This is a genomic window from Streptomyces sp. NPDC052299 (assembly GCF_040679335.1).
GTDB lineage: Bacteria > Actinomycetota > Actinomycetes > Streptomycetales > Streptomycetaceae > Streptomyces.
In genome coordinates this window covers 1-57671 of sequence record NZ_JBFAUP010000012.1, presented here as the reverse complement: position 1 = coordinate 57671, position 57671 = coordinate 1, and the positions used below count along the sequence as shown (strand labels likewise).

General features: G+C 72.6%; 39 protein-coding genes (1 of these 39 running past the window's edge). 20 read left to right on the top strand and 19 right to left on the bottom strand.

Annotated elements, in window-relative coordinates; all coding sequences use genetic code 11:
• Together AB0L33_RS21205 and AB0L33_RS21200 are read left to right on the top strand one after the other, a co-directional pair.
• On the top strand, nucleotides 1-1188 hold the 3' portion of the coding sequence (locus AB0L33_RS21205; RefSeq protein WP_365683619.1) for a hypothetical protein. 126 nt of this gene lie to the left of the window's left edge; 1188 of the gene's 1314 nt are visible here — the last part of the coding sequence; the start codon falls outside the window, past its left edge; the stop codon is at nucleotides 1186-1188.
• A 4-nt stretch (nucleotides 1189-1192) separates the two neighbouring features.
• Nucleotides 1193-2215 (top strand): DUF389 domain-containing protein, encoded by a 1023-nt coding sequence (locus tag AB0L33_RS21200; protein ID WP_365683616.1) that lies wholly within the window; start codon nucleotides 1193-1195, stop codon nucleotides 2213-2215.
• A 6-nt stretch (nucleotides 2216-2221) separates the two neighbouring features.
• Here AB0L33_RS21200 and AB0L33_RS21195 read toward each other — a convergent pair whose 3' ends face one another.
• Entirely contained in the window at nucleotides 2222-3658 is a 1437-nt protein-coding gene (locus AB0L33_RS21195) for an NAD(P)/FAD-dependent oxidoreductase (protein WP_365683614.1), read from the bottom strand.
• Nucleotides 3659-3784: 126 nt separating this feature from the next.
• On the opposite strand from AB0L33_RS21195, the gene AB0L33_RS21190 reads away from it, so the two are divergent.
• Nucleotides 3785-4588 carry a nucleotidyltransferase domain-containing protein gene (locus AB0L33_RS21190; RefSeq protein WP_365683956.1) on the top strand — a complete coding sequence of 268 codons (804 nt, stop codon included), beginning with the start codon at nucleotides 3785-3787 and terminating at the stop codon, nucleotides 4586-4588.
• Nucleotides 4589-4594: 6 nt separating this feature from the next.
• On the opposite strand, the gene AB0L33_RS21185 is transcribed toward AB0L33_RS21190, so the two are convergent.
• A complete protein-coding gene (locus tag AB0L33_RS21185; protein ID WP_365683612.1) occupies nucleotides 4595-5026 on the bottom strand; it encodes a MarR family transcriptional regulator in 432 nt (143 codons plus the stop codon).
• Between the two features lie 90 nt (nucleotides 5027-5116).
• Between AB0L33_RS21185 and AB0L33_RS21180 the strand changes: the two genes are divergently transcribed.
• A complete protein-coding gene (locus tag AB0L33_RS21180; protein WP_365683610.1) occupies nucleotides 5117-5962 on the top strand; it encodes an SDR family NAD(P)-dependent oxidoreductase in 846 nt (281 codons plus the stop codon).
• Here AB0L33_RS21180 and AB0L33_RS21175 read toward each other — a convergent pair.
• The 6 genes from AB0L33_RS21175 to AB0L33_RS21150 all read right to left on the bottom strand — a co-directional run bounded on the left by AB0L33_RS21175 (nucleotide 5948) and on the right by AB0L33_RS21150 (nucleotide 14108).
• Nucleotides 5948-6790 (bottom strand): inositol monophosphatase family protein, encoded by an 843-nt coding sequence (locus tag AB0L33_RS21175; RefSeq protein ID WP_365683608.1) that lies wholly within the window; start codon nucleotides 6788-6790, stop codon nucleotides 5948-5950. The two genes, AB0L33_RS21180 and AB0L33_RS21175, sit on opposite strands and share 15 nt — an antisense overlap.
• Nucleotides 6791-6837: 47 nt before the next feature.
• On the bottom strand, nucleotides 6838-8118 hold the full coding sequence (locus AB0L33_RS21170; RefSeq protein ID WP_365683606.1) for a lectin: 1281 nt from the start codon (nucleotides 8116-8118) through the stop codon (nucleotides 6838-6840).
• 268 nt (nucleotides 8119-8386) lie between these two features.
• Nucleotides 8387-10051 (bottom strand): ABC transporter family substrate-binding protein, encoded by a 1665-nt coding sequence (locus AB0L33_RS21165; RefSeq protein WP_365683954.1) that lies wholly within the window; start codon nucleotides 10049-10051, stop codon nucleotides 8387-8389.
• Between the two features lie 64 nt (nucleotides 10052-10115).
• Nucleotides 10116-12206: an ABC transporter ATP-binding protein gene (locus AB0L33_RS21160; protein WP_365683604.1), complete on the bottom strand. Its 2091-nt coding sequence runs from the start codon at nucleotides 12204-12206 to the stop codon at nucleotides 10116-10118.
• Nucleotides 12203-13123 carry an ABC transporter permease gene (locus tag AB0L33_RS21155; RefSeq protein ID WP_365683602.1) on the bottom strand — a complete coding sequence of 307 codons (921 nt, stop codon included), beginning with the start codon at nucleotides 13121-13123 and terminating at the stop codon, nucleotides 12203-12205. The genes AB0L33_RS21160 and AB0L33_RS21155 overlap by 4 nt, the downstream gene beginning before the upstream one ends.
• Before the next feature lies 1 nt (nucleotide 13124).
• The gene (locus tag AB0L33_RS21150) at nucleotides 13125-14108 is read right to left on the bottom strand and encodes an ABC transporter permease (protein ID WP_365683600.1); all 984 of its coding nucleotides are present in this window, start codon (nucleotides 14106-14108) and stop codon (nucleotides 13125-13127) included.
• Between the two features lie 246 nt (nucleotides 14109-14354).
• Between AB0L33_RS21150 and AB0L33_RS21145 the strand changes: the two genes are divergently transcribed.
• Nucleotides 14355-15419: a biotin/lipoate A/B protein ligase family protein gene (locus tag AB0L33_RS21145; RefSeq protein ID WP_365683598.1), complete on the top strand. Its 1065-nt coding sequence runs from the start codon at nucleotides 14355-14357 to the stop codon at nucleotides 15417-15419.
• Here AB0L33_RS21145 and AB0L33_RS21140 read toward each other — a convergent pair.
• Both AB0L33_RS21140 and AB0L33_RS21135 read right to left on the bottom strand, forming a co-directional pair.
• Nucleotides 15416-16891 carry an amidase gene (locus tag AB0L33_RS21140; protein ID WP_365683596.1) on the bottom strand — a complete coding sequence of 492 codons (1476 nt, stop codon included), beginning with the start codon at nucleotides 16889-16891 and terminating at the stop codon, nucleotides 15416-15418. The genes AB0L33_RS21145 and AB0L33_RS21140 overlap by 4 nt on opposite strands.
• 132 nt (nucleotides 16892-17023) lie before the next feature.
• Nucleotides 17024-17377 (bottom strand): hypothetical protein, encoded by a 354-nt coding sequence (locus AB0L33_RS21135; RefSeq protein ID WP_365683594.1) that lies wholly within the window; start codon nucleotides 17375-17377, stop codon nucleotides 17024-17026.
• A 261-nt stretch (nucleotides 17378-17638) separates the two neighbouring features.
• Between AB0L33_RS21135 and AB0L33_RS21130 the strand changes: the two genes are divergently transcribed.
• From AB0L33_RS21130 to AB0L33_RS21120, 3 genes are all read left to right on the top strand, one after another.
• Nucleotides 17639-18412, top strand: coding sequence for a hypothetical protein (locus AB0L33_RS21130; protein WP_365683592.1), 774 nt, complete (start codon nucleotides 17639-17641; stop codon nucleotides 18410-18412).
• A 127-nt stretch (nucleotides 18413-18539) separates the two neighbouring features.
• Nucleotides 18540-21848, top strand: coding sequence for a right-handed parallel beta-helix repeat-containing protein (locus AB0L33_RS21125; protein WP_365683590.1), 3309 nt, complete (start codon nucleotides 18540-18542; stop codon nucleotides 21846-21848).
• 65 nt (nucleotides 21849-21913) lie between these two features.
• A complete protein-coding gene (locus AB0L33_RS21120; RefSeq protein ID WP_365683588.1) occupies nucleotides 21914-23068 on the top strand; it encodes a S8 family serine peptidase in 1155 nt (384 codons plus the stop codon).
• A gap of 12 nt (nucleotides 23069-23080) precedes the next feature.
• Here the strand turns inward: AB0L33_RS21120 and eccCa are convergent, their stop codons facing one another.
• The gene (eccCa, locus tag AB0L33_RS21115; protein ID WP_365683586.1) at nucleotides 23081-27046 is read right to left on the bottom strand and encodes a type VII secretion protein EccCa; all 3966 of its coding nucleotides are present in this window, start codon (nucleotides 27044-27046) and stop codon (nucleotides 23081-23083) included.
• Between the two features lie 181 nt (nucleotides 27047-27227).
• Here eccCa and eccD point away from each other — a divergent pair, with 181 nt between their 5' ends.
• The 11 genes from eccD (at nucleotide 27228) to AB0L33_RS21060 (ending at nucleotide 48037) form a co-directional block, all read left to right on the top strand.
• A complete protein-coding gene (gene eccD / locus AB0L33_RS21110; RefSeq protein WP_365683584.1) occupies nucleotides 27228-28619 on the top strand; it encodes a type VII secretion integral membrane protein EccD in 1392 nt (463 codons plus the stop codon).
• A gap of 12 nt (nucleotides 28620-28631) precedes the next feature.
• Nucleotides 28632-30110 (top strand): type VII secretion protein EccB, encoded by a 1479-nt coding sequence (eccB, locus tag AB0L33_RS21105; protein WP_365683582.1) that lies wholly within the window; start codon nucleotides 28632-28634, stop codon nucleotides 30108-30110.
• Nucleotides 30111-30220: 110 nt separating this feature from the next.
• A complete protein-coding gene (locus AB0L33_RS21100) occupies nucleotides 30221-30568 on the top strand; it encodes a hypothetical protein (RefSeq protein WP_360858214.1) in 348 nt (115 codons plus the stop codon).
• 55 nt (nucleotides 30569-30623) lie between these two features.
• Nucleotides 30624-30968 carry a WXG100 family type VII secretion target gene (locus AB0L33_RS21095; protein WP_365683580.1) on the top strand — a complete coding sequence of 115 codons (345 nt, stop codon included), beginning with the start codon at nucleotides 30624-30626 and terminating at the stop codon, nucleotides 30966-30968.
• Between the two features lie 42 nt (nucleotides 30969-31010).
• Nucleotides 31011-31475, top strand: a complete 465-nt coding sequence (locus tag AB0L33_RS21090; RefSeq protein WP_365683578.1) for a type VII secretion system-associated protein — start codon at nucleotides 31011-31013, stop codon at nucleotides 31473-31475.
• A 43-nt stretch (nucleotides 31476-31518) separates the two neighbouring features.
• The gene (locus AB0L33_RS21085; RefSeq protein ID WP_365683576.1) at nucleotides 31519-34389 is read left to right on the top strand and encodes an AAWKG family protein; all 2871 of its coding nucleotides are present in this window, start codon (nucleotides 31519-31521) and stop codon (nucleotides 34387-34389) included.
• Nucleotides 34390-34426: 37 nt separating this feature from the next.
• Nucleotides 34427-34927 carry a YbaB/EbfC family DNA-binding protein gene (locus tag AB0L33_RS21080; protein WP_365683574.1) on the top strand — a complete coding sequence of 167 codons (501 nt, stop codon included), beginning with the start codon at nucleotides 34427-34429 and terminating at the stop codon, nucleotides 34925-34927.
• Complete coding sequence (locus AB0L33_RS21075) at nucleotides 34924-35244, top strand: hypothetical protein (protein WP_365683572.1); 321 nt, start codon at nucleotides 34924-34926, stop codon at nucleotides 35242-35244. The genes AB0L33_RS21080 and AB0L33_RS21075 overlap by 4 nt, the downstream gene beginning before the upstream one ends.
• A gap of 3 nt (nucleotides 35245-35247) precedes the next feature.
• Nucleotides 35248-44109 (top strand): hypothetical protein, encoded by an 8862-nt coding sequence (locus tag AB0L33_RS21070; RefSeq protein WP_365683570.1) that lies wholly within the window; start codon nucleotides 35248-35250, stop codon nucleotides 44107-44109.
• Complete coding sequence (locus tag AB0L33_RS21065) at nucleotides 44106-46724, top strand: hypothetical protein (protein ID WP_365683568.1); 2619 nt, start codon at nucleotides 44106-44108, stop codon at nucleotides 46722-46724. The genes AB0L33_RS21070 and AB0L33_RS21065 overlap by 4 nt, the downstream gene beginning before the upstream one ends.
• A gap of 47 nt (nucleotides 46725-46771) precedes the next feature.
• Complete coding sequence (locus tag AB0L33_RS21060) at nucleotides 46772-48037, top strand: hypothetical protein (RefSeq protein ID WP_365683566.1); 1266 nt, start codon at nucleotides 46772-46774, stop codon at nucleotides 48035-48037.
• 52 nt (nucleotides 48038-48089) lie between these two features.
• Here AB0L33_RS21060 and AB0L33_RS21055 read toward each other — a convergent pair whose 3' ends face one another.
• The 8 genes from AB0L33_RS21055 to AB0L33_RS21020 all read right to left on the bottom strand — a co-directional run bounded on the left by AB0L33_RS21055 (nucleotide 48090) and on the right by AB0L33_RS21020 (nucleotide 56852).
• Nucleotides 48090-49616, bottom strand: a complete 1527-nt coding sequence (locus AB0L33_RS21055; RefSeq protein ID WP_365683564.1) for an NCS1 family nucleobase:cation symporter-1 — start codon at nucleotides 49614-49616, stop codon at nucleotides 48090-48092.
• Nucleotides 49617-49692: 76 nt separating this feature from the next.
• On the bottom strand, nucleotides 49693-50709 hold the full coding sequence (locus tag AB0L33_RS21050) for a TIGR03842 family LLM class F420-dependent oxidoreductase (RefSeq protein ID WP_365683562.1): 1017 nt from the start codon (nucleotides 50707-50709) through the stop codon (nucleotides 49693-49695).
• A 177-nt stretch (nucleotides 50710-50886) separates the two neighbouring features.
• Complete coding sequence (hydA, locus tag AB0L33_RS21045) at nucleotides 50887-52287, bottom strand: dihydropyrimidinase (protein WP_365683560.1); 1401 nt, start codon at nucleotides 52285-52287, stop codon at nucleotides 50887-50889.
• Between the two features lie 73 nt (nucleotides 52288-52360).
• Nucleotides 52361-53644: an aspartate aminotransferase family protein gene (locus tag AB0L33_RS21040; RefSeq protein WP_365683558.1), complete on the bottom strand. Its 1284-nt coding sequence runs from the start codon at nucleotides 53642-53644 to the stop codon at nucleotides 52361-52363.
• Nucleotides 53641-54483 carry a nitrilase-related carbon-nitrogen hydrolase gene (locus tag AB0L33_RS21035; protein WP_365683556.1) on the bottom strand — a complete coding sequence of 281 codons (843 nt, stop codon included), beginning with the start codon at nucleotides 54481-54483 and terminating at the stop codon, nucleotides 53641-53643. The genes AB0L33_RS21040 and AB0L33_RS21035 overlap by 4 nt, the downstream gene beginning before the upstream one ends.
• A gap of 164 nt (nucleotides 54484-54647) precedes the next feature.
• On the bottom strand, nucleotides 54648-56039 hold the full coding sequence (locus AB0L33_RS21030; RefSeq protein ID WP_365683554.1) for a hypothetical protein: 1392 nt from the start codon (nucleotides 56037-56039) through the stop codon (nucleotides 54648-54650).
• Nucleotides 56040-56155: 116 nt separating this feature from the next.
• Complete coding sequence (locus tag AB0L33_RS21025; protein WP_365683552.1) at nucleotides 56156-56536, bottom strand: PPOX class F420-dependent oxidoreductase; 381 nt, start codon at nucleotides 56534-56536, stop codon at nucleotides 56156-56158.
• A 46-nt stretch (nucleotides 56537-56582) separates the two neighbouring features.
• The gene (locus AB0L33_RS21020) at nucleotides 56583-56852 is read right to left on the bottom strand and encodes a helix-turn-helix transcriptional regulator (RefSeq protein WP_365683549.1); all 270 of its coding nucleotides are present in this window, start codon (nucleotides 56850-56852) and stop codon (nucleotides 56583-56585) included.
• 55 nt (nucleotides 56853-56907) lie between these two features.
• Between AB0L33_RS21020 and map the strand changes: the two genes are divergently transcribed.
• Nucleotides 56908-57671: type I methionyl aminopeptidase (map, locus tag AB0L33_RS21015; protein ID WP_365683547.1), on the top strand; the 764-nt coding region annotated here is incomplete at its 3' end.

The window sequence follows — 57671 nt, the reverse complement described above, 5'->3', positions numbered from 1 at the left end:
CTCGCCGCCGTCCTCATCGTCCTCGGCTCTCTGCTGGCCCCGCTGTCCGTCGTCGCCGCGTGGGCATCGGACCAGGTCGGGGACACCGACCGTTACGTGGCCACGGTCGCCCCGCTCGCCTCCGACCCGGCCGTCCAGGACGCCGTGGCCGACCGGGTGACCGACGCGCTCATGACCCGGATCGACCTGTCCGCGCTGCTGTCCGGTGTGTCGCCGGAGGACCGGCCCCGGCTGGAGAAGGCGCTCGGGCGGCTCGGCGGTTCGCTGGAGGACGCCGTGCGCAGCCTGGTCCACGACCGGGCGCGCGCGGTCGCCGCGTCGGACGCCTTCGAGAAGGTGTGGACCGAGGGCAACCGGCGGGTGCACCGGGCCGTCGACAAGGCGCTGACCGGAAAGGGCGGCGGTGCGGTGGAACTGACCGACGACGCCGTCACGCTGGACCTCGCCCCCGTCATCGACCAGGTGAAGCAGCAGTTGGTGGACCGGGGCATGGCGGTGGCCGGGCGCATCCCGGAGGTCCACACCGACATCACGCTCGTCAGGTCGGAGGACGTCGGCAAGGTCAGGACGTACGTACGGGTGCTGCAGTTCCTGGGCGACTGGCTCGCCGCGATCGCCGTCCTGCTGGTCGCCGGGGGCGTGCTGCTCTCGGTGCGGCGGCGCCGGTCGCTGGTGGCGGGGGCCATCGGCGCCGCGGTCGCCGTGGGCCTGCTCGGCATCGGGCTGCGCGTCTTCCGGGCGGTCTATCTGGACGCGCTGCCGGCCGGGGTGTCGCCGGGGGCGGCGGGCGCGGTCTACGACGCGATGACCCGGTTCCTGGGGACGACGGTACGGATGGTGGTGGCCCTGGGGGTCGTGGTCGCGCTGGCGGCCTGGCTCACCGGTCCGGGGCGCCGCGCGACGACCGTCCGGGGGCTGTGGACGTCGGGGATCGGCGCGGTGCGGGCGACGGCCGACGGGGCGGGGCTGCGGACCGGTCCGGTCGGCCCGTTCGTCCGCCGGTTCCGTGCCTGGTTCGCCTGGCTGCTGGTGGCGGGAGCGCTCGTGGTCTACCTGGTGTGGGCGCACCCGACGGGCTGGGTCGTGGTCGGGATCGCGCTCTGTCTGCTGTTCCTGCTGGCGGTGGTGGAGTTCCTGGCGGCCGGGGACCGGGAGCCGGTCGTCGGGCCCACCCGGGAGAGGGGCTGAGGAGATGGCGGGAGTCGACGCCGACGCGGTCCGGAGGATGACCGGCGCGCTGTTCATCGAGCGCGGGGTGCGCAGTCCGGGCTCGACCCGGTTCTGGGGGCTGCTCGTGCTGGCCGCCGTCATCGCGAGCGCGGGGGTGGTCGGGGACTCCACGGCCACGGTGATCGGGGCGATGATCGTCGCCCCGCTGATGACGCCTATCCTCGGCTGCGCGCTGGCCCTGGTGCTGGCCCGCCGCCGTCAGGTGGTGCGCTGTCTGCTGCTGGTGACCGGGGGCGCGGTCGCCGTGGTGGTGATCGGCATGCTGCTCGGATGGATCGCCGCCCCGCCGGACGCCTTCGCCTCCAACAGCCAGGTGTCCTCGCGGATCAGCCCGCGCCTGATCGACCTGCTCGCCGCGCTGGCCACCGGCACGGTCGGCGCGTTCGCCCTGGTGCGCGCCGACATCTCGGACACCCTGCCGGGCGTGGCCATCGCCATCTCCCTGGTGCCGCCGCTGGCCGTGACGGGACTGCTTCTGACGGTGCACCGCTACCACGACGCCGGGGAGTCCGCGCTCCTGTTCGCGACCAACGTGGCCGCGATCGTCGCCACCGGCACCGTGGTCTTCCTCCTGTACGGCGTCCGGGCGGGCGCCGAGCAGGCGGACCTGCGGGTCGGGCAGTTCCGGGGCCGGACGCTCGTGGCGGTGGCCTGTGTCGTCGTGCTGGTCGCCGTACCGCTCACCACCGGCACGATCCGGGTGGCCCACGACCGCCTGCTCGCCGCCGACGCCCGGCCGGTCGCCGAAAAGTGGGCGGCGACCGGGAAGTGGCAGATCGCGTCCGTGGAGGCGCGCAACAACGTCGTCGTCATCGGCGTGCTCGGCCTGCCGCCGCAGCCCGCACCGACGGCGCTCCGCAAGGCGCTGGACGACCACGGCATGCGGGACGCCGACCTCGAACTCCATCTGGTCGGCGGGCGTACGCACTGGTGCCCGGCCGACACGGACACCTGCACGGTACGGAAGGGCGGAAGCAGCGGCTGATCCGCGTCAGCGGCGGCGGCCCGGCTCCCCCGAAGCGCGCAGCCGCCGCCAGACCGCCTTGGCCGCGTGGTGTCCGGACATGCCGTGCACCCCGGGGCCGGGCGGGGTCGCGGAGGAGCAGAGGAAGACCGCCGGGTGCGCGGTGGCGTAGGGGACGCGGGCCAGTTTGGGGCGGATGACGGTCTGGAGGCCGGCGAAGGCGCCGCAGGCGATGTCCCCGCCCACGTAGTTCGCGTTGCGCTCGGCGATGCCGGGCGGACCGGCGACCGCGCGGGCGAGGACCAGGTCGCGGAAGCCGGGGGCGAACCGCTCCAGCTGCCGTTCGATGACCTCGGTCGCGTCGCCCTGCCAGCCCGCCGGGACGTGCCCGTACACCCAGAAGACGTGCTTGCCCCCGGGGGCGCGGGAGGGGTCGACGAGGCTGGACTGCGCGGTGATGAGGAAGGGGACGCGGGGGTCGCGGCCGTCGACCGCCCGGTGCAGGGCGTCGTCGATCTCGCCGGCGGTGGGGCCGATGTGCACGGTCCCGGCCCGGCGGGGCTCCTCGGCGGTCCAGGGCACCGGGCCCGACAGCGCGTAGTCGATCTTGAAGCAGGACGCGCCGTAGCGGTACCCCTGGTAGGCGCGGCCGAGTCCGGCGATCCGGGCGAGGGCGGCCGGGGAGGTGTCGAAGACGTAGGCGCGGGCGGGCGGCAGTTCGTCCAGGCGCTTGACCTCCGTGCCGGTGGTGATGGTGCCGCCCAGCTCCCGCAGGTACGAGGCGAGGGCATCGGAGATGGCCTGGGAGCCGCCGCGCGGAACGGGCCAGCCCCGCTCGTGCGCGGCGAGCGCGAAGAGCAGGGCGATGCCGCCGGTGGCGAGGCCGTTCGTGGGCGCGATGGCGTGCGCGGCGAGCCCGGCGATCAGGCCGCGCGCCTTCTCGCCCCGGAAGCGGCGGGAGAGCAGGGCGGCGGGCTGGACGGCGTCGAGCCCGAACCGCGCCCAGCGGTACGGGTCCTGGGGCAGCCCGTCCCACGGGGTGCGCAGGAAGTCCCGGGCGAGGCTGTCCCAGTGGCCGAGGTAGGGGGCGAGGAGGCGGCGGTAGGCGCCCGCGTCCCCGGGGCCGAGCGACATCGCCGTCTCCCCCACGGAGGCGGCGAGCACGGCGGCGCTGCCGTCGGGGAAGGGGTGGGCGAGGGCCAGGTCGGGCTGGACCCATTCCAGTCCGTGCCGGTCGAGGGGCATCGCGTCGAAGGCCGGGGAGCCTATGGCCAGGGGGTGCACCGCCGAGCAGGGGTCGTGCCGGAAGCCGGGGAGCGTCAGCTCCTCCGTACGCGCCCCGCCGCCGACCGCGGGCCCGGCCTCGAAGACCTGGACGGCGAAGCCCCGGCGGGCCAGTTCGACTGCGGCGGTCAGTCCGTTGGGGCCCGCGCCCACCACGACCGCATCGAGCATCGACGGCACCTTCGGACTCCTCTGTCAGCCGACGGTCGGAGCCTCCAGGATATTCGCAGGCACCGACAGCCGGGGGGCGGGTAGTGTCCTCGCCCGATGACATCGGAGAACCCCGCCGGCGCGGCCGGCTCCGGAATGACCGCCCGGGTCGCCGAGATGGCCACCCGGCTCACCCAGCTGCCCGGCATCCGGGCCGTCCTGCTCGGCGGCAGCCGGGCCCGGGGCGCCCACCGCCCGGACTCCGACTGGGACCTGGGCGTGTACTACCGCGGTACGCCGGACACCGCCGCCCTGTCCGCGCTGGCCACCGCCTTCCAGGGCTCCCCGGTCGAAGTGACCGGTCCCGGCGGCTGGGGGCCGTGGGTGAACGGGGGAGGCTGGCTGCGGGTGGACGGCGTCCAGGTCGACTGGATCCTGCGCGACGTGGACCGGGTGGAGGCGGTCTGGGCCGACTGCCGGGAGGGCCGCTACGAGGTGGGCGTCCAGCCCGGCCATCCGCTGGGCTTCTGGTCGCCCGCATACCCGGGAGAGGTCGCGCTCGGGCGCGTACTCTCCGATCCGGGCGGCGAGTTGACGGCCCTCCAGGAGCAGACCTCGGTCTACCCGGAGCCGCTGCGCAGGGCGCTGACCGATGCGGCCTGGGAGGCCGACTTCTCGGTCGCGGCGGCCCGCAAGTCCGCCCGGGCGGGCGACCGGCTGCACGTCTCGCTCTGCCTGTCCCGGGCCTTCGGCATCCTCGCCCAGTCGCTCCACGCCCACCACCGCACCTGGTGCCTCAACGAGAAGGGCGCGCTCGCGGCGACCGCCGCCCTGCCCGGGACCCCGCCCGGCTTCGCGGACCGGGTGGACGCGGCACTGCGGGGCCTGGACCCGGCGGCCGTGGAGACGGCGGCGGAACTCGTACGCGAGGCGCGCGAGGTCCTGGCCGCCACGTCCTGAGCGGGCTCAGTCCGCGCGGATCGCGGTGACACAGCGGGCCAGCAGGTCGCGCAGGGTGTCGCGTTCCCGGGGAGTGAGCGCGTCCGCGATGCGGCGTTCGATGCGGACCGCGCGCTCGTCGGCGCTCCGCAGGGCCGCCGCCCCGGCGTCCGTCAGCCGGGTCTCCAGCATCTTCTGGTGGTAGGGGTGCGCGGACCTGGCGATCAGGCCGCGCTCCTCCAGGTGCTTGAGCACGCCCGCCATGGCCTGGGGGGTCACCAGGCACGCCCGTGCGAGCGCCGCGCCGGAGATCCCGGGGCTGTCCGAGAGCGCGAGCAGCGCCGCGTACTGCGCGACCGTGAGGTCCGCGTCCTTGAGCGCGGCGCTCTTGGCCGCCATGAGGGCCTGCTCGGCGCGCTTGATGTCCAGGCCGAGGCGTTCACCGGCGGTCATTCCCATGGTCGCGAGCGTACAGGGCCGGATATACAGCACCATCCGAAGGAAAGGCAAGCATGGAATATATATCAAGCGCTTGATATAACTCAGGCCATGGATACCTTCACGGCACCAGACACGTTCAGCGGCACCGTCCTCGTCACCGGCGCCACCCAGGGGCTCGGCCTCCACCTCGCCCGCGACCTGGCCGGGCGCGGCGCGACGCTGCTCCTGCACGGCCGCGACCGCACCCGGCTCGACCGGGCGGCGGCCGAGGCGCGGGAGCTCTCGGCCGGCCGGGCCGAGGTCCGCACCTATCTCGCGGACCTGTCCGACCTGGACCAGGTCCGGGCCATGGCGGCGGAGATCCGCGCGGCCGAACCCCGGCTCGACGCGCTCGTCAACAACGCGGTGGCGGGCGGCGGAAGCGAACCACTGCGCCGCGAGTTCGGCGCGCAGGGCCACGAACTGCGCTTCACCGTCAATCACCTGACGCCGTATCTGCTCACCGTGGAGCTGCTGCCGCTGCTCGCGGCCTCGGCGCCCGCGCGGGTGGTCCAGGTGGCCTCGATGGGGCAGCGCCCGGTGGATCCGGACGACCTCATGATGGAGCGCGGCTACGAGGGCCTGGAGGCTTACTGCCGGAGCAAGCTCGCGATGATCATGGCGACGTTCGGGCTGGCCGAGGAGGAGACGGCCGGCACCGGTGTCACCGTCAACGCGCTCCACCCGGCCCATCTGATGGACACCGAGGGGGTGCGCGCGTACGGGCTGACGCCGGCCGTCTCCGTCGAGGAGGGGGTGCGCCCGGCGGTGCGGCTGATCACCGACCCGGCGCTCACGGGCGTCACCGGCCGCTACTTCGACCGGTTCACGGACGCGCGGGCGCACGACCAGGCGTACGCCCCCGAGGCCCGCAAGCGGCTCATCGCGCTGACCCGGGAGCTACTGGGCCTCTGAGCGGCCTTCCCGCAGCGCCGCCAGGACGCGGTCGGCGGTCGCGCGGTCGCGGGTGGCGGTGAAGGGGAGGGCGTTGCCCCCGGTGATGCGGAACGGCTCGCCGGACAGCGTGGCCTGCGCGCCGCCCGCCTCGGCGACCAGGAGGAGGCCCGCCGCGTGGTCCCAGGCGTACTCCCAGTCGTAGACCAGCGCGTCGACCTCGCCACGGGCGACGGCCAGGTATTCGAGGCCGGCCGAGCCGCAGGGCCGCAGGGCGGCGAACCCTTCGGTGTACAGGCCCCGGAGAGCGCGCTTCTGCTCGTCGGTGGTGTAGTCGGGGTGCGACATCGCCACGTTCAGTACGGCACCGGGGGCGGGCGAGCCCGACCGGATCTCGGCGCCGTCGAGAGTCGCCCCCCGGCCCCGGACCGCGACGGCCATCTCGTCGGGAACCGGCGCGTACGTCCAGGAGGCCAGCAGCTCGCCCCGGTGGGCGAGGGCCACCAGGGTGCAGAAGCCGGGCTCGCCGCGGACGAACTGGCGGGTGCCGTCGACCGGGTCCACGATCCATACGGGCGCGTCACCGCCCAGCGCGCCGTACACCTTCGGGTCGGCGTGGACGGCCTCCTCGCCGACGACGACCGAGCCGGGCAGGAGCCGTACGAGGGAGGCGGTGAGGTGTTCCTCGGCGCGCCGGTCCGCGACGGTGACGAGGTCGTGCGGACCGTTCTTCTCGACCACCTCGTGGGCGGCGAGCTGCCGGAAGCGGGGCATGATCTCGGCGGCGGCCGCTGCGCGGACCGCCGCCTCGATGTCGGTCAGGTCACCGGCGAGGAAGGCATCGATCATGCCCCCAGCCAATCATGTGCGCCCGGGACTCCGGAGGGCCGGGCCGGTCAGCCGTTGACCGTCCACTTCTGGTTGGCCGTTCCCGCGCAGGTCCAGATCTGCAGCCGGGTGCCGTTGGCGGAGTTGTTGCCCGTGACGTCCAGGCACTTGTTCGCCTGGGGGTTCACGATGTCGCGGGCCCCGCTGACCGCCCACTTCTGCGCGGCCGATCCGTTGCAGTCCCAGAGCTGGACCGGGGTGCCGTCGGCCGTGCCGCCGGAGGCCACGTCGAGGCACTTGCCGAGCGCCCGGATCGTGCCGTCCGAGCCCACGGTCCACTGCTGGGCGGCGGTGCCGTTGCAGTCGTAGAGCTGGACCGGGGTGCCGTTGGCCGTGTTGGCGGCCGCCACGTCCACGCACTTCCCGGCGAGCCCGGTGATCCGGCCGCCGGTGGCGGGGGGCTGGCTGTCGTTGGTGGTGACGCGGACGTGGTCGACGACGAGCTGGCCGGGGAAGGGGGTGCTCCCGTCGGGGTCGCCGGGCCAGTAGCCGCCCACGGCCAGGTTGAGGATGAGGAAGAAGGGCTTGTTGAAGGCCCAGGCGTTGCCGTTGGTGTCGGCCGGGGTGCGGTGCTGGTAGACGTTTCCGTCGACGGACCAGGTGATGGAGTCGGGGGCCCAGTCGACGGCGAAGGTGTGGAAGGCGTCGGCGAACGCCTGGCCGTTCGGCAGGGTGTAGCCCGCGCCGATGCCGCCGGAGCCGGAGTAGCCGGGTCCGTGCAGGGTGCCGTGGACGGTGGAGGGCTCGAAGCCGACGTTCTCCATGATGTCGATCTCGCCTGAGTTGGGCCAGCCGACCTGTCCGATGTCGCTGCCGAGCATCCAGAAGGCGGGCCACATGCCCTGGCCGCGCGGGATCTTCATGCGGGCCTCGACGTGCCCGTAGGCCTGGGTGAACTTGCCGGAGGTGTTCAGCCGCGCCGAGGTGTACTGACAGGTGCCGTACCAGCACTGGTAGTTGGAGGGGTTCTCCTTGCGGGCGGTGATGACCAGATGACCCTGTCCGTCCAGCGCGGCGTTCTTGTTGCCGGAGGTGTAGTACTGCCGCTCGTGGTTGTTGACGTTGTCGCCGGTCTCGATCTGCCACTTGCTGCCGTCCACGGCCGAACCGGCCGCGCCGTCGAACTCGTCGGAGAACGTCGTCGTGGCGGTCGCCGCGGCCTGCGACATCGGCGCGGTGTCCGCCGGGGCGTGGCCGCCGGTCCCGGCCAGTCCCGCGGTGGCCAGGGCGAGGGCGAGCGCCGGGAGTACGGAACGCAGCAGGCGCCGCGAAAGGCGTGGGGAGTCCATGACTCTCCCTTCCGGTGTGTGTGGGGAGGGAAGGGGAACCCCGCCGTGCACATAGGTCATGCGCATGACAGGTCGAGCACGCCCGGTGGAGCGGGCATGGGGGCACTTGGTTCGCTACGTGATTTAAGAAGTGAAGAAAGCCGGTGTCAAGAGTTTGGTACGGACCATAGAAGTCGAAGCCGGAAACGGGACCCGGACACGCCAACGGCCCGCGGACACGGGGAACATGTCCGCGGGCGGCCGGTTCGGCGCACGGTGGCGCCGGGCGTCACTTCTGCCAGCCGACCGTCTCCGGCAGCGGGGTGTAGAAGATCGTCGCGCCGACGTTGGCGAGGCCCTTCTTCACGCCGTACGTGGAGGGCCCGCTGAACAGCGGCAGGAAGGCGTACTCCTGGAGCGCCTTCTTCTCGACCTTGTTCACCGCAGCCGTCTGCTCGTCCAGGTCGGCGATCTCCGTGGTGGCGCGGATCTCCTTGTCGAGGGCCGGGTTGCCGGAGCCGGTGATGTTGGAGTCCCGGTCCGAGCAGTAGAAGTCGCACAGATAGCGGGCGCCGAACGGGTCCATGGAGCGGTTGCCCGACAGGAACAGGTCGAACCGGCGCTCGCTGATGGTCTTGGCGAAGTCCGCGTCGTCGCCCTTCCTGATGTCGAGGTGGATGCCGGCCGGCTTCAGCATCGCGGCGAGGGCCCCGGCGGTGGCCTTGCCCAGCGGGTCGTCGCCCAGGAGGGTGTAGCCCACGTCCAGCTTCCTGCCGTTCTTGACGCGGACACCGTCCGGACCGGCCTTCCAGCCGGCCGCCTCCAGCGTCTTCTTCGCCTCGGCGGGGTCGTAGCTGAGGACGGCCGACAGATTGTCCTCGTACCCCTTCTGGAAGCTGTAGAGCACCGCCGAGCCGGGCAGCGGCTCCTTGTAGTCGAGGCCCTGGAACTGGATCTTCGCGATCTGGGCGCGGTCGACGCTCTGCTGGATCGCCTTGCGGACGGCCTTCTCGGAGAGGACGGCCGACTTGGTGTTGAAGTACAGGGAGTACTCGAAGGGGCTCCCGCCGCTGCGGATCTCGGTGCCCTTGAGGCCCTTGACCTGCTTCAGGCTCTCCGCGTCGACGGCGGAGGTGTAGTCGAGCTGTCCGTTCTTGAAGGCGTTGACGGCCGCCGTGGACTCCAGGTTGACGTAGACCCGCTTGTCCAGCTTGCCCTTCCTGCCCCACCACTTGGGGTTGCGGACGAAGGTGATGTTGCCCGAGTGGGTGTCCCACTTGCCGACGGTGTAGGGTCCCGCGCCCCACTCGGGGTGGGCCTTCTTCACGTACGCCTTGTTGAAGTTCTCGACCGTCGCCGCCTTCGGGTGCAGGAAGGTCGTGAACAGCGTGGACCAGGAGGCGTTGACGCCCTTGAAGGTGATGACGGCCTGCTTGGCGTCCTTCCCCTTCGCGACCGAGGTGATCTGGTCGTAGCCGTCCGTGGAGGAGGCCGCGAAGTCCTTGTCCGAGCCGTTGTTGGCCTTCCAGGTGGCCTCGATGGCCCGCCAGTCGATGGGCGTGCCGTCGTTGAACACGGCCTTCGGGTTGATCGTCAGGACGACCTTCTGGTTCCCGCCGTCGACGGTCACCTTCACATCGCTGTAGTAGTCCTTGTTGTACTGCACGTCGCCGGTCGGCGAGTACGTGATCGCGTCGGCGTTGTACCACCCCCACACCCGGGAGGCGGTCAGCGTGGCATTGACGTTGAAGGGGTTGCCCTGGTCGTCGAAGGTGCCGACGGTGGTGTACGTGCCGCCGTCCTTGATGTTCTCGTAGGGCTGCGGGTTGTAGTCGACGGCGGCCGACGCGGCCTTGGGCGCGTCCTTCCCGCCCCCGTCGGAGCCGTCGCTCCCGCCGGAGGACTGGCACGCGGTGGCGGCGACGGAGACGGCGGCGATCAGGGCGACGGGCATGGCCAGTCTTGCGCGCATGGCGGAGTGTTCCTTCTGCTTCAGGGGGGTGGGGAAGGGGGGTGCCTCAGGCGGCGTGACAGGAGTACGTGTGGCCGGGGCGGCCTGCCACCCCGGTCGGCGCGGGCCGTTCGGTGCGACAGCGCTCGCGCACCTCCTCGCCGGCCAGCCGGTACAGCGGGCAGCGGTCCACGAAGACGCAGCCCGCCGGCAGCCGGGCGGCGCTCGGCTGTTCGCCCTCCAGCACCACGCGTTCACGGGTGCGTTCGCGCCCCGGATCGGGGACCGGGATCGCGGACAGCAGGGCCTTGGTGTACGGGTGCCTGGGGTCGGCGAACAGCGACTCGGTGTCCCCGGTCTCCACGATGTGGCCCAGGTACATCACCGCGATCCGGTCGGAGACGTACCGGACGACGGCCAGGTCGTGGGCCACCACCAGGTAGGCCAGGCCGAGTTCGCGCTTGAGCCGGGCCAGCAGGTTGAGCACGCCCGCCTGCACGGAGACGTCCAGCGCGGAGAGCGGTTCGTCCAGCACGAGCAGCTTCGGCTCGGTCGCGAGGGCCCGGGCGATCCCGACGCGCTGGCGCTGCCCGCCGGAGAGCGCGGCCGGGAAGCGGTCGCTCACCGCCTCGTCCAGGCCGACCAGGGCGAGGAGTTCGCGGACCCGGGCGCGGGTGGACGCGCGGTCCCGGCCGATCGCGCGCAGGGGTTCGGCGAGCAGTTCGGAGACCGGCAGCCTCGGGTCGAGCGCGCCCATCGGGTCCTGCATCACGATCTGGACGTCCCGGCGCAACTCCCTCAGCCGGGCCGCTGATTCGGCGGAGCCGACCTCGGTTCCGGCGATCTCGATCCGGCCGCCCTCGGGCCGCTTCAGCCGCAGGATCTCCAGCAGCGTGGTGGTCTTGCCGCTGCCCGACTCCCCCACCAGGCCCAGGGTCTCCCCGGACCGCAGCTCGAAACCGACCCCGTTGACCGCGCGCAGCGTGCCGACGCGGCGTTTGAGGACGGCCCCCTTGGTGACCGGGAAGGTCTTCACCAGGTCCTCGACCCGGAGCACGACCTCCCCGGCGGACGCGTCGTGTCCGGAAGGCCCGGAGAGCCCGCCCGCCTCCGCTCCGGCCGCCGGATCGAGCGACCCGGCGGCGATCTCGTCAGCGCGCAGGCAGGCCACGTCCCCGTGCCCGGTGACCGTGCGCAGGGCGGGCTCGTCGGTGCGGCAGGCATCGAGCGCGACGGCGCACCGGCTCGCGAAGGGGCAGCCGGCCGGGAGGTCCGTCAGGGCGGGCGGTTCGCCGCCGATCGGGACGAGCGGGCGCCGTACGCCGCTGTCCACGGTGGGCACGGCGGCGAGCAGGCGCGCGGTGTACGGCATCACGGGCCGCGCGAACAGCTCGTCCACGCCCGCCCGTTCCACGAACCTGCCCGCGTACATGACGGCCACGTCGTCCGCGTGGCCCGCGACGACTCCGAGGTCGTGGGTGATGAGGACGAGTCCGGCGCCGGTCTCCTGCTGCGCGAGGCGGAGCACGTCCAGGATCTGGGCCTGGACGGTGACGTCGAGCGCGGTGGTCGGTTCGTCGGCGACCAGGACGGACGGCTTGTTGGCGATGGCCATCGCGATGACGACGCGCTGGCGCATGCCGCCGGAGAACTCGTGCGGGAAGGAGCCGGCGCGGGCGCGCGGGTCCGGGATGCCGACGAGGTCGAGGAGCTGGACGGCCTGTTCCCAGGCGGCCCGCTTGGTCAGGTCCTGGTGGACGCGCAGGGCGTCGGAGAGCAGCCGGCCCACGGTGAAGATCGGGGTGAGCGCGGAGAGCGGGTCCTGGAAGACCATCCCGATGGAGTCGCCGCGTATCGCGGACAGCTCCTTGTCGGTGAGGCCGACCAGGTCCCGTCCACCGAGGAGCACCTGGCCGCCGGTGGCGGCGGTGGGCGGGAGGAGGCCCATGATGCCCATGGCAGTGGCGGACTTGCCGGAGCCGGACTCGCCGACGATGCCCAGGGTGCGGCCGGGCAGCAGGTCGAAGCCGATGCCGCGCACCGCCTCCACGGGGCCCGCCTCGGACGGGAAGGTGATGTGCAGGTCGCGCACCGAGAGGACCGGGGTGACGGCGTCGCCGGGCGGCGGGGTGGCGGGCAGGGTCGTCGCGAGGGTCATCGTCGGCCTCCTGCCGCACCAGTCGTGGACGTGGGGTCGAGGGCGTCGCGCAGCCCGTCGCCGACGAAGGTCATCGAGACGGTGAGCAGGACCACCAAGCCCGCCGGGAAGGCGAACAGCCAGGGCGCGCTGGTGACGGTGTTCGCGCCGTCGGCGAGCATCGTGCCGAGCGAGACGTCCGGGGTCTGGACGCCGAAGCCGAGGAAGGACAGCGCGGTCTCGCTGAGGACGGTCGCCACGACGCCCAGGGTCAGGTTGACGATGAGCAGGGAGCCGAGGTTGGGGATGATGTGGCGCAGGATGATGCGGGCCGGGCTCACCCCCATGAACTCGGCGGCCGTGATGTAGTCCCGCTCCCGCAACGAGGTCGAGACGGACCAGATGACCCGCGCCGTGGACATCCAGCCGAACACCGTCAGGACGACGATGAGGACCCGCCAGTCACCGGCGAGCCGGTGGGAGACCAGGGCGAGGATGAGGAAGGAGGGGACGACCAGCAGGAAGTGGATGACGGCGAGGGTCGCCTTCTCCACCCGGCCGCCGAAGTACGCGGCGCTGGAGCCGATGACCGCGGCGACGACGACGGTCAGGACGGAGACGCTGACCGCGATGACCAGGGAACGGCGCAGACCGTGCACGGCGGAGGCGTAGATGTCGTTGCCGCCCTGGTTCGTGCCGAACCAGTGGGTGGTGCTCGGTGGCTGGGTGAGCGCGGCGAAGTCCGCGTCCGAGTACGCGTACGGGGTGAGGAGCCCGCCGAAGAGGCTGAACAGCACGAGCAGGACGAAGATCGCCACACCGGCGACGGCGAGCCGGTTGCGCAGGAATCGCCGCGCGTAGAGCCGGAAGAGTCCGGAGCCGGTGTGCCGGGGGGCCGCCGGAGCGGGCTCGATGAGTGCGGTCGGTGGTACGGCCATGTCAGCTCACCCTCACGCGCGGGTCGAGGAAGACGGTGGCGATGTCCGCGAGGATCGCGCCGATCGCGGTCAGGGCGGCGGCGAAGGCGGCCGTGGCGACGGTGCCGTGGATGTCGTTCTTGCTGATGGTCTGGATGAAGTAGCGGCCCATGCCGTTCCAGCCGAAGATCGTCTCGGTGATGACGGCGCCCGTGAAGATCGCCGGGATGCTGAACGCCACCGAGGTCGCCGTCGGGATGAGCGCGGTGCGCAGGGCGTGCCTGCGGATCGCCTTGGCGCGGGTGAGTCCGGTGGCCCGGGCGGTGCGGACGTAGTCGGCGTTGAGGGTGTCGAGCAGCAGCGAACGCTGGGTCAGGTGGTAGCCCACGTAGCCCATCAGGGTCAGGGTGAGGGTGGGCAGGATCAGGTGGAGCACGCGGTCGCCGATGGTGGGGAGCAGCCCTTCGACGTTCGGCGAGTTCTCGCCCGCGACGTAGAGGAAGTGCAGCCCGGCATGCTGGTTGAGCCAGATCGCGACGAAGACCACGGCGAGCGCGGCGACCGAGGTGGGGACGTTGAACACGGCGATGGAGACGGCCTGCGAGACCCGGTCCGCCCAGCCGTACTGCCGGGACGCCGTGTAGACGCCCAGCGTGACGCCGATGAGGACGGACAGGAGCGTCGCCATGACGACCAGTTCGGCGCTGACGAGCGAGCGGTAGCCGATCTCGCCGTTGACGGAGACGCCGGTGGGCGACGTGCCCCAGTCGAAGCGGGTGACGACGGCGGTGAGCCAGTCCCACCACCGCTGCACGAGCGGCACCGACGGGTCCAGGTTGTACGGCGCGAGCGCCCGGTCGATCTGGGCCTCGGTGCGGACGGGCCGCAGTTCCTTGAAGTTCGACCGGGGGTCCAGGAACCAACTGGCCAGGAAGTAGGTGGCGTTGGTCGCCACCACGATCATCAGGAGCCAGCCCGCCGCCTTGCGCGTCACATGGCGCAGCACGGGTGGCACCTCCTCGCGCACAGGGGGTGCGCCGTGGGGGCGCAGGGTCTGGGGGGCGTTTGCATGCGCGGTGGTGCTTTCTGGGGGGTCGGGGAACGTGTGCACGAACGTGCGACCTTCAGTCTGGTCGGCGGTCGGGTGCCGGCACCAGGCCCGGGCCGGTCCCGCCACGACCTCGCAATACCGCCGTAGCAAACGGACCGGACAGATCATGTTTTGTACGCAAGTGGAAGTGGAGGCAGGGCTGTGCACGGTGAGTACAAGATTCCCGGCGGCAAGCTGGTCGTGGTGGACCTGGAGGTCGAGGGCGGCGCGCTGCGCGAGGTGCGGGTGGCGGGTGACTTCTTCCTGGAGCCGGACGAGGCGATCCTCGCGATCGACGCGGCCCTGGAGGGCGCCCCGGCGACCACCGACACGACGGCGCTCGCGGCCCGGATCGACGCGGCGCTGCCGGAGTCGACGGTGATGCTCGGCCTCACCACGGAGGGCGTCGCCGTCGCCGTGCGCAGGGCGCTGGCGCACGCCACGGAGTGGAGCGACTACGACTGGCAGCTCATCCACGACGCCCCGCAGTCCCCGGCGCTGCACATGGCCCTGGACGAGGTCATCACGGCGGAGGTCGCGGCGGGCAGGCGCCCGCCGACGCTGCGGGTGTGGGAGTGGGACGCCCCGGCGGTGATCATCGGGAGCTTCCAGTCGCTGCGCAACGAGGTCGACGCCGAGGGTGTCGAGCGCCACGGCGTCACGGTCGTCCGGCGGATCTCCGGGGGCGGGGCGATGTTCGCGGAGCCGAGCAGCACCATCACGTATTCGCTCGCGGTGCCGCAGTCCCTGGTCTCCGGGCTCTCCTTCGCGGACAGTTACGCGTATCTGGACGACTGGGTGCTCGAAGCCCTCGGGGACATGGGCATCAAGGCGTGGTACCAGCCGCTCAACGACATCGCCACCGAGGTGGGCAAGATCGCCGGGGCCGCGCAGAAGCGGGTGGTCGGCCCGGACGGCGGACCGGGCGCGGTCCTGCACCACGTGACCATGTCGTACGACATCGACGCCGACAAGATGCTGGAGGTGCTGCGCATCGGCAAGGAGAAGATGTCCGACAAGGGGACGAAGAGCGCCAAGAAGCGCGTGGACCCGCTGCGCCGGCAGACCGGTCTGCCGCGCCGGACCGTCATCGAGCGCATGATCGAGTCCTTCCGCAACCGGCACGGGCTGACCCGGGGCGAGGTGACCCCGGAGGAGCTGGCGCGGGCGGAGGAGCTGGTCCGTACGAAGTTCGCGAACGACGAGTGGACCGCCCGGGTGCCCTAGCCCGGCGTCGGCGGCCGGTGGTCGTGCCAGCGCAGGTCAGCCTCCAGCTGGGCGGCCAGGGAGACGAGCCGCTCCTCGCTGCGCGACGGGCCGAGGAGCTGGGCGCCGACCGGGAGGCCGTCCGGGGTGAAGCCCGCCGGGACGTTGACGCCGGGCCAGCCCAGCACGTTCCACGGCCAGGCGTAGGGGCATGCCTCGGTCATCGCCACATCGGTGCGCCAGGCGCTCAGCCCGTCGAACCGGCCGATCCGGGGCGGCGGCATAGCGGTCGTCGGGGTCAGCAGCACATCGAACCCGGCGCCGCCGCGGCCGTGCTGGAACAGCGCCCCGATCCTCCGGTGCTGGTGCACCTCGCGCGCCCGGGCCGCCCGCACCACCCGGCCGCCCAGCCGGGTGCCCGTGCGCAGGGCGCTGCGGGTGCGCGCGTCCAGAAGCGCCGGTTCGGGGTGCAGGGCGGCGAGCTCGGCGATGCCCGCGGTGGCGCGGGGCACGAAGCCGAGGCCGATGAGCCCGTAGCGCGGCCGGGCCTCCTCGACGTGGTGGCCGAGCCGGGCCAGCGCCTCCGCGAGCGCGGTGACCGCGCGGCGCACGTCGGGGTGGGGCGCCGTGCCGGTGAGGGTGAGCGGGGGCCGCCAGGCGAGCGCGATGCGCAGCCGGCCCGGGTCGCGGCGGGCGGCGGCTGAGGCGTCGACGGACGGCGGGCGGTGCGGGTCCTCGGGGTGCGGGCCCGCGACGGCGTCGAGGAGGAGGGCGGCGTCCTCGACGGTCCTGGCCAGCGGTCCGTTGACGGTGAGGCCCTGGAACGCGTCGCTGTGCGGGTGCACGGAGATCCGGCCGCGCTGCGGTTTGATGCCGACCAGGTGGGTCCAGGCGGCGGGGATGCGGACGGACCCGGCGCCGTCCGAGCCGAGGGCGGCCGGCACGAGACCGGCGGCGACGGCGGCGGCCGAACCGCCGGACGAGCCGCCCGGGGTGTGGTCGGTGTTCCAGGGGTTGCGGGTGGCGCCGAACGCGGCGCCCTCGGTGAACGGCCACTGGCCGAGCTCGCAGGAGTTGGTCTTGCCGACGATCACGGCTCCGGCCGCGCGCAGTCTGCGTACGGCCTCGCTGTCGGCGGGCGCCGCCGCCCGCTCCCCCGCGCAGCCGAAGTGGGTCGGCATCCCGGCGACGTCCGTGTCGTCCTTGACCGCGACGGGCACCCCGAGCAGCGGCAGCCGCTCCCCCGCCGCGAGTCTGCGGTCGGCCTCGGCGGCCTCGGTGAGCGCGGCCTCGGCGCGCAGGTGGCGGAAGGCGTTGAGGGTGCCCTGGCTCGCCACGATGCCGGCCAGCGCGGCGGTGACGAGTGCGGTGGAGGTGGTCCGGCCGTCCGCGAGGGCCCGCACGCTGTCGGCGAGCCCTCGCGGGGCGGGGTCCGGGGCGCCCCGGTCCGGTACGGGTTCTTCGGCCGTTCGGGTGACTGAGGCTGAGGACATGGGCGGCTCGCCTCCTCGTACCGTCAGGTGCGCACGTACACCTGTCCGCGCGAACGGACTTACTGGAGGGTAACGAGTGGGCGCGCGGCCCTCAACCGTTCGGCACGAGGCTTCTGTTCGGCACGAGGGTTGTTACGGCCGCACGCTGATCTCGCCGATGCCCGTGCCGAGGCCGGCGCAGTGCGCGGTGGACTGGCCGGACTGGCCCGGGGCGAGGGTGACGTGCTCGCCGTCCACGTCGGGCGACCAGCCGCAGACCAGGTGGACCCAGAAGGTCTGGGTGGTGGAGCCGTTGTTCCGGCACAGCGCGTAGCCGGTGTAGTCGTCCACGGCGTGCTTGCCGGTGTCGCAGGACAGACCGGGCGGAGTGGCGGAGGCCGGGGCCGCGACGACGAGACCGCCCGCCGCGGCGAGGGCCGTGGTCAGCCCGGTGACGGCGGCGCGGCGCAGCGCGGTGGCGGACAGGCTCCGCAGGGTCTTCTTCATGGTGCCCTTTCGGTGGTGACCGCCCGTGACCGCCGGGGCGGCACGCGTACGGTCGCGTTCGGCTCTGTCGCGGGCGGCTGCCGGAGCGGACCGCCCGCCGTCTGCCTAACCGGGAACGCCGGAAAACGTCACGCTGCGTGGACGGTGCCGGGGCCGGGGCGCTCGCGCCGAACGGGCGGCGTTCACTCCCCCGGCGTACGCTCGACTGGACCGGACAGCGGTCACCCGGCAGTCCACGACCCTTCGCACCGAGGAGGCGACGTGACCGGTTCTCTACTCGGCACCCGCCCGGCCGTGTGGGCAGCCGCGTTCCTGATCGGCGCCGGCGGTACCGGCGCCCTCGGCGGCGTGGCCCATGCGGAGGACATCGACCATCTCACCGCCCAGCAGATCGCCGACCGCTCCCGGGACGCGCTGCTCGCCACGGACTCCCTGCACGTGTCCACGCGGGGCGACCTCGGCAAGGGCACCCCGTCCATGTCCCTGGACCTGGCGTTGGACCGGCACGGCAACTGCAACGGCTCGGTGGACCTGGGCCGGAGCCAGGGCTCGGTGCTCATCGTCAAGCGCGGTGACGACGTGTGGCTGAAGCCGGACGCGGACTTCTGGAAGAACCAGGTGCCGAACGGCGGTTCGGCCTTCGCGGCGATCGTCGGCGACCGCTATCTGAAGGCCCCCGCCGACAGCCCCCGGCTGCGCGCCCTGACGAAGACGTGCGACCTCAACACCTTCCAGAAGCTGGTCAGCGACAACGCGAACGACGACACGGGCACCCTCAACAAGGGCCCGAAGACCACCGTCGACGACCGGTCCGTGATCCCGCTGACCCGGATGCGCGGCGACATGACGCTGACGGTGGACGTGGCGGCGACCGGCAAGCCCTATCCGCTGCGGCTCTCGCTGCACGGCGGGGACGGCACGGACGCGGTGGTGAACCTCTCCGACTTCGGTGAACCGGTGCCGAGGAACACCCCGTCGTCCGCCGACTCGTACGACGTCAGCGCCCTGCTGAGCCGGACCTCCGCCCCGAGCTGAGGTCCAGGGACCTCCATGGCGGCCGACCTGCGACAACGGGCATGATAGGAACGCCCGTTCCAGCAGATCCACCGGATGCCGCGCGTCCCCGCCGCCCTCAGGGGCCGGGGGCCGGGAGGTCAGATTCGTGTCACGCCAGGTGCTCACCGTCGCAGCGGACGGTTCGGGCGACTTCCGCACCGCCGCCGAGGCCGTCGCCCGCGCCCGCACCGGAGCCATCGTCGCCCTCCGGCCCGGCCGGTACGAGGAGGCCCTCACCGTCGCCACCGCGATCACCCTGACCGCGGCCGAGGGCCCGGGCACCGCGGAGCTGGCACCCCGGCGCGGGACCGCCCTGACGCTGACCGGCGACGCCCTGATGGTCAGTGACCTCGTCCTACGCGGCCAAGACGACGAAGTGCCCGTGGTCGACGTGCCGCGCGGACAGATCGCCCTGGACCGCTGCGAGGTGCACGGCTCCTCCTGGGCGGCCCTGTTCGCCCGCGGCAGCGGCTCCCTGGCCCTGCGCTCCTGCCTGGTCGGCAACCCGGCCGGAGCGGGCCTGGTGTCGACCTCCGGGAACGAGAGCTTCCTGGAGGACTGCCTCGTCGAGCACCTGGGCACCTCCGCCGTGGTGGCCGGGGAGCGCGGACGCCTCACCGTGCGCCGCAGCCGGCTGCGCGACGCGCGGGGCAACGGCGTGCTGGCCAACGGACAGGCTCGGGTGCTCCTGGAGGACTGCGCGATATCCGCCACCGACAAGCCCGGCCTCGCCGTCGAGGAGGACGGCACCGCACGCATGGTGCGCGGCTCGGTCCGCGAGGCTCTGGTCGGTGTGCACATCAGCGCCACCGGGCGGTCGGTGCTGGAGGAGGTCACGGTCAGCGACACGACGGGGCACGGCCTCGTGGTGGGGGCCGGCAGCTCGCCCACCGTAACCGGGTGCCGTACCGAACGCACCGCGGGGCACGGGCTGTTCGTGACCGAGCGCAGCCGGGGCACCTTCGCCGACTGTACGTTCGCCGCCGCACAGGACGCGGCGGTACGGGTGAGCGGCCTCTCGTCACCGGTGCTGACCGGGACAGTGGTCCAGGACGCGAAGGCCGTCGGGCTGCTGCTGGACGAGGACTCCGCAGCCGAGTTCGACCGGCTGGAGGTCCGGGACTCGGGCGCGTCCGGGATCGTGATCCGGCGCGGCGCCAACCCCCTGCTGCGCCGCGCCGCCGTCTCCCGGTCCGCCGCGCACGGCGTCGAGGTCCTCAAGGACGGCCGGGGACGCCTCGAGGAGTGCCTCGTCGAGAACTCGGGCGACTCCGCCGTCCACGTGGCCGGGCACGGCAACCTGTACGTCGGCGACGGCACCCTGCGCACCACCGGCGCGGCCGGGGTGCACGTCGGCGCGCTCGGCACCCTCACCCTGCGCGACACCTGCGTGGACGCGGCGAGCGGAGCCGGGGTGCTGGTGGACGCGCAGGGCGAGCTGTCGGCGGCGCGGGCGAGGATCAGCGGGGCGGCCGAACACGGGGTGCTGGTCGCGGCGGGCGCCCGGGCTTCGCTGAACGCGTGCGAGGTGACCGGGTCCGGCGGTGACGGGGTCCGAGTGGAGGGCGCCGACCCGGTCTCGCTGACCGGGTGCGAGCTCCGGGACAACCGGGGCAGCGGACTCCGGCAGGCGGTGCCCGGCGACCGGCTGGCCGTGGACCGGCTCACCAGCGCGGGCAACGGTGCTCCCGACGCCTGGGGCAGTGCGGCGGGCGCGGAGGCGGCGGCGGACGGGCGGCTGCCCGGAGGCGCGGTGCCCCGGGCGGCCGAGCCGGAGCAGGACACCGGACCGGTGGCGGAACTCCAGTCACTGATCGGGCTCGACGAGGTGAAGCAGCAGGTCCTGACGCTGATCAACCTGAACCGTCTGGCACAGCGTCGCGCCAGTCTCGGGATGCCGGCCCCGCCGATGAGCCGCCATCTCGTCTTCGCGGGCCCGCCCGGCACCGGCAAGACCACGGTGGCCAGGCTGTACGGGGCGATCCTGGCGTCGCTCGGGGTGCTGCGGTCCGGGCACCTGGTGGAGGTGTCGCGGGCCGACCTGGTGGCGCAGGTCGTCGGCGGGACCGCGATCAAGACCACCGAGGCGTTCACCCGGGCCCTGGGCGGGGTGCTGTTCGTGGACGAGGCGTACACACTCACCCCGGCCGACGGTGGTTCGGGCGCCGACTTCGGCCGGGAGGCCATCGACACACTGGTCAAGCTCATGGAGGACCACCGGGACGACGTGGTGGTGGTCGCGGCCGGCTACCCGAAGGAGATGAACGCCTTCCTCGCCTCCAACCCCGGTCTGACCTCGCGCTTCACGCGGAGCGTCGAGTTCACCGACTACACGTCGGACGAACTGGTCACCATTGTCGAGCAGATGTGCACGGCCCATCGTTACGAGCTGGAGCCGGCGACCCGGACCGCGCTCGGCGCCCACTTCGACGCCGTGCCGCGCGACGCGGGCTTCGGCAACGGACGCACCGCGCGCAAGGTGTTCGAGGAGATGGTGGACCGCCAGGCGTCCCGCCTCGCGGCTCTGCCAGAGGTGAACGAGCGGGATCTCGCCGTGCTCACCGCCGAGGACCTGGGGGTGTCGGCGGCTCCCGCGGCCAGGGCGGGCGACGATCCGCTGCTGCGGCTGGACGCCCTCGTGGGTCTTGCGGCGGTCAAGCGCGAGGTGGGCGACCTGGTCAACCTGCTGGCCGCCGCCCGCCGCCGCAGCGAGGCGGGCCTGCCCGTGCCCCGGATCAGCAACCACCTCGTCTTCGCGGGCCCGCCCGGCACCGGCAAGACCACTGTCGCGCGGCTCTACGGGGAGTTGCTGGGCTCGCTCGGGGTGCTGCCGCGCGGTCAGCTGGTCGAAGCGTCGCGGGCGGATCTGGTGGGGCGCTGGGTCGGCCATACGGCGCAGCTCACCCGGGAGGTCTTCGAACGGGCCCTGGGGGGCGTTCTGTTCATCGACGAGGCGTACACGCTCACCCCGGCCGGGGGTTCCGGTTCCTCGGACTTCGGGCAGGAGGCGGTGGACACCCTGCTGAAGCTGATGGAGGACCACCGCGACGAGGTGGTGGTGATCGTGGCGGGCTACACCGAGGAGATGGAGCGCTTCCTCGGTTCGAACCCGGGCCTCGCCTCCCGCTTCGCGCGCCACATCGAGTTCCCCGACTACACCTCGGACGAACTCGTCACCATCGTGCGCCGGCACGCCGTCGACAACGGCTACGAGTGCGCGCCGGGCGCGGCGACCGCGTTGCGCGCGCACTTCGAGGGTCTGCCCCGGGGTCGTGCTTTCGGCAACGCCCGTCTGGCCCGGCAGACGCTGGAGCAGATGATGACCCGGCAGGCCGGGCGGCTGAGCGCACTCACCGCGCCGAGTCTGGACGACCTGCGGCTGCTGCTTCCGGAGGATCTGCCGGGCGTGCGCTGACGTGACGCGCCCCCGGCCGATCCGGCCCGACACCTCTCACCCGTACCGAATCGAGGAACGGCCCGATGCGCCGAACCGTCACCGCGCTGCTGCTCGCCGCGGCGCTCTCCACCTTCTCCTGCCCGCCGGCGTCGGCCGAGGTGGTCCTGCCGGCCGTCCCGGAGCGGCTGTCCGCGCAGCAGAAGTGCACCTCGTTCAAGGGGCGGGACGCGCCGGACGCGCCCTGGACGCGCGGTGCACTCGCCCTGGACCAGGTGTGGGCGCTGTCCCGGGGGCGGGGGGTGACCGTCGCGGTGGTCGGTACGGGGGTGAGCGACGCGCCCGCCGTGCTCGCCGGCCGGGTGCGGGCGCTGGGCGACGCCGGGCAGGACTGCGTGGGCCGGGGGACGTTCCAGGCCGGCCTGATCGCCGGCGCCGTGACCCCGGGCCAGGGTTTCGCGGGCGTCGCGCCCCAGGCCCGGATTCTCGCGGTCCGGGGCACGGGCGGGCGCGGTGAGCCGGACCCGGCCCGGCTGGCGGCCGGGGTGCGGGAAGCCGCGGCGGCGGGGGCGGACGTCATCGCGGTGACGGCGCCGCTGGACGGCGCGGACAAGGCGGTGCGTGGGGCGATGGAGGCCGCCGCCCGGGCGGACGCGCTGGTGGTCGTGCCCGCGGCGGCGGACAGCGCCCCGTCGGGTTCCTCCCGTGCGACGCCCCGCCCCGCGCCCGCGCCACCCGCGAGCGCCCTGGCCGTCCTCGACACCGGACCGCAGGGCACCCGCCCGGACTCCGCGCCCGGGTTCACCCGCGCCGACCTCACGGCGCCGGGCGACGCGCTGGTGGGCCCGGGGCCGGTGGGCGACGGCAAGTGGACGGGGTCGGGCGCCTCGCTGGCGGCGGCGGTGACGGCGGGCACGGCGGCGCTGGTCCGCTCCTACCGGCCGGAGCTGACGGCGGCGGAGGTACGGGAGCGGTTGCTGCGGACGGCGTATCCGGGCGACCTGCCGGCGCTCGATCCGTACGGCGCGGTCGCCGGGGTCGCCGGGAGTCCGGCGCCCGCGTCTGCCGCGTCCGCCGATCCCGTACGCCTTCCCGCCGCCCCCGACACGCGGGACGCCCGGGCCACGGCACTGATAGTCACCGGAGGCGCGATGGGGACGGCGCTGGCAGTGGCGTTCGTGGCGGCGGTCCTGCCGCGCGGCAGGACCCGGAAGTGGCGTCCGGGCCGGATCGCGGACTGACCCCGGGGGGTGTCAGGGGGCCGTCGTCTCCTCGTCCGGCAGCGCCAGCTGCATCAGGGCGGCCTTGCGGCGTGCGATGCGCAGGGCGCGGCCGGGCGGCAGGTTTCGGGGCTTCACGCTGTCGAAGACGTACCCCTCGGAGGGCGGACAGGAAAGCTGGAGCGCCGGGGAGTTGACTTCCTGGAGCTTGCGCATCAGGGGGTCCATCCGGGACGCGCCCGTCGCCGCCCTCGCCACAACGAGGTGGAGGCCGACCTCGTATCCCAGGGCCAGGTGCGGCAGCAGGGGCTCGAACGGGCCGTTGAAGGCTGAGCCGACCATCTCGTAGTCGTCCACCAGGACGAACAGTCGCGGCCCCGTCCACCAGTCGGCGCGGCGCATCCGGGCGGGCGAGATGTCCTCGCCGGGTGCGCGGACGGCCATGGCGCGGGCCACCCCGTCGACCAGTTCACGCAGCGGGTCGGCGGCGACGGCGTGGCCGAGACGGTATGCCTCGGGGACCGCCTCGATGAGTTCGCGCCTGTAGTCGACCACGAGGACGCGGGCCTGCTCCGGGGTGTGGGCGGCGGTGATCCGCTGGGCGATCAGGCGCAGCGCGCTGGTCTTGCCGCTCTCCGTGTCCCCGACCGCCACCATGTGCGGGCTCTGCTCGAAGTCGTGCCAGACGGTGACGAGCTCGGCCTCGTCCAGCCCGAGCGGGATGCGCAGCGGGCGGTCGGCCGATACGGCCGGGAGTGAGGCGGCAGCGAGCCGGGTGGGCAGCATGCGGACCGGTGGGGCCGGGGGCGCGTCCCAGTTCTCCGCGACCGCGCCGACCAGGTCGGCGAGCGCGTCGGCGAGGTCGTCCGCGCCCTCCCCGCCGTCGATGCGGGGCAGCGCCGTGAGGAAGTGCAGCTTGTCCGGGCTGAGGCCGCGGCCCGGCACGGCGGGGACGGTGCCCGCCGCGCGGATGTCGATGCCGGAGTCCATCGGGTCGCCCATCCGCAGTTCCAGGCGGTTGCCCACCTGGTCGCGCAGGGCGGCCGACAGCTCCACCCAGCGGGCGGTGCTGATCATCAGGTGGATGCCGTAGTTGAGGCCGCGGGTGGCGAGGCCGTTGAAGGCGGTGACGTCGTCGAACATGTCGTTTCGGACGGTGGACCAGCCGTCCACGACGAGGAAGACGTCACCGAACGGCTCGTCCGCGTACTCCCCGGCCGCACGCCGCTTGCGGTAGGTGGCCATGGAGTCGATGCCGTGCTCCTGGAAGAAGACCTCGCGCCGGTTGAGCAGGGAGGTGACCTCCGCCAGGGTGCGGGAGACCCGCTCGGTGTCGAGGCGGCCGGCGACGCCGCCGACGTGCGGCAGTCCGGCCAGCGACTGCAGGGCGCCGCCGCCGAAGTCCAGGCAGTAGAACTGCACTTCGCGGGGGGTGTGGGTGAGGGCGAGCGCGGTGATGAGGGTGCGCAGGACGGTGCTCTTGCCGCTCTGCGGTCCGCCCGCGACGGCGAAGTGGCCGCCCGCGCCGGAGAGGTCCACGGTGAGCAGGTCGCGTACCTGCTCGAAGGGCTTGTCCACGATGCCGACGGGCACCCGCAGCAACCCGCGCCCGGGCGATCCGGCGCAGGTGAGCCCGAGCGCGGGGTCGGGGACCAGCGGGGGCAGCAGGGCGTCCAGGGCGGGCGGGGTGTCGAGCGGCGGGAGCCAGACCTGATGGGCGGGCGGCCCGCTGTTCGCCAGCCGCTCGATGGCCAGCGCGAGCAGCGACTCACCGGTGTCCGGCCCGGTGGCGGCCGGCTCGGGATCGGGCGCTGCGGGCAGGGTCCGGGGCACTACCCAGCCGGTGCTGAGTGGCACGACCTGGCGGGCGATCCGGGCCTGCTGGACGCTGCCCCGCCTGGGCGTGTACGCGCCGGAGACATAGGCGGCGCGGAACCGGGTGAGGGAGGCGACGCCGCTCTTGAGGTAGCCGCTGCCCGGAGCGGGGGGCAGGTGGTAGGCGTCGGGGACTCCGAGGACGCCGCGGCTCTCGATGGCGGAGAAGGTGCGCAGGCCGATGCGGTAGGAGAGGTGGCTCTCCAGCTGGTGCATGCGCCCCTCGTCCAACCGCTGGGAGGCGAGCAGCAGGTGCACGCCGAGCGAGCGGCCGAGCCGGCCGATCATGACGAAGAGGTCCATGAACTCGCGGTGCGCGGCGAGCAGTTCGGAGAACTCGTCCACGACGACGAAGAGCGAGGGAAGCGGTGCGAGAGCGGCCCCGGCCGCGCGGGCCTTCTCGTACTCCAGGACCGAGGAGTAGTTGCCGGCCCGGCGCAGCAACTCCTGGCGGCGCATGAGTTCACCGTGCAGGGCGTCCTGCATGCGGCCGACGAGCGGGGTCTCCTCGGCGAGGTTGGTGATGACGGCGGAGGTGTGCGGCAGGGCGTCCATGCCGAGGAAGGTGGCGCCGCCCTTGAAGTCGACGAGGACGAGGTTGAGCGTCTCGGACGAGTGCGTCAGGGCGAGGCCGAGCACCAGGGTGCGCAGCAGTTCGCTCTTGCCGGAGCCGGTGGCGCCGATGAGCATGCCGTGCGGGCCCATGCCGCCCTGCGCGGACTCCTTGATGTCGAGTTCGACGGGCCTGCCGTCCTCGCCGACGGCGATCGGCACCCGCAGCCGCTCGCGGCTCTCCAGCGGCCGGCGGAACAGCTTGTGCGGATCGTGGCCACGCAGGTCGGGGATCCCGAGGAGGTCGGTCAGTTCGGTGTCGGTGGCGAAGGGTTCGGCCGCGACGGCACCGCCGCCCAGCCGGTACGGGGCGAGCCGTGCGGCCAGGGCGCGGGCGGCGACGGGGCCGAGTGCGTCGGGCTCGCCGAGGAGCGTCGCCTGCTCCTTGCGGTCCCGGTCGGTGCGTACGAGGAAGAGGCCCTCGTCCTGTAGGCGCAGGCGCAGGGTGCCCCGGGCGGGCTTCCAGGTGAGCGAGCCCGAGAGGTCGAGGACGACGGTGTTGCGGTAGCTGGGGCCGTCCAGGCGGTGGCCACCGGGAACGGTGCCGCCGTCGACGACGATCACGGTGAACGGCTCTTCGCGGCCCGGCGGGGTTTCCGGATCGAAGGGCGGGCGCTCGGTGAAGTCGGCGCCGAGCAGTTCTTCGAGCTCCACCAGGCCGGCGGCGACGGTGCGGGCGGCGCCCGCACCGTCGCGCTGATACGCGTGCTGGACGTGCGGGAGCCACTTCAGCCACTCCCAGTCGGCGCGCCGTTCGTCCGACACGCACAGGGCGACGGCCAGTTCCTCCGGTGCGTGGAAGGCGGCGAGCTGGGCGACCAGTGCCCTGGCCAGGGCGTGGACCCGGTCCTCGTCGCCCTGCACCAGAATGCGGGACCAGGCGCGCAGGTAGAGGGCGATGGGCTGGTCCGGCACGGTGCCGTAGGCACGGATGAAGCGGCGCAGGGCGTGCGCGGAGAGCGGTTCGAGGTCCTCGACGGGCTTGGTGGACAGAGGGGTGAGGCGGCTGCCCAGCTTCTGTTCGCCGACCGCGACGCGGACCTCGGCGAAGTCCTCGTCGGCGGGGCGCCGTTCCCACTGCCGGCTCGTGCCGGTGAGCGCCCAGAGGGCCGCGGGGTCGGGGTGCCGCCAGGCGAGGGCACGCTGCTGCTCAGCGACGGTGCGGCGGATCTTGCGCCGGGTCTGGGCCAGGTAGCGCAGGTAGTCGCGGCGCTCGCCCTTGAGCTTGCGCTTGCGCTCGCCGGCGCCGCGGATCAACTGGCCGATGATCATCGCCACCGAGGACAGCAGCATCAGCCCGATCGCGAAGTAGCTGAACGTGGTCACCTGTCCGGGCCGGATGAACATCATCAGCATGGCGAGCGACGTGAGGCACATCGGCAGGTACATCCACAGCGCCGACGCGTTGGGCTCCGACTCGGGGAGTGTGGGCGGTTCCTGCAGGCTGATCTCGCCGTCGGGCATGTCGGGGCCCCGTCTGCGGGCCGGACGGCGGAACAGGACTGTGCTCACGCGGGCTTCTCTCGTCGGACTGCTCGCGCCGGTGCCACCCGGAGTGGGCGCACCGGCCGGACAGAGTGGGCGGGCCCCACACGGAGGAGCGAACACGCGTGCGGCCTGATGCCTGGTCAACGGTAGTGTGTCGTGATCCACTTCGGAATCCCGGCCTCGCGGAGAGGTGTGGCCACGCGCCATGACAGACATATCCACCACCGGACTGTGCCGTCTCAGTGTCCGGGCGCCGCAGCGCCTGCTCGACCTGGCCGTCCCCGCCGACGTACCCCTGGCGGATCTGCTGCCCATCCTCCTCGACCACGCGGGCGAGGACCTCGCCGAGCAGGGCATCGAGCACGGCGGCTGGATCCTCCAACGGCTGGGCGGTGAGCCCCTGGACGAGGAGAGCACCCCCGAGGGGCTGTCGCTGCGCGACGGCGAGACCCTGCTGCTGCGCCCCCGCGTCGAGGCCCTGCCCGCCATCCACTTCGACGACCTGGTCGACGGCGTCTCCACCACGATGCGCGAACGCCCGCACGGCTGGGCGGACCGCACCGGCCGGTGGCTGCTGCGCGGCACCGCCGTGGTACTGCTGGCCGCCGGGCTCCTGGTGCCCGCGCTGCCGGGCGGCTCGGCCGAGCTGCGGGCCGCCCTCGCGGCGGGGACCGGGCTGCTGGTGCTCTTCGGCGCGGCGTCCGCGAGCCGGGCGGTCGGCGACTCGGCGGCGGGCGCTGCGCTGGGTGTCCTGGTAGCGCCCTATCTGGCCCTGGCGGGCTGGCTGTTGCCCGCGGGCGACCCGGGTCCCCAGCTGCTGGGCTCGCGGCTGCTCGCCGCGTCGGCCGCCGCCGCGGCCGGGGCCGTGCTGGCCGTCGCCGCGGTCGCCGCGTTCGTCCCCCTGTTGCTGTGCGCGGCGGTCGTCGCGGTCGCGGGTGCCCTGTGGGGGGCGCTGATGCTGACCCTGGACGTGCCCGCCTCGCACGCCGCGAGCATCGTCGCCGTGGCCGCCGTCGTCTTCGGCGGACTGGTCCCCGGCATCTCGTTCCGCCTCTCGGGCCTCCGGCTGCCCGCGCTGCCGGCCAACGCCGAGCAGTTGCAGGAGGGCATCGAGCCCCACCCGCACCAGGCGGTGGTGACCCGCACCGCGCTGGCCGACGAGTGGATGACCGCCCTGTACACGGCGGCGGGCCTGGTCTGCGCCGGGGTGCTCACCGCGCTCGTGCTGGACCGGCCGACGACAGCGTCCCAGGTGACCGCGGCCGTCCTGTCGGTGCTCCTGCTGCTCCACGCGCGCGGCATCGGGAACGCCTGGCAGCGGCCCGCAGTGATGTTCCCCGGGCTGGGCGGGCTCGTACTGCTCGCGGTGCGCGCCGCCGAGGTGCTGACACCGGCCCAGCGGCCCGTCCTGCTCGCCGCGCTGCTGGCGCTCGCCGCGACGGCGGCCATCGCCTCCTGGACGGTCCCCGGCCGCCGGATGCTGCCGCACTGGGGCAGGGCCGCCGACCTCGCGCACTCACTCGCGGCCGTGGCGTTGATCCCGCTCGCCCTGTGGGTGCTCGGCGTGTACGCGACTCTGCGCACCGCGGCCGGCTGAGGGGCGGCGGAGATGCAGTCACGCAAGGACCAGGTCCAGGCGCACATGTTCGTGATGGGCCGTCTCACCAGCGGCATGCTGCGCGGCGACCCGGACGCGCCGGAGTCCCCCGTGGGCCGCACCAACCGGGGCATGGGCTGGGGCCTCGGCCTCGGCGTCGTCCTGGCCGTCGGATTTCTCCTGTTCGGCCTGATCTCCCCGGCCGGCTCGAAGTCCTGGCGGCAGGGGTCCGCGCTGATCGTGCAGAAGGACACCGGCACGCGCTATCTGTACCTCGACCGGAAGCTGCGCCCGGTACGCAATTACGCCTCGGCGCGGCTGATGTCCGCGGACCCCCTCACCACGGTCCAGGTGTCCGCCGCCTCACTGCGCGGGGAGCCGCACGGAACCCCGGTCGGCATACCCGGCGCCCCCGACTCCCTTCCCGCCGCCGGCGATCTGGAGACCGGCGCCTGGCAGGTCTGCGCCGACGAGCCGGAGCGCACGGGCCCGGACGGCACCGGGCGCGCCGCCGTGACCTCGCTGCGGGTGGGCTCCCCGGTCGGGGGCGCGTCCCCGGGCGCGGACCGCGCGCTGCTCGTGGAGGCGCCGGACGGACAGCGGTACGTGCTGTGGGGCGACCACCGGCTGCGGCTCGGCGGGCACGGGGCGGCCGAAGCGCTCGGTTACGCGGGGGCCGCCCCGGTCCGCGTTTCGGCCGCGTTCCTGGACAGCGTCCCGGCGGGCGCCGACCTGGTGGCGCCGGAGGTGGAGGGGCGCGGGGCGGCGGGCCCCCGCATCGGCGGGCACGTCGGCCGGGTCGGCCAGGTGTTCCGGCTGTCCTCGCCCGGGGCCGCCGCGCGCTACTACCTGCTGGAGAAGTCCGGGCTGCGGCCGCTGGGCGGCCCGGGGGCGGCGCTGGTGCTGGGCGACGACCGTACGGCGAAACTGGCGTACGGGGGTGAGGTGCCGGCCGCGATCGCGCTCACCGCCGACCAGCTCGCCCAGCACCGCGCCCCGGAGGCGACGGCCGCACGGGACCCCGCGCAGTGGCCCGACCGGACGCCCGCGCTGCGGGAGCCGGGGCCCGGCACCTCGGTGTGCGCGCAGCTGCGGCCGGACGGGACCTCGCCCACGGTACGACTCGCCCTGCTGCCGGGGGCCGCGAAGGCGGACGCCCCTGCCGCCGGTCCGGAGATCGCGGGGGCCTGCCTGGCGGTGGACGGGGTGGCGGTGCGACCCGGGGGCGGGGCGCTCGTCCAGGTGCTGGGCGCCGGGGGTGCGGCGATCGGCTCGACGGCTTATCTGGTCACGGACGCCGGGGTGAAGTACCGGCTGCCGGACGCGGATTCGGTCGAACGGCTGGGCCTCAAGGGCGGTCACGCTCAGGCCGTGCCGTCGCGGCTGCTGGACATGCTGCCCACGGGCCCGGTCCTGGACGTCGCGGCGGCGACCGGGGCGGCCCCCGTGAGGGCCGGCGATCGCTGCGGTGACACGCAAAAGATCAATTAGGGCTCAAATTTGACCTCGAATCATTGTTCCCGGCACATCTGTTTCCCTAGCATCGACACACCCCACGTCACAGCGGTCCCTCCTCGCTCTTCAGGAAGGCAGTACCAGCCATGGCCACTCCCCCCGCCCCGGGCAGCATCCAGACGTCGGCGCAGTCCGAGAACGAGAAGGGCTACACCGCGCTCAGCATGGTGAAGTCGGGCATCCAGCAGTCCCAGCAGGAAGTCCGCACCACCATGGGGACGTTGATGGCCGCCTACGGCGGACAGGACGGCGGAGCGTTCCAGCGCCTGCTGACGGACTGGAACGCACAGGTGGACATCATCACGAAGAACGTCGGCGAGATGATGCAGAAGCTCCAGGAGACCGGCGTCCAGCAGCGCAACCTCCAGCAGCACACCACGGACACCATCCTCACCAGCGGCAGGTCGCAGAACGTCTTCGACCAGCTGGCCTGAGTCCGCGCCCCACGCTTCCGGCCCGTCCTGCTCCCCACCCCGTAAGGAGTCCGCCATGACCACCCCCGCCGGCTACGACCACTCCAACAAGACCGACGGCATCATCCACGTCGAGTACAAGCACGTGGATCAGGCCGCGGAGGACATGCGGCTGCAGACGCAGCGCATCAAGGACCTCGTCACCGCCCTCAACGAGGAGCTGCAGGGCCTGCACGGCGCCTGGCAGGGTGCCGACGCGGCGACGTACGCGACGCTGCAGACCAGCTGGAACACCGCGACCGAGCAGCTTGGTCAGGTGCTGTCCCGGCACAGCTCGACGCTGGACGAGATCTCGGACCTCTACCGCAGGCACGAGAACCGCAGCGCCTCGGAGTGGGGCAGCATCCGCGTCGGACGCTGATCCGGTGACCGTCCTCGTCCGCAGAGCCGTTGGAGAACAGTGATGGCGACCCCGCCGACCGACCTGTCCCACCTGGACACGGAGACCCTGCGCAGATTCACCGACACCGACGTGGCGGGATTCGTGAAGCTGCTCACGGACCTCATGGCGGACACCCCGCAGCACGAGACGCCCAGCATGAACACCCTGGCGAACCAGTTCCTCTCGGCGGAGACCGGCTACGTCAAGACGCCGTTGAAGGTGGGGAGGCTGGGGGCTTCCGACGGGTCCGCGGGCCCGCTGTCGGCCGCCCCGTTCCTCGCCTGTCTCGCCTCGGCGGCCAAGTCGCTGAACGGCATCGAGGAGGACCAGCTCACGCTGTTCCGGGACATCAAACGTGAGCTGGGCACGGTGGTCACCGACATGGAGAAGACCCAGAAGGACAGTCTCGACGAAATCGAGAGCCAGAAGTTCCTGAACGACCTCCACGCGGTGAACGCCGACCTGGCGCCCAGCAAGCAGACCTGACCGCCGTTCAGCACACCCCCGACCGAAAGAGAACGAACCGCTCATGGCCGTCGACTCAAGCTGGGAGTCCGTCGTCAAGCAGCTCACCGGTTTCGACGGCGGTACCCGGGCCAACGTGGCGGCCGTGGGCGGTGCGGACGCCGCGGCGGGCGACGGCAGCGAGTGGATGCTCATCAGCATCTCGCACGGCAGCGGAGACCGCGAGACCACTCCGTCCCTGGACACACCGGGCGCGAAGCTCGGGCGGACGATCAAGTTCTACGGTCCGCCGACCATCGGGACGAAGGCCAAGGTCCAGGTGTACACCGTCCAGTTGAGCCTGCCGTGGTCCTCGTCCAGCGGCGCCGACTGGAGCGACACGGGGAACGCGGGAGCGTACGACTGGGGCTACGGCCAGGCCGTGCGGAAGCTGCTGAACGAGCACCACACGGCGGGGTTCGGTGCGGAGTACCCGCACACGAAGGCGGTGGCGGACGAGGACTCGGTGGACCTGCGGACCTTTCCCGCCACGGCGCGGGCGTTCGACCGGGTCACCGCGTACTTCCGGAGCCAGTCGCCGGTGCTGGACCAGTGGGTCAAGGATCTCGACGGCGAGTACGCGTCATACCGGGGCACCGGCGCCGATGTCTTCCGGGACCTCATCGACGCGCTGGGCACGGGCTACAAGGACCTGCTGAACGACCTCTCGTCGGCCGGGGGCGGCAACGCCTCCGTCAGCGACCCCACGTACCACTCCGACTCCGTCGTCAGCGACCGAATCCTGGAGGCCGAGCAGGCGGTCTTCGACGCCGCGTCCACGCTGTGGTTCGCCTGGGACTCCTGGGTCGCGAGCGGGATGTGGCTGGGCACCGCCCACCTCGACAAGCTCCTCGACGAGCTCTCGCTCTGGCTGAACGAGAACAACATCCGGCGCATGCAGCAGAACCAGTACGGTTACAACCAGGCGGGCGACGGCTTCCTCACCACGCACCCGGTCTACGGGGACCTGACCAAGCCGGAGAGCTGGAAGGCCCTGTCCAAAGCGGCCTGCACCTCCTGGACTGCGACCCTCACCGCGCTGGACACCGCGGCGCAGCAGGCGATGCTGGACCTCAACCAGGCCATGCTGATGCCGGGCGCCACCACCTCCTTCACGTTCGCCCCGGGCATCTCCTCCCTCGCCGAGGCGAACGCGGCCGACGAGGCCGCCAAGGCCAAGGAGGACGCGCAGAACAAGCTGGACGACCTCGCCGGCGGCGGTCCGAAGACGGACGTCCCCGGGCTGGGCGACGGGAGTGACCTTCCGTCGGGGAACCCGTTCACGAGCGGCGACGACGATTCCGGTACGTTGCCCGGCGGCGTCGACGGTACGACGCCGAGCGCGATACCTCCGCTCGGCCTGAACGGCACGGGCGACGGCAGTTCGTTCGGGCTCGACGGCACGACCGGCCCCGGCGGCTCCCTCACCACGGCGAACCCGGACGGCTCCCTCACCACGACGAACCCCGACGGCTCGCACACCACCACCTACCCGGACGGCCACCAGGAGACCACGCCGGCGGGTGTCCTCCCGCCGGTCCTCGGCCTCAACGGGACGACCGCGCCCGGCCTCGGAGGCGTCGCCCCCCGCACGGTGAAGGGCCCCGACGGCAGTACGACCACGTACCACCCGGACGGCTCGCGCACCATCGCGCACAAGGACGGCACGACCACCACCGTCCGCCCCGACGGCTCCACGGTCACGGACAACCCCGACGGCTCCCGGACCGTCCTGAACAAGGACGGCAGCGAGACCGTCACCTACCAGGACGGAACGAAGACCACCATCGGGAAGGACGGCTCCACGCTCACCCGGTACCCGGACGGGTCCTCGGCGAAGCTCACCCACGACGGCACGCTCACCACCACGGACGCCCAGGGACACAGCGCCGTCACCCACCCCCGGCCGGGCACGACGGCACAGAACCCGGACGGCTCCACCACCACGTACGGCGAGGACGGCACCACGACGACCACGCACGCCGACGGGACGAAGACCACCGTCGCGGCGAACGGCACCGTCACGACCGTCGACCCGGACGGCACGAAGACCGTCTCCCACCTGGGCAAGGGCACGTCCACCGTCCAGTACGCGGACGGCTCGGTCGCCCAGGTCGGCGCGGACGGCACCGTGTCGACGACGTACAAGGACGGCAGCACCACCAAGCTCGGGCCGGACGGCACCTACACCACCACCGACGCCGACGGCCACCGGACGACCGAGCATCTGAACGCCACCGCCGGCACGGGTCCGTTGACCACGCACCACGCGGACGGGACGGCCACGACCACGTACCCCGACGGAACGGTCGACACCACGCTGAAGGACGGTGGCCACCGGATCAGCTATCCGGACGGACGGACGGTCACCACGGACGCGTACGGGCGGACCACCGGCACCGTCCCGGAGCTCGGCGCCAACGGCTCCGGAGACGGGTGGGGCGACTACGACTACTACGACTACCCGGAGGGCTCGGCCAGTGCTTCGCTCCTGGACGGCGGATACGGCTCCGGCGCGGCCGGGGACAGCACGGCAGGCGGACGGATTCCTCCGCTGGGGCTGAACCCGCTGGGCGGGCAGGGGCTCACCGCGGGCACCCCGGCCGCGGCGGGCGCGGGAGCCCTGGGTGAGCGCACCCGGTCGGTGGCCGCGGGCGAGGCCGCGTCGGCGCGCGGCACACGGGCGGCCCAGCTCGCGGCCGAGGAGGCGGCGGCGATGCGCCGGCCCGCCACCACCAGCTCCGGCACGCCGATGATGCCTCCGATGGGCGGCATGGGCGGCGGCGCGGGCACCGGCACCCAGAGCGCCGAGCGGGAGCGCTCGACCTGGGTGAGCGAGGACGAGGAGACCTGGGGCACCGACGAAGGCGGCGTGTCGGCGGTGATCGGACGATGACGGCGGACGTACGCCTCACGAGAACGGCGGTAACACCATGAGCGATCCCCTTGAGGAGCGGCTGGCGGAGGCGCTGGCCGAGTTCGAGGAGACCCGCGCCCGGTTGCGGGAAGCGGGCGCGGCGGCGGCGCGGATATCGGCCACGGTGATGTCGAAGGACCGCACGGTGGAGGCCACGGTCGGGGCCCAGGGCCAGCTGACGAACCTCCGTTTCCCCAGCACCCGGTACCGGACGATGCCTCCGGCCCAGCTGGCGAGCGTCCTGATGACCACCATCGCCGCCGCCCGCACGCAGGCGGCGGAACAGCTGGCCGACGTGTACCGCCCGTTCGGCCCGCTGCCGGGGATGTCGCCGACGGACGAGGGAGGTTTCCAGGAGCTGGACTGGGACGAGCTGTTCGCCCCGATGCGGGAGGCGGGAATGCCGACGCCACCGGTCAAGGCGCCGGTCGCAGGGCCGTCGGGAGCTCTGCTCGACGAGTTGGTCGAGGACGAGCCCGCCGACGGCGGACCGCGCGAAGGGGAGGCCCGGCGATGACGTCCCTCGATGTCGACACCGAGAAACTGGGCAAGAGCGGCGAGGACATGGGCGACGTCGCGGACAAGATCAAGCTGCTTCGCGACGACTACCTCGACAAGATCACGTCGTACCACGGCTGCTGGGGGGACGGGGAGTTCGGCGAGAAGTTCGGCGAGAAGTACGGGGAGGGCGTCGAGTCCGCCCGTACCGGGATACGGGAGCTGGCCGCCGCGCTCCTCGGCAGTTCGCAGAGCCTGAAGGACGCGGCCAGGAATTTCGGCAAGCTGCAGCAGGGCATCACCGACACGTTGAACGTGCACACCGGAAGGCGCTGACCGGTGTCCCTGGAGTTCCCGCCCGACTGCGCCTGGCTGTTCGCCGCCCTTACCGGCGAGAAGCCGCCGAACGGCGACGAGGACAGGATGTTCGAGCTGGCCGAGGTCCACAAGGACCTGCACGGCAAGCTGTCGAACGACTTCAAGCAGCAGATCTCCGAGGCTCTTGGGTTCACCCGCCAGAGCTTCGACGGGGACGCCGCCGCGATGTACCAGGCGGCCATGAAGAGCTTCATCGGCGAGGAGGGACTCAGCTACTTCGACGCGGTCGCGGACCAGGCGAAGCTGCTGGGCGACTTCACCCGCGCGGGCGCGACGCAGCTCCAGTACACCAAGTACATGATCATCGCCCAGCTGGTGGAACTCCTGCTGGAGGCGGTCGTCGCGGCGGCCCTGGCGTTCTTCTTCGGCGCGTCGATTCAGGCGTACCTGGCGAAGGTCGCCGTCGTCCGCTTCCTCATCCGCTCGTGGCTCGGGCGGCTCGTGATGACGGTCCTCATGCACGAGGTGATCAATGTGGGCATGGGGGTCGCCATGGACCTCCTCGTCCAGTGGTCGCAGTTGAACCAGGGCTCCCGCGACACGTACGACGGCACGCTCACCAAGGGCGCGGCGCTCTCCGGAATGGTCCAGGGGCTTCTGGCGGGTCCCTTCCAGTTCCTGGGCAACAAGTTCGGCAAGGGCCTCGCGAAGATCTTCGGGAAGGACGGCGGCCGGACCCTCGGCAAGGAGATCGACAAGGCCCTGCCGCCCCCGCCGGTGCACGGACCGAAGGGCCCGACCGGTGTGGGCCCCAAGGCGCCGAAGACCTTCGGGGACGACATCGCCAAGAACTTCGCCGACCACCTGCCGAAGACGGCGGGGCCCGGCGCCAAGGCGGCCGGGGACGCATTCGTGCACGCCGTCGGCGACACGTTCAAGAAGCACCTCGGCGGCAACGAGGCACGGGACGCCGGCCGGGCGTGGGCGAAGGCGCTGCTCACCCACACCGGGAAGCCGGACCTCCCGGAGTCCCTCGGCAGGGCCCTCGCACCGCTGGGCAAGGAAGTGACGGGCGGTCCACTGGGCAAGGTGCTGAGCCAGGGCGCAGCCGATGTCCTCGCCCGGAACGTCCTGCGATCGGTGGCGGGCGCCGGGGCGCTCGGGCTGGGTAAGGGCGTGTTCGAGGGGGTGCACGCGGCCGTCTCCGAGGGCACGTACAACCTGGTCTTCAGCGACGAGCACACCTTCAAGACGTCCGGGCTGACCTTCGGCTCGGGCATGGCCGAGGGCCGGATCGGGCACCTGCTGGAGACCCGGGGTGAGCACTTCGGCGCGGACCTGCGCAACTCGGTACTGGAGGCGGGGCTGAAGCTGCCGGGCCACGGGGCGCAGGCTCCGGGCGGACCGTCCGACGACGGCTCCGGCGGGGGCGGGGCTGCGAACGGGGCTGCGAGCACGGGCGGGGCTGCGAGCACGGGCGGGGCTGCGGGCATCAGCACCGAGAGCACCGGAGGGGACGGCGGCTCCCAGGCCGCCCTCGCGGTCACGCAGGACACCGAGGCGACCTTCGACCCGCTGGACCTGGACCACCTCACGCTGGACGACGAGGACACCGCGCCCGGGGACGACGACACGCCTCTCGTCTCGCCCGTGGCGCAGGTGGCCCAGGTGCCGCAGGCACCGAACGGTCCACCGACCGCGACGCCGCACGCGACCACGTCCACGACGCCGCCGACGCACACCGCGGCGGCACCGCCCGTCGTGGACAACGCGCAGAAGAATCAGGTGTCGGCCAACACCCCCAACTCCTCGTCCACCACCACGTCCTCGCCGACGGGTCAGGCACCGAACCTTCCGAGGACGACCTCGAAGACCGTCGTCGAGGAGCAGGAGAACCAGGAGAACACCGACCGGAAGCGGGAGTCCGAGACCGAGAACAAGCAGCTCGAAGCCGAGAACAAGCAGCAGCCCGAGACCACGAGCAAGCAACCCGTACCGCCCACCGAGTCCTCGAACGACGTCCCGCTCTCCCCCGGGCAGAAGCGTATTGCCCGGAGTGACGACTCGAACACGTTCGACAATGGCGGCAACTCGTCCTGGAGCCCCAGCCAGGCGCCCTCATCGCAGGACTCCCCTCTCCATACGGCCATCGTGATCCCATCCGAGTCGGACATAGAGCGGTCCGACGCCACCGAGCTGGTTTCCCCGCTCTCCGACACGGAGAACCCGGTCTCCACCGAGGTGGAAACCTTCGGGACTCAGGACAGCGAGGGCATCAGCGGTGTCCACTTCGAACCCGTCACGGAAGAGGTGGCTAAGAACCTCCAGAAGGAGACCCTGGAACGGCTGAAGGACATCACCGGCCTGCCCTTGGAGCAGCTCGACGAGGCCCGCACCCAACTCTCCACCCTGCTCTCGCCGCAGGCGCTCCACGACCACCGGGTGATGCTGTTCAGCAAGGACGGCCACACCATCACCGTGACGGTCAACGGAAAGCCCTACGCGCTCGACGTACAGCTCCAGCTGTCCCGGCCCAGGCCCTCCGCGCTCCACGGGACCGGCAAGCGGCAGCCGCCGCACAACAACGAACAGCGGCAGACCGCCGTGCTCGACACCACGCACACGGCGTCGACCACCGCCGTGCGCACGGTGTCGGTGAACGCGCTCTCGCACTTCTTCTCCTGGATCACGGGGGTCACCACCGGAACACCGTTCAGCTTCAACATCAACGCCACCCACCAGCAGACGAACCTGTCATCGACGGTGAGCGGCGCGGTCAACTCCACCAGTCTGCTACGCAGTACGGAGACGGCCAGCCCCTTCGACTACACGGTGTCCGGCCGTGTGCGGGCGTCCACCTCCGAGCCGTTCCAGCCGATCGGCCAGGACGGGAGCGAACTGGGCACGGTGACCGCCTGGTTCCCCGAGCACCTGGCCCTGCCCGATTACGGCACGGAGGGCGGCAAGGTGTTCGCGACGCCCGAGGACCTTGCCAGGCACCTGGCCACCTCGCCCCTGTGGGTCATGGACTCCATGTCCGATCCGGGGAGCCTGCTGCGCGAGGTGCGCGAGCGGTTCGGGAAGGAACTCGCCCTGCTCGGGCCGGACTCGCTGCGCGCCGTGGAGAAGTACTTCGGCGCGGAGTACCTGCTCGGGGCCCTCCCCATCCAGCACGAAACGGACCGGCCCGGCGGCACCGTCGGTACGTTCTCGCCGGTGCTGCTGAAGAAGAACGGCGCCGCACTCGGCATGTTCAAGGTCACGGCCGAGATCCAGGGCCGAACGGACGCCCCCGACATCAGGGTGGGCTCCAAGTACAGCCTGGAGCGCTTCCTCGAACGCCAGTTGAAGGCCGACTCGCTGGCGAAGGTGTCCTCGGCGGTCGGCCCCGAGTTCGCGGCGGGTGTGGCCTTCAACGAGATGCCCGCCGAGGCCGACAAGGCGTTCCGGGACTTCAACCCCAATGGTTCGTTCCAGCTCAAGGGCAGCTACAACAAGCAGTGGGACCGGGCCTTCGGCGCCGGTGCGATGCACAGCGTGACGCACAACATCCGCACCAACGACGGACACATCCTGACGCCGGCGAACGTGGTCTACAAGGTGGAGTTCATTCCGACGGACGGCACGCGCAGCACGCCGCTCGACATGCCTCCCACGCGTGTCCGGATCAGGACCCTGAGCCCCGGGGCCGCGACCATACCCGCCGCCGGAGCGGAGAAGGAGCCGCCCCCCGAGGTGGCACACCTGGACTCGATCGGTCTGACCACCACCCCGCTCGCGGTCCACGGCGACGGTGTCGGCACGGTGTTCGACCAGGCCCGCGGCTGGCTCCGGGACAACGGTTACCTGCCGCAGCCGAAGCCGTACAGAGTCGGGGACCAGCGTCTGGTCCTGACTCAGCTGGAGAACCTGCGCAGGCTGTCCCTGCTGGAGTCCCAGTACGGCATGCTCGGCATGCTGGACGAACTGGTCGACGGCGGCTCCCCCCAGTACTTCAGCAAGCCCACGCTGGGCGGAGGAGAGGAACGGGTACGCCTGGACTTCACCCTCGACCGCGACCTGCGCGAGGACAGGTCAACCACCCACACCAACACGCTGAGTGGTGTCCACCTGCCCAGCATCAGCACCGTCTCCCTGCCGGGCACCGGTCAGCAGTCCTCCGGCACCACGTGGACGGGCGGAGGCGGCGGGCAGGGCGGCGGCCATCCTCCCGGGCCCCTCGGCCTCGCCGGCACCCTCGATTACAAGTACACGTATCAGATGACGGACACCTCGACGGCGGGCGGCGGCCTCTCCCAGTCGCAGTTCATCCTGACGTCCAATCAGACCACCGAGGTCTTCCGCGTTCCGGCCGTCTTCGCGGTGAACATCGTGACGGAATCCGGGCCGCTGCCCGGCGGTTCCTTCACCTCGAAGGACCAGGAGGTGAACGTCGACCTCGCCGTGCCGCATGACCGCACGACGCAGGTCCCGCAGACGTACGAAGAGGCCGTCGTCGAGCCCGTCGGCACCCCGCTTCCCGCCGACGACACCACCTTCCTGCTTCCCGACAGCTCCCTCGTGGACGTGCTGCGGGGCAGCAAACAGCTGTACCAGGCGGTCGAGTCGATCCTGGCGGACATCGCGGCAGGGCAGAAGGACCAGCAGTCCGCGCCCGTACAGCAGTCCGCGCAGGCTCCCGGAGGGGACAACGCGTCCATGCCCGGCGCGTGGCCGGAGGAGTACGAGCTGGACGACCTGGCGGAGCGGGGAGAGATCGGCGACACTCCGCCTCCGCCTCCGCTCCCGTCGTCGTCCTGGTTCGACGTCACAAAGTCCGCCTTCGGTTATCTGGGGAATGCGCTCCACCAGTTCGTGTCCGGCGGCGACTCCACCGACGGGACGATCCTGCTGCACGAGGCGCTGCACGCCCAGCTGTCCCCCGCCGCCCTGCTGGCGCGGGCACACCAGCTGGTGAAGGGCGTCTTCGTCATCGACGACCTGTTCGTGCCCGGGAAGACGGCGGGCACCGACCTGGTGGTCGAGGTACGGGCGGTCCTCACCAACCCGAAGGACCTCGGTCTCGTCACGCAGTACGGCGAGACGGACATCGGCGTTACGGACAGCGCGTCGCACCAAAAAACGAAGGCCACCTCGCACGAGTTCAGCCTCGGACTCGCCGGGAAGTACGGGCAGAGCCGGGAGGAGGTGGAGCAGCAGGAGACGGCGCCGACGACCACGGGGGGCGGGTCATTCAAGGGCATCTATGGGTTCGGCACCGGCTCGTCGGCCACGACGTCCGCCTCGACCAACATCACCCGGGTGCCCTCCGAGAGCGGCGCGCAGCACCGGATCAACGCCGACATCCGGTACGAAATCACCGTGCGCCACGGCCACCGGCGGGTTTCGCCGTTGAACGAGACCGCACCACCCGTCACCCGCACGGTGCACGTGCCGGGCGGCATCACGTTCCTCGCCACCGACGCCCAACTGCGCCGCAGCGGAACGATGCTGGAGTCGTTCGTCCACGACGACGAGGGCGGCACGGCCCCGGGGAGCCCACAACTGCCTCACCACTTCGTGGAGCACGGTGTGCTCGGCCTCGCCGCCGTGCTGGAGGCGACGCCCCTGGAGAAGAAACTCGACCCCCCAGGCACCACCGAGACCACCGAGACCACTCAGACCACACAGACCGCGCAAACCACGCCCGCCACCAACGACGACCCGCGGCGCCCTCACCTCCTGCGCGAACAACTCACCGAGCTCGTGACAGCGCACGCGCCCGGCAGCCTCACCCCCGGCCACCGCAACTACGTGCCCGGCCTGGCCCAGCGCATCGCCGACTACACCTCCCCCATCGCCCTCGCCGCCCTGCCGGGCCGCGGCGCGGACGGGGAGCTCACCTTCACCTTCCCGTACACGGACGGCCTCGTCACGCGTACGGTCACGGTCCGGATGCACGGCAAACCGAACTGGACCAAGGAGGAGTTGCGGCGCGTACGCGGCAGCCGGGCGAACACCGGCGCGGGCGTGGAGAACTACTCCTCGCACGCACCGGCCAACGTCGCGACGAGCCACAGCCGGACCAGCCGCTGGGGGGTCGGGCTGTCGCTCAGCATCGCGCGCCTGCTGCCGTTCGGGCGTGTCACCCCCAACCCGTCGTTCAGCGGCTCGAGCGTGCGCACGGATACCGTGAGCACCAACCTCAGCGCCGAGGACCGGGTATGGCAACGTGTGGAAGGCGGCAACGAGTTCACACTCGGCTACGTGTTCGGCGCCAGCCTCGACGTCGACGGCGAACAGAAGGGCTCGATCGAGGTCGACGGCCGTGTTGTCCTCCGGTTCGCCGGGGACCACGACGAGCAACCAAATCCGCAGCGCACGTGGGAGCCGGTGGTCCGCGGCACCACCTCCACCGATCCCCGCCTCTCGGGCCCGCTCCAGACCGCGACTCCGCTGCGGCCCACCGGCGACGAGGTCGTGTACGCCCTCAACACCCAGGACGAGCTGCTGCGCGCGGTCCAGGAACTGGAGCCCAGCCTCGCCGGCGGTGACCTCACTTCCGGGACCTCGGCGGAGAGCGCCGCCGTCCGGCTGACCGAGCTGGTGCACGGCGGGAAGATCACCATGGACCCGGTGCGCATGGCCGCCGGTGCGGGCGGCGCGGTCACCGGCACCGGGAAGCACCCCCAGGTCACCCTTTCCACCCAGCTCTACCGTCCGCGTCTCCTCGACTCCACCAAGAACGTGACGCTGGACCGGCTGCGGATCACGGGCTTCACCACGTCGACATCGTCCTCGAACGCACGGAACGCGGCGCTGGGCTTGGGAATCACCGGCACCACGAATGCGGGCGGCGGCTTCGACTTCGGCGGCTCCACACCTCTCAGCCAGTCCCGGTCGAGCGGACAGGGCGGTGGCGCCTCCGCCGTCTCCCGCCACTGGGAGAAGACCGGAACGTCCGGCCCGATCGACGCCGAACAGGGCCTGGTCACCCACCTGGTAGAGGTCGACACCGTGACCACCGTGACGGGCAAGGACGGCAAGGTGCGGTACGTGACCGGCACCGCCGTCATGCGCGTCTCCGAGCGTGACCTGCTCGGGCTCGGCGTGCTCGACGAGGCGGACCGGGGCGAGGGCGTCTTCGACCTGTCCGCCCCGGACGTGCGGAACAGCACCCTCGCCCAGATCGCGTCCATGATCCTCGCCGCGGAAAGCTCACTCCCGGCGGGTGCGGTGCCGCAGCTGTGGCTGGACCTGGGGACGAATCCCACTCCGGAAGCGCGCCTCGACGCCCTGTACCGCGCGCAGATCATCGCCCAGCAGAGCGGGCGCACCGTGGAGCTCGCTCTGCGCGACCAGGACGGCACCCGCATCTGGACTTTCCGCCCGGAGGGGTCCCCGTTCCCCGATGTAGACGGGACGCGCAGCCGTCTGCACGCGGCACGCGAGCAGCTGAAGCTGTTCGAGGCCGAGCACGGCCGACGCAGACCGGACGCCGACCCGGAGGGGGCGCTGCGGCGCGCCGAGGAGAGCCGCGTCGCCGCAGATCTCGACGTGGACCTGGCCCGGCAGAAGCACGCGGAGAAGCTCACCCGTGTGGCCGGCGACGAGGTGGCCGAGGCGAAGGCACGCGCCGCCCTGGCCCAGGCGGAGGCTCTGTTGCGACGCACCCACGACGAACTCGGCCGGGCGACCCCCGACCGCGTCGACATGCTGACGCGGCGCGCTTCCATGCTGCGCGAGGAGATGGCGCCGCTGGAGAGCGAGGTCGCATCCTACGACGAACTGCACGCCGCGGAAAGGCTGCTGGAGGAGCTCCGCGAGAAGCAGGCGAGCGCCCTGCGGGTCGAGCACGCCGCCCGGCTGGACCTCCTGTGGCACCGGGCACGCCTGGCCGCTCAGGAGGCCGAGAACCTGCACATCGCGGCGCAGGCGGAGATGCTCGCGCTCGGCCCCGCACTCGCCCGGGCCCACCTCGACCGCGATACCTCGGTGCCCGGCTTCCAGGTGCCCCCGGTCACGGACCCGACCGCCCAGTCCCTGGCGTCCCTCACCCCCGAGTGGCCCGCGGCGAAGAGCCCCGGGACCGTCACGACACCGCCGGGGGGCCAGTCCGGCACCGACCGCACCCGTGCGCCGGGGAAACGGACGAAGAATCCCGTGCTGCCGCACGAGGTGGCACGGTTCGAGGAGACGGATACGGCCGCCGTCCACACCGAACGCTTCGATCCGAAGCAGGTCCAGACGCGGCGGGAGGCGGGCCGCCTCAAGGGCTCCATGACGCTGATCCGCAACCACGTGCGCCGGATGCGGATGCCGGACGGCCGGATCGTGCGGCAGTTCTTCGTCCCGCTCCCCATCCGCCTCACCGACGGGCTGACCCGACAGGACCTGGCAGACTTCGAGGCCCGGGTGCAGTCGGCCCTGGACACCATCGTCAACGCCGGTTACGTGCTGCCGGATTCGGGCGACCAGCTCCATGTGACGGCCGAGTTCTCGGAGGAGGAAGGCACGCACAGCGAGGCGGTGACGCTTTCCCGGGCGGACGGCACTCCGAACCGTGCCGACCAGCGCACCTGGGACGTGGGGCACAGCGACGCGGAGCTCGTCCACGAGATCCTGCACTACCTCGGTCTCGCCGACGAGTACTCCGACGCCCGTGAAGCGCCCGAGAACCGCCACCTCTTCCGGCGCCACGACTCCGCGAGCGCGGTACGCGACCGAGGGCTCATGGTGAACACCAGTCAGGAAAGCATGCAGAACCTGCCGCAGGACTACCTCGCCACCATCGAGCGCGTCAGCGAGAACGCCGTCATCCGGACCTACGACGTGAAGGTGCCGCCGCCCCCGCCGGGGCTCTCCGACCTCGCCCTGGAGATCCTCACCGGAGGTGCGGCGTGAACCGGCGCATCTGGCGCAGACGCCCCTCTGCGCCGGCGCCCACCGCCACCGCACCTGCCGCGCCGCACACGGTGGTCGAGGAGTTCGGAACGGAGACCGGGGCGGGTGGTGCGGCCGGCTTCCTGCTGCGCTCCTCCGCCGACCGCCGTACGTCCGTACGCGACCTGGCCCGCCGCCTGCCCGTCGACCGGGACCGGCCGGTGATCGTCGTGGACGTCCCGGCGGACGCGGCGGGCAACCTCGGCGAGGAACTGGGCGGCCTGCTCGCCCGGCTCCGAGACGAGCACCGCACCGCCGCCCGCCTGGTGATGTCCGGCGCCGCCGCGCCCAAGCCCGACGGGCTCCTGCCCCTCGCCCAGCGGCTGGCCGACGCGTGGGACCTGGAAATCGAGGCTCCGGACGCGGCGGCGGTCCTGGTGCCCGGCGGCGGGTTGTACGTCGCCGAGCCGACGACCCCCGCAGGCGGCTGGTGGCGGTTCGCGCCGGGCTCGGAGCCCGTGGCCCTGGGCGCCCGCCTCCCGGCGCCCCACTGGCAGCGGGCGCTGGCCAGGGTCCCGCTCGGGGACCTGGGCGGCTGTGCGGCGCACCGGATTCCGGCGGGCCTGCTGCTCAGTCCCGCCGGAGCCGCCGCTCCCGGCCCCGGTCACGCGGCGTACGCTCTCGCGGTGCACCCGGAGCGGATGACCGTGCTGGTGGGCGGCGCACGGCCCGACGCGGCTGAGGACCTGGCCGCGCTGCTCGCCCGGCTGCCCGCCCGCCTGCGGGACCGGGCGCGGCTCGCACCGGCCGGCGGTGACGATCTGCTGCCCGCCGCCCGGCGGACGGCGGACCTGCTCGGCGCCGAGGTGGAGGTCTGCACGGGCGTGCCCCTCCCCTCGGCCGACGCCCACCGCGAGCGGATCTGGCTGACCGCGCCGGACGGCACCTCCGCCTGGCCCGCGCTGCTCGCGTCGGTGCGCTGTGGGCCTGCCGGGACGGACGGTCCTCGACCGGTGCACTGGCTGCTGCCCGCCACCGTGGGTGAACCCGGCTCGGAGCCTGCGGTCCGGCGCCTGGGCGAGGGGTGTTACGCGGTGGCGGTGCGGGCGGGCCTCTGGGTGGGCATCTCCTCGGCGCCCCCGCACGCCGTCCTGGAGCGCCCGGCCGAGGCGCGAGCGGCGCGGATCGAGATCGGCGACGCCGACACGGACGACGCGGAGCGGGACACCCTCCTCGACGCGCTCGCGGCCCTGCTGCCCGAACTGGACGAGGAGGTGCGCGAACACGCCGAGGTCTCCGCGCCGGCCGACGCGGACCGGGAGACGGTGGCCACGCTGCGGCGCTTCGCGATCCGCCACGGGTTGGCGTTCACCGCGAGCGCCGCACCGGTGCCCGAGAGGCCGGCGCCCGCCCCGGACCTCGAAGCCGCCCCGGACCCCGAGCCCGCCACAGGCCCCGACTCCACCCCGGGCTCCGCGTCCACGCCCGCCGCGTCGCCCACCCCGGCGACGGGGCCCGAATCCACGCCGACCCGGGAGGCCGCTCTCACCCCCGAAGGCGCCGGGCCGGAAACCCCGCCCCTCTCGTTGCCCGAACCCACCACCGAGTCCGGGACCACCCCGCCACCCGGGCCTGCCCCGACCGGGCCGGAACCCGGGACCCCGCCGCCCCCGACCGCCGCGCCCACCGCGGCAACCGTCCCGCCCCCGATCCGCGCCGCCCGTCCGGCCACGAGCAGCCGCTCCAGCACCGAATCGGCCCTCGGCCCGGCGCCCGAGGCGGCCCCTCCGGTCCCGGCGGCCCCGGTCGCGCGGGCAGAGGTGCGGACGGCCGAGGCCGGACCTCCCCCGGCCGCGGCGACGACTCCGCGCCCGCCCCGGCTCGCCGCACCCGCGCGGGCGGCGACCGGCTTCAGCAGCGACGCCGACCGGGCCGCCTTCCGCGAGCTGGCGGCGGCCGTATGGGCGGACTACACCGGGCCGGTCAACCGGACGATGGTCCGGCTCCCCGCACTTCGCGGCCCCGCCGAGGAGCAGGCCCGGGTCGACCTCGTCGCCGTACACCTGTACCTGGCGTCGCCGCCCGACGGGCGGTTCGGCGCCTTGGCGCTCGCGGCCGAAGCGGGGTACACGGAAGGCGAGTTGGCACCGTATGCCGCCTGTCTCGCCTCCGGGCTCCGCAGGCTGCCGGCACTCAGGGGCACGCTGATGCGCGCCGTGCCCGGACCCGGCATCGCGGACGAGGCCGTGGTGGGGGCCGTGCTGCGGTGCGACGCCCCGCTCGACGTCGTGCACCTGGAGCAGAAGGGCGCTCCGTCGCCGCCGCAGGACCACGTGCGGTACGTCATTCGGCCGATGACCGCCCGGCGCACGTCGATGCTGGCGGATCCGGGCGACGCCGGTGTGAGGGCGTTGTTCGCGGCGGGCACGGAGTTCACCGTGCTGGCCGCGCACGCAGCCGCCGGGGAGCGCCCGGCGCGCGTACTTCTGGCCGAAGTGCCTGAAGGAACAGCTCAGTTCAGGCAGCCGCCACCTGACGTGGTCGCCCGGCTCGACGAGGCGGCCGGTCCGGTCGACAGCACTTCCGGGGCCGGCTGGCCCGCCCGCTGCACCGGCCCCCTTCCGCGCCGCGCCTGAACCGGTGGCGCCCCTCCCCTCGCCCTGCTTCATCTGAAAGGCATTTCATGACAACCAGCGAGTCCGCCGCCCGCGCGGTGGCCGTCCAGGCCCCGGCCGAGGAACCGGTCACCGGGCTGTTCCCCGAGAAGGCGTCGGCCCCTCCGGAACCCGAGGAAGCGGTCCGGCCGCAGACCGCACCGGCCCCCGAGGCAGAGACCGAGGCCGAGACAGAGGGCCAGGGCGCACCGGAAGCCGGACAGGCCCGGGCCCGGCCCGAGACCGACCCGGACGGCGAACCCGAAGCCCGGACGGAGGCGGAGGAAGAGGCGCCCCCCGCCCCCGCACAACCCGCCACCACCCCCGGCCGCCCCGGAAAACCCCTGGTCGCCGCCGCCGTGGCCGGGGGCGTGATCCTCATGGGCGCCACTCTCCTGATTTCCGGCCTGTCCGGCTCGGACGACGAGACCGCTCCGACCTCAGCCGCCGCCCCGGCCGGCAGCCGGATGGGCCCCGACGGCTCGGGCCCCGGCTTTGTCCCCGGTCGGCAGAACGCGCCGGGCGACGACACCACCCGGGCCCCGCGCAAGGGCAAGCCGACGGGCTCGAGGCCGAACGGCAAGGGCGGCGACAGCGCGAAGATCGGAGGCGTGCACGAGGCCGGCGCCCCGGAGGGGAAGAGCGCCGGACACGAGGTTGGAAAGACGGGCACGACGACACGGAACACCACGGCGAAGACGTCCGGGACCACCGAGGAGGCGGCCGCCGATCACAGCAGCTCCGGCAAGCCCCCGGCCGGCTCCCCCGCCAAGGACGGCGCCCAAGTGGCCCCCGTCACGTACAGCCACTTCATAGGCCCCGGCTGCAACACCCCGGGCTTCGCCACGTCCGACCGGTGGCGCGACAGCAACGAGGGGTGGCGCGGAAGCGGCGGCAGCCAGACCTCGTACGGGTGCAGTGGGTTCTACTACAGCCTTCCGATGTCCGGCAGTTCCACGAAGACGACCGACTGGGCGCAGTGGAAGTTCCCCACTGGCGATGTGGACAGGGGCAGTTGTCAGGTCTCGGTCTTCATCCCGAACGTCAGGGACGTCAGTTACGTCGGCGGCAGCCCCGCCCACTACACGGTGCACCGGTACTTCGAAGCCAAGTCGAGCACCGTGGTCGACACCTTCGAGATCAACCAGACCGCGCACCTTGGACAGTGGGTGAACGCGGGGACGTTCCCGGTGAGCACCGGCAAGATATCGATCGTCCTCGACAACCGGGGCAGCGGCGCGAACAACCGGCACGCCGCCGCCGCACCGATCAAGGTGAACTGCAAGTCGTCCTGACCGAGAGGCCGCCTGAGTACGCCGAACGAACGCCGGCGCACTCAGGCGGCATTCACCCTTTGCGACGGCCCGCCATCAGTGCCACGTACACGACGAGCGAGGCCGCGAGGCCGACCGCCCAGCCGTAGTCCGCGAGCGGTTTCAGGAACGGGATGACGCCGTCCGAGGGGAACGGCCCCTCCCCCGGCTTCGAGTGGGAGCCGCCGACCGCCAGGACCCCGCCGACGGCGAACGCGGTGACGGCCCGCCAGTTCCAGCCGCCCGTGTACCAGTAGCGCCCGCCGGGCCGGTAGAGATCGGCGAGGTCGAGCACGGTGCGGCGGACGATCCAGTAGTCCGCGATCAGGATGCCGGCGACCGTGCCGAGCAGCCCGCCGACCAGGCCGAGCCAGGTGAAGATGTACAGCTCGGGCGTCTCGGTGAGCTTCCACGGCATGATGACGACGCCGACGACTCCGGTGATCAGCGCCCCCGTGCGGAAGCTGATGAACTTCGGCGCGAGGTTGGCCAGGTCGTACGCGGGTGAGACGACGTTCGCCGCGATGTTGACGGAGATCGTCGCGACCAGGACGGTCACCAGGGCGTAGAGGAGTCCGAAGACGTTGTCGGTGTGGGCGACCAGCTCGACCGGGTCCCAGACGGCCTTGCCGTAGACGGCCTGCGAGCCGGAGGTGACGAGCACCGAGAGCAGCGCGAACAGGGTCATCGTGGTGGGCAGTCCGAGCGACTGGCCCCGGATCTGGGCGCGTTGGCCCGCGCCGAAGCGGGTGAAGTCCGGGATGTTCAGGGAGAGCGTGGCCCAGAAGGCGATCATGCCCATCAGGGACGGGAAGAAGACGGGCCAGAAGTCCTTGCCCCAGCCCAGCTCCGACGGCTGGTCGAGCAGCGGTCCGAAGCCGCCCGCCTTGACCGCGATCCAGACCAGGAGCACCACCGCGCCGACGATGACGAAGGGCGCGGCCCAGTTCTCGAACCGGCGCAGCGCGTCCATCCCCCGGTAGATGATGGCGAGTTCCAGGGCCCAGAAGAGGACGAAGCACAGCCAGAGCGTCCAGGGCTGCCCGCCGATGTCGGACGCCTCGGCCCAGCCGCCGAACACCTTGCCCAGCAGCGTGAAGATGCCGACGCCGCCGATCCAGGTCTGGATGCCGAACCAGGCGCAGGCGACCGCCGCCCGGATCAGGGCCGGGAGGTTGGCGCCGCGCAGCCCGAACGAGGCCCGGGCCAGCACCGGGAAGGGGATGCCGTACTTGGGCCCGGCGTGGCCGGTGAGCAGCATGGGCCCGAGCACGATCAGGTTGGCGAGCGCGATGGTGAGGACGGCCTGCTTCCAGTCCATGCCGAGGGCGACGAGACCGGAGGCGAGCAGCCAGGACGGGATGTTGTGGGCCATCCCGACCCAGAGGGCGGTGAAGTTGTACGTGTTCCAGTTGCGCCGTGCCAGGGGGACGGGCAGCAGGTCCGCGTTGACGAAGCGGTTGTCGTCGGGGACGGCGCCGGGGGCGAGTTCGACGCGGTCGGAGGAGGCCGGTATGGGCTCCGGGGCGGAGGACGGGGAGGGTGGCGCGGTCGATGTCATGGCGGCTGGACCCTTCGCTCGGGGCGGTGCCGTGCGGGGCGGGGCGCGGGGGGTTCGCGTACGACCGTGGGGGCCGTCAGTCGGTGAGGGCGGGGATGACGGCGGAGCCGTAGGCGTCGATGGTGGCTTCGCGGGCGTCGTGCATGTTGTACACCGCGAACTGATCGACGCCCAGACCCTTGAGGTGTCTCAGCTTCTCGGCATGGGCGGCGGCCGGGCCGAGCAGGCAGAAGCGGTCGACGATGGCGTCGGGGACGAACGCGGTGTCGGGGTTCCCGGCCCGTCCGTGGTGGCTGTAGTCGTAGCCCTGCCGGTCCTTGATGTACGCGGTCAGCTCGTCCGGGACCAGGCCCGAGTGCTCGCCGTACCGGGCGACGAGGTCGGCGACGTGGTTGCCGACCATCCCGCCGAACCAGCGGCACTGGTCCCGGGCGTGGGCCAGCGCCTCGGGCGAGTCGTCGTCGGTGACGTAGGCGGGGGCGGCGACGCAGATGGTGACGGAGTCCGGGTCGCGTCCGGCCCCGGCCGCCGCGTCCCGCACCGCCTTGATCATCCACTCGGTGAGATACGGGTCCGCGAGCTGGAGGATGAAGCCGTCGGCCTTCTGCCCGGCGAGCGCGAGGGCCTTGGGGCCGTAGGCGGCCATCCAGACGGGGAGCCTTCCGTCCTTGATCCAGGGGATGCGGACCGGGCTGCCGTCCACCTCGGCCTCGCGGCCCTCGGCCAGGTCGCGGATGACGTCGATGGCCTCGCCGAGCCGGGCCAGGGTGTTGGGCGGGCGCCCGGCGACGCGCATCGCGGAGTCGCCCCGGCCGATTCCGCACACGGTCCGGTTGCCGTACATGTCGTTGAGGGTGGCGAAGGTGGAGGCGGTGACCTCCCAGGTGCGGGTGCCCGGGTTGGTGACCATGGGGCCCACGGTGAGCCGGTCGGTGTGTTCCAGGATGCTGCTGTAGATGACGAAGGGCTCCTGCCAGAGCACCGCCGAGTCGAAGGTCCAGCCGTAGCGGAAGCCGTTGCGTTCGGCGCGGCGCATCAGGCTGATCACGGCCGACGCGGGCGGGTCCGTCTGGAGGACGAGTCCGAAGTCCATTGCCGTTGCTCCTAGGGGGTGTCTTGTCGATCAGGGTCGGATCAGGCCGCGGCGTCTGGTGCGGTGCATCGCAAGGCGCCGGAGCGTCTCGATAGCGGAGCTATTGGGGCGTTTCGGCAACGCCGCGAGGTGCCGTGCCAGGCGCCGCGGACCCGGCCATGATCGGCAAGACACCCCCTAGTTCAGGTACTGACAGGTGGCTCTGGGGGTGTAGATGCCGTGGCCGGTACGGCCGGTGTACGTGCGTCGGTCGATGACGACCTCGCCGCGCGAGAGCACCGTCTCGACCTGGCCGGTGAGATGCTTTCCCTCGTACGCCGAGTAGTCGACGTTCATGTGGTGGGTCTCGGCGGACACGGTCTGGCGGGCCGCGGGGTCGTAGACGACGATGTCCGCGTCGGCGCCGGGCGCGATCGTGCCCTTCTTGGGGTAGAGGCCGAACATCCTCGCCGGGGACGCGCAGGCGATCTCGATCCAGCGGCGTCGCGAGATGTGGCCGTCGACGACCGCCTGGTGCAGCAGGTCCATGCGGTTCTCGACGCCCGGCATGCCGTTGGGGATCTTCGAGAAGTCGCCCCGGCCCAGCTCCTTCTGCCCGGAGAAGCAGAAGGGGCAGTGGTCGGTGGAGACGACTTGGAGCTCGTTGTTGCGCAGCCCGCGCCACAGGACTTCCTGGTGCTCCCGGGGCCGCAGCGGCGTGGAGCAGACGTACTTGGCGCCCTCGAAGTCCGGTTCCGCGAGGTTGTCGGTGGAGAGGAAGAGGTACTGCGGGCAGGTCTCGCCGAAGACCGGCTGCCCCTTGTGGCGGGCGGTGGCGATCTCGGCGACGGCCTCGTCGGCGGAGACGTGCACGACGTACAGCGGCGATCCGGCGACCCGGGCGAGCTGGATCGCGCGGTGCGTGGCCTCCGCCTCCAGCGCCACCTTCCGCACGTCGCCGTGGTGGCGGGGGTCGGTGCGGCCCGCGGCGAGGGCCTGCTCGACCAGGACGTCGATGGCGATGCCGTTCTCCGCGTGCATCATGATCAGGCCGCCGTTGGACTCGGCCCGCTGCATGGCGCGCAGGATCTGCCCGTCGTCGCTGTAGAAGACCCCCGGGTAGGCCATGAAGAGCTTGAACGAGGTGATGCCCTCGCCGACCAGGAGGTCCATCTCCTTGAGCGAGGACTCGTTCACGTCCGCGAGGATCATGTGGAAGGCGTAGTCGATGGCGCAGTTGCCGTCCGCCTTGGCGTACCAGGCGTCCAGGCCCTCGCGCAGGGAGCGGCCGACGGACTGGATGGCGAAGTCCACGATGGTGGTGGTGCCGCCCCACGCCGCCGCGCGGGTGCCGGTCTCGAAGGTGTCGGCCGCGTAGGTGCCGCCGAACGGCATCTCCATGTGGGTGTGCGCGTCGACCCCGCCCGGGATGACGTATTTGCCGGTCGCGTCGATGGTCCGGCCGGCGGTCCAGCCCGCCGCCTCGTCGCTGTCGTGGGCGGCGAGCGCGGCGATCCGGCCGCCGTCGACGAGGACGTCCGCGTGCATCTCGTCCGACGCGGTGACGACCAGGCCGCCGCGGATGACGGTACGGCTCATGGGTACCCCTCCTCGTTGTACGGGTGGAACGCGGGTGCGGGGGCGGGCCCCGCACCCGCGCGGTGGTCGGCGCTCAGCCCACCGTGCGCAGCGCGTCGGCGAGGATGTCCGCGCCCTCCTCCGCCTCGGGGATCGCGAGCGAGAGGGGCGGGGCGATGCGCAGCACGCTGGTGTTGTGGCCGCCGCCCTTGCCGATGAGCAGGCCGCCCTCGCGCGCCGCCTCCAGGACGGCCGCGGCCGCTTCCGGGTCGGCCTCGTCGGTGCCGGGCCTGACCAGCTCGATGCCGATCATCAGGCCCCGGCCGCGCACCTCGCGGACGCGCTCCGAGGTGGCGCCGATCGCGCGCAGCCGCTCGATGAGCAGGCCGCCGACGCGGCGGGCGTTGCCCTGGAGGTCGTGCTCCAGGAGGTACGAGAGGTTGGCCAGGCCGGCCGCCATGGTGACCGGTGAACCGCCGAAGGTCGAGATGGAGTTGGCGTCCAGGCAGTTCATGACCTCGGCGCGGGCCACCACGCCGCCGATGGACATGCCGTTGCCGATCCCCTTGGCGAAGGTGAGGATGTCCGGCGGCCCGTTCTGGGCGTGGGCCTGCCAGCCCCAGAAGTGTTCGCCGGAGCGTCCCCAGCCCGTCTGCACCTCGTCGGAGATCCACAGCACGCCGTGCCGGTCCAGCACCTCGCGGAACGCGCCGTACAGTCCGTCGGGCGGTGAGGTGAAGCCGCCGACGCCCTGGATGGGTTCGGCGATCAGGGCTGCCGGGGCGCGGGTGTGGCCGAGCAGGTCCTCCAGGTCCGCGACGCAGGCGGCGGTGAACTCCTCGTCGCTCAGGTGCGCGTAGGGGCCGCGGGTGCGGACTCCGCCGTGCACGTACAGGGTCTGGAGCGGTGAGAGGCTGGTCGGTGACCAGGCGTTGTTGCCGGTGATGGAGACCGCGGAGAAGGACCGGCCGTGGTAGCTGTTGCGCATCGCCAGGATCTGGTTCGACCTGCGGTACGTGGTGGCCAGGAGCAGCGCGGTGTCGTTGGCCTCGGTGCCGGACGTGGTGAAGAAGACCCGGGCGTCGGGGATGCCGGACAGCGAGGCGACGCGTTCGGCCAGCTCGATCATCGGGCGGTTGAGGTAGAGCGTCGAGGAGTGGATGATCCGCCCGGCCTGCTCGCTGACGGCCTTGGTGACCTCGGGCAGGGCGTGGGCGGTCATGGTGGTGAGGATGCCGCCGAAGAAGTCGAGGTAGCGGTTGCCGTCGGCGTCCCAGACGTGGCGGCCCTCGCCGTGCGTGATCTCCAGCGGGTGGCGGTAGTAGAGCGCCAGCCAGTCGGGGCTGACGGCGAGGTGGCGGTGGTGGAGGCTGCTCACGGCTGGACCAGCCCCTCGTACGCGTCGGGGCGGCGGTCCCGGTAGAACGCCCACTGCTGCCGGACCTCTTCGATGAGCCCGAAGTCCAGGTCTCGGACGAGGAGTTCCTCCTCCTTGTCACTGGCGACCTCGCCGACGAACTGACCGCGCGGGTCCACGAAGTAGCTGGTGCCGTAGAAGTCGTTGTCGCCGTACTCCTCCTGGCCGACGCGGTTGATCGCGGCGATGAAGTACTCGTTGGCGACGGCGGAAGCGGGCTGCTCCAGCTGCCACAGGTAGGCGGAGAGACCGCGTGAGGTGGCGGACGGGTTGTAGACCAACTGAGCTCCGTTGAGGCCGAGTTGCCGCCAGCCCTCGGGGAAGTGCCGGTCGTAGCAGATGTAGACGCCGACCTTGCCGACCGCGGTGTCGAAGACCGGCCAGCCCATGTTGCCGGGTTTGAAGTAGTACTTCTCCCAGAAGCCCTTGACCTGCGGGATGTGGTGCTTGCGGTACTTGCCGAGGTAGGAGCCGTCGGCGTCGATCACGGCCGCGGTGTTGTAGTAGAAGCCGGACTGCTCCAGCTCGAAGACCGGGACGACGATCACCATGCCGGTCTCGCGGGCCAGGTCCCGCATCCGCCGTACGGTCGGGCCCTCCGGCACCGCCTCGGCCCAGCGGTAGTGCTCGGGCTCCTGCACCTGGCAGAAGTAGGGGGCGTTGAACACCTCCTGGAACCCGATGATCTTCGCCCCCTGCCGGGCGGCCTCGCGGGCGTGCTCCTCGTGCTTGGCGATCATGGATTCGGTGTCGCCGGTCCAGGTCGCCTGGACGAGTGCGGCGCGTACGACGTGGGACATGAGCTGCTCCTTCGACGCGGCGTCAGAGAGCCTCTTCGTGCTTCTTCTACGCCCGTAGACACGTGCGTAGGGGAGAACGTAAGCCCCGTCACACGGCGGGGCAAGACCATCGCAGTGAACCGGCTGAGTCGATCATGTTTCACACCCGTGCGGGCCAGTGCGCCTCAGCCGAGACCCGCGACGCGCAGCGCGTGCTCGACGCCCCGCTCCCGCGCCTCGGACACCGTCCGGGCGGCGGCCAGCAGTTGCGGCGCGAGGCGGGGCGGGTCGACCGAAGCCACCTCGGCCGCTTCCTGGGGCGACCGCACCCGGACGAAGGCGCCGAGCAGCAGTTGGGCCAGCGGCCCCCGGCCCGCCCGTTCGAGGGCGGTCGCGGCGTCGGCGATCTCGGCGGCCGGACGTGCGACGCCCTGCCGCAGCAGCCGCCCGCAGTCCTCGGTGCGCCCTGCCGCGGCGAGCGCGTCCACGGCGGCCGCGAGCCCGTCCGGGGGCAGCGAGGCGGCCTCCCAGAGCAGGGTCGCCCAGTCCGCGCCGAGCCCGGCCCGGTGCAGCTCGACGGCCAGGAGCGGCAGCCGGTGCGCGGGGAGGGCCGCCGCCTCGCAGAGCACGGCATGGGCGTCGCCGCCGCGGCCCTCGGCCCGCAACCGGAGCAGCGCACCGACGGTCGCCTGGGCGAACCGGAGCGCGGCCGGGTCCGGCGGGGCCGTGGGCCGCTCCGCGTCCGATGCTGCGGGTGCGCCGCCGAAGCGGGCACCGCGCGGTGACACGGCGGGCGCGGCGGGGAGGACGGGCGCCTCGTCCGCCCGGCCCGCGACCCCGGCATCCAGTCCGGCGAACCGCGCCCCGGTCGGCTTGCGCTTCCGGGCGGGCGGGGGCGCCGGTGACCGCTCGGCGGCGGGGGTCGGGGGCGCCGGGGACGGCTCCGGCGCGACGGTCCCGGGCTCCCCCTCCATCACCGGCGCGGCGGCGGGTGGCGCCGGAGGCCGCCCCGGCGCCGCGGTCTCCGGCTCCGCGCCCCGCTCCGGCGCTCCCGGCCTCCCCGGCACCGGCGCCGTGCCGATCCGGTCCGGGGAACGGGAGAGCGCCGAGAGGCGCCGTCGGAGTTCGGCGCAGCGGGCCGAGGCGCGGGCGTGGTCGTCGCGGGCCCAGGCGAGCACCCCGGTGGTCTCGTCCCCGTCGCCGCTCTCGCGGGCCGCCCGCAGCCGCTCGGCGGCGTACGCCTGCTCACGGAGCATGAGGCCGAGCCGTTCCACGAGCCGCGCCCGGCCGCCCGGACGGCGGTCGAGACCGAGCGCGCAGTCGGCGTGGAGCCGGGCGGCACGCGTCGACGCCTGCTCCGCGTACGCGGTGCCCCGCACCTCCGCCAGGTCCGAGAAGAGCGCTTCCATCACGTCCCAGGGCGGCAGCTCCGCCCCGTCCAGGCAGGCGCCCATCCCGGCGGGATCGCGTCGCCGGAAGACCCCGTACCAACCGCGGCCGGGATCGAGCAGCGCCACCAGCTCCCGCAGGTGATGCGCGAACTCCTCTACGGATACCGCCTCTTGATGCACCGTCACCGTCACCTTCGGCCGCCGTCGGCTGGAATCCTCCAGCCCGGGCATTGGACCGCGGGCGTGTTACGGGACGGCTACGCGCACTTTGCAACTCCGAGGCGACCGGGGCGGGGCCCGGCTCAGAGGGTGATGGCGATCCCGGTGTGCGGGCGCTTGCCCAGGCGGACGATCATCGCCGGATAGTCGAGGAGCCAGTACTTCCAGGTGTACTTGCGGCCTATGGCCCGGCGCACGGCGGCCGTTTCCCGCTCGTCGAGCAGCCTGGCGGTGCCCTCGGCGCTCGGGGCGCCCTCCTCGGTCCGGCCTCGCACGTCGCAGACGGTGACCCGGACCCGGTTGTCGTTGCGCAGGCGCTTGACCTTCCAGGAGTCGGTCTTGGTCCAGACGAGCAGTTCGCCGCCTTCGGCCACCGCCCAGACGGGGGTGGCGACGGGCGTGCCGTCCTTGCGGTACGTGGTCAGGCTGACGTACTCGCTGCGCGCGAAGTCCTGGAGGCTCATGGCCCCAGCGTAGGCGCGGGGGCGCAAGCGGGGCGCGAGCGGGGCGCTATCCGGCGAGGGGCACGGCCGCCGGTTCCGGGGCGCAGCGCAGCAGGAGTTCGTCCATGGAGAGGCCGAGGGCTCCGGCGAGGGCCGCGACGGTGAAGAACGCGGGGGTGGGGGCGCGGCCGGTCTCGATCTTCCGCAGGGTCTCGGCGGAGATCCCGGCGCGGGCGGCGATCTCGGTCATGCTGCGGGCGCCGCGCGCCTCGCGCAGCAGCAGACCGAGCCGTTCGCCGCGCAGGCGCTCTTCGGGGGTCAGGGGGGTACGGACCATGGCCCCATTCTAATACCGCTCAGACCGGTATAGTAATTGCGGTATTGTAATTGGCATGGTGCAACTCAAGACGGACACATCCATCGAAGCCATGCGTGCGACCGGCCGCGTCGTCGCCCGCATGCTGACCGCCGCCCGGGAGGCCGCCGGGGTCGGCGTCTCGCTGCGCGAACTGGACGAGGTGGCGCGCGGCGTGCTGCGCGAGGCGGGCGCGGGCTCGCCGTTCCTCGGCTACCGGCCGCACTTCGCTCCGGTCCCCTTCCCCGCGGTCATCTGCGCGTCGGTCAACGACGCGATCGTGCACGGCATCCCCACGGACTACCGGCTGCGCGACGGCGACCTGGTCAGCATCGACGCGGGCGCCACGCTGGACGGCTGGGCCGGCGACTCGGCGATCAGCTTCACCGTGGGCCGCGCCCGCCCCGCCGACACCCTGCTCATCGACACCGCGTACAGGGCCCTGGAAGCGGGCATCGCGGCGGCCACCGTGGGCAACCGGATCGGCGACATCGCGCACGCCATCGGCACCGTCTGCCGCACCGCCGGCTACGGCATCCCCGAGGGGTTCGGCGGGCACGGCGTGGGCCGCGAGATGCACGAGGACCCGGGAGTGCCCAACGAGGGCCGCCCGGGGCGCGGGATGCCGCTGCGCCACGGCATGGTGCTGGCCATCGAGCCGATGCTGACCGGGGGCGGCGTGGACACGTACCGCGCGGACCGCGACGGCTGGACCCTGCGCACGACCGACGGCAGCCGCGCCGCACACGCCGAGCACACGGTGGCGATCACGGACGACGGCCCCCGCATCCTGACCGCGCT

Bases quoted from the DNA above. Each gene is read 5' to 3' on its own strand.
- hydA (WP_365683560.1), bottom strand. From the start codon at position 52,287: ATGAGCCGTACCGTCATCCGCGGCGGCCTGGTCGTCACCGCGTCGGAC.
- AB0L33_RS21080 (WP_365683574.1), top strand. From the start codon at position 34,427: ATGAGCGATCCCCTTGAGGAGCGGCTGGCGGAGGCGCTGGCCGAGTTC.
- AB0L33_RS21160 (WP_365683604.1), bottom strand. From the start codon at position 12,206: ATGACCCTCGCGACGACCCTGCCCGCCACCCCGCCGCCCGGCGACGCC.
- AB0L33_RS21050 (WP_365683562.1), bottom strand. From the start codon at position 50,709: ATGGACTTCGGACTCGTCCTCCAGACGGACCCGCCCGCGTCGGCCGTG.
- AB0L33_RS21165 (WP_365683954.1), bottom strand. From the start codon at position 10,051: ATGCCCGTCGCCCTGATCGCCGCCGTCTCCGTCGCCGCCACCGCGTGC.
- AB0L33_RS21190 (WP_365683956.1), top strand. From the start codon at position 3,785: ATGACCGCCCGGGTCGCCGAGATGGCCACCCGGCTCACCCAGCTGCCC.
- eccD (WP_365683584.1), top strand. From the start codon at position 27,228: ATGACAGACATATCCACCACCGGACTGTGCCGTCTCAGTGTCCGGGCG.
- AB0L33_RS21035 (WP_365683556.1), bottom strand. From the start codon at position 54,483: ATGTCCCACGTCGTACGCGCCGCACTCGTCCAGGCGACCTGGACCGGC.
- AB0L33_RS21075 (WP_365683572.1), top strand. From the start codon at position 34,924: ATGACGTCCCTCGATGTCGACACCGAGAAACTGGGCAAGAGCGGCGAG.
- AB0L33_RS21090 (WP_365683578.1), top strand. From the start codon at position 31,011: ATGGCGACCCCGCCGACCGACCTGTCCCACCTGGACACGGAGACCCTG.
- AB0L33_RS21175 (WP_365683608.1), bottom strand. From the start codon at position 6,790: ATGATCGATGCCTTCCTCGCCGGTGACCTGACCGACATCGAGGCGGCG.
- AB0L33_RS21140 (WP_365683596.1), bottom strand. From the start codon at position 16,891: ATGTCCTCAGCCTCAGTCACCCGAACGGCCGAAGAACCCGTACCGGAC.
- AB0L33_RS21025 (WP_365683552.1), bottom strand. From the start codon at position 56,536: ATGAGCCTCCAGGACTTCGCGCGCAGCGAGTACGTCAGCCTGACCACG.
- AB0L33_RS21170 (WP_365683606.1), bottom strand. From the start codon at position 8,118: ATGGACTCCCCACGCCTTTCGCGGCGCCTGCTGCGTTCCGTACTCCCG.
- AB0L33_RS21100 (WP_360858214.1), top strand. From the start codon at position 30,221: ATGGCCACTCCCCCCGCCCCGGGCAGCATCCAGACGTCGGCGCAGTCC.
- AB0L33_RS21060 (WP_365683566.1), top strand. From the start codon at position 46,772: ATGACAACCAGCGAGTCCGCCGCCCGCGCGGTGGCCGTCCAGGCCCCG.
- AB0L33_RS21085 (WP_365683576.1), top strand. From the start codon at position 31,519: ATGGCCGTCGACTCAAGCTGGGAGTCCGTCGTCAAGCAGCTCACCGGT.
- AB0L33_RS21055 (WP_365683564.1), bottom strand. From the start codon at position 49,616: ATGACATCGACCGCGCCACCCTCCCCGTCCTCCGCCCCGGAGCCCATA.
- AB0L33_RS21120 (WP_365683588.1), top strand. From the start codon at position 21,914: ATGCGCCGAACCGTCACCGCGCTGCTGCTCGCCGCGGCGCTCTCCACC.
- eccB (WP_365683582.1), top strand. From the start codon at position 28,632: ATGCAGTCACGCAAGGACCAGGTCCAGGCGCACATGTTCGTGATGGGC.
- AB0L33_RS21135 (WP_365683594.1), bottom strand. From the start codon at position 17,377: ATGAAGAAGACCCTGCGGAGCCTGTCCGCCACCGCGCTGCGCCGCGCC.
- AB0L33_RS21155 (WP_365683602.1), bottom strand. From the start codon at position 13,123: ATGGCCGTACCACCGACCGCACTCATCGAGCCCGCTCCGGCGGCCCCC.
- AB0L33_RS21200 (WP_365683616.1), top strand. From the start codon at position 1,193: ATGGCGGGAGTCGACGCCGACGCGGTCCGGAGGATGACCGGCGCGCTG.
- AB0L33_RS21020 (WP_365683549.1), bottom strand. From the start codon at position 56,852: ATGGTCCGTACCCCCCTGACCCCCGAAGAGCGCCTGCGCGGCGAACGG.
- AB0L33_RS21180 (WP_365683610.1), top strand. From the start codon at position 5,117: ATGGATACCTTCACGGCACCAGACACGTTCAGCGGCACCGTCCTCGTC.
- AB0L33_RS21185 (WP_365683612.1), bottom strand. From the start codon at position 5,026: ATGGGAATGACCGCCGGTGAACGCCTCGGCCTGGACATCAAGCGCGCC.
- AB0L33_RS21095 (WP_365683580.1), top strand. From the start codon at position 30,624: ATGACCACCCCCGCCGGCTACGACCACTCCAACAAGACCGACGGCATC.